This is a genomic window from Desulfatibacillum aliphaticivorans DSM 15576 (genome assembly GCF_000429905.1).
Classification (GTDB): Bacteria; Desulfobacterota; Desulfobacteria; order Desulfobacterales; family Desulfatibacillaceae; genus Desulfatibacillum; species Desulfatibacillum aliphaticivorans.
This window is the reverse complement of record NZ_AUCT01000021.1, coordinates 1-57,671: the sequence shown is the minus strand read 5'-3', so window position 1 is coordinate 57,671 and position 57,671 is coordinate 1. Positions and strand designations below refer to the sequence as shown.

Below are 57,671 nucleotides of genomic sequence, written 5' to 3'. Positions count from 1 at the left end.
ATAGAGTTGGAGCCTCGATCCGCGGAATTTCGCGTGTGCATGGGGCGGCTGCATGAGAAGCTGGAACGCGGCCAATCCGCCCTCCGCGCCTATGAAGAAGCCGCCAACATCGAGCCGGACAATCCCCTGGCCTTTCTTGCTTTGGCCGAATTCCTGGAAAAACAGGGAAAAGCGCCGGAAGCCGGACAAGCCTATCAATCCGCCGCTGAGTGCAGGCCGAATGACGCCAAAGGCTGGGCTCTCATAGGCCGCATCTTGATGGACAAGCTGGGGGACGCCCACGACGCGAAGTCGGCCTTTGAAAAAGCCCTAAGCATGGAGCCCGCCTGCTTTGTCGCCTGGGAAGGGCTCATGCTGCTGGAAGGCGTATCCGAAAGCCCGGAACAAGCACTGCATCTGGCCCGGGCTTTTCTGGAGGATTTCGGGAACAACCCGCTCCAGGTCAAAAAGCTGCTGGATGTTTTTTCAAACCAGGAGCTTAGTCCTTTGCTGCCCCAGGTTAAAATGATGCTGGGGATGGAAGAGCGAGAAGAGCCTCCCGCCTCCCCGCCGGGGGAGAAACTCCGCGACGAGCGCCCTCATACCGTCCCCCCGTTGGCAGACCCGCCTGTACATCCAAAGCCTGCGGAAGAGCCGGCAGCGCCTCCGCCGCCTTCTTCCGATACGGAGCCGCAGCCCCAGTCCTCCTCTATGGAAGCCTTGAAGGACGCCCTGCTCGCCTTGGAGGGCGAAAATCCGCCTCACATCCGGAAGCTGGCTGAAATCATTCAAACCGCCATGGCGCTGACGGCCCAAGGCATGGGTGAAGCTGTTGCAGCCCTGTTGCACGCCTCTCCATTATTATATTGCCTGCTCCCCCTCTGGGCTGGCATAATGCTCCACATGAAAAAGGAGGCCAATGTCGGCGCCGAGGCCAGGATGATCGCCGGGGAAGCGGCGCAAAGAATCCGCAGTGCGGAGAAGACGGTGCACCCTGACCGGCCCTGACCGGCCCTCCCGGGGCTTTCTCCATCATTTGATGGAATTTTTTCTTCTTCCTTGGTATTTCGCCTGCTTGGGTCTTACACCAACTAAGCATAGACAAACCACTCGAACAATCCTATCAAGCCAGGAGTTTCGCTGGTTTTCATGAATCCGGTCAATTGGCCGAAAAGTCCAAAGGCGGCGCCAGCCGTTGAATTTTACCTTGACTCGGGTAAAAACACTTGCTTCACTCATCATGGATGTGCTTAGGATAAATTTTAGTGGATAGGAGGGGACAAGCAGGTTGACTGCCTCGTCAATAACTGGACAGACGTTCAATAACCCAAAACTTCATCGACTGGGTTAATTGATACACCTTTTCATAGTAAATAAAAGGAGCAAACCATGAAGCTGTTGAAGATCGATCATCTTGGGATTGCAGTGAATGACATGGACGCCGCCAGGCAGGTTTGGGAAAGCATTCTCGGCTTGTCTTTTGAAGGCAAGGAGACTGTGGAGGCTCAGAAGGTCACCACGGGTTTTCTGCCTGTGGGCGAATCGGAAGTGGAGCTTTTGGAATCCACCTCTCCCGACGGTCCTGTGGCCAAGTTCATAGAAAAACGCGGAGAAGGCTTTCAGCATGTAGCGTTCCGTGTGGAGAACATAGAAGAAGCGCTGGCTGAGCTCAAGGAAAAGGGCGTGAAACTTATCGATGAAAAGCCGCGCAAGGGCGCTGGAGGCGCCATGATAGCCTTTTTGCATCCCAAATCCACCAACGGCGTTTTAGTGGAATTGTGCCAGCGCGATTAGTCGCCATGTCAGGACGCCCCGTTAGTTACGGGACAAGACCGGAAAATTTAACCGGCCTGTCAAAGCAAGGCCAGGATTTTGAAAGGAACGGACGCTATGGGTATTGTTGAGGAAAAAATCAAAGAACTGAAGGAGCGGGAAGCGAAAATCCTTCAGATGGGAGGCGAGAAAGCGGTCGCCAAGCATAAGGAGAAAGGCAAGCTGAGCGCCCGGGAGCGCATCGAGCGTCTTTTTGACCCGGGAACCTTCCAGGAAATCGACATGTTCGTCAAGCATCGCTGCACCAATTTCGGCATGGAGACCAAAGAAATCCCCGCCGACGGCGTCGTAACGGGCCACGGCCTTGTGGAGGGCAGGCCGATCTTCGCTTACGCCCAGGATTTTACGGCCCGCGCAGGCAGCCTGGGTGAAATGCACGCCAAGAAAATCTGCAAGGTCATGGATCTTGCCATGAAAGCCGGCGTTCCCATCGTAGGCATGAACGACTCCGGCGGCGCCCGCATCCAGGAAGGCGTGGACGCCCTTTCCGGATACGGCGAAATCTTTTTCCGCAACTCCAACGCCAGCGGCGTTATTCCGCAGATTTCCGCCATCATGGGCCCCACAGCCGGCGGCGCCGTGTACTCTCCAGCCATGACGGACTGGATTTTCATGGTCAAGAAAACCAGTTATATGTTCATCACCGGCCCCAACGTCATCAAGGCCGTCACGGGGGAGGAAATCTCCTTCGAGGACCTGGGCGGCGCCATGGCGCACAACCAGAAGAGCGGCGTGGCTCACTTTGCATGCGAGGACGACGAGGACGCCATCGACAACATCCGTGCGCTGCTCGGCTATCTTCCCTCCAACAATATGGAAGATCCTCCGGCCGTCGCCCCCACGGACGACCCTCGGCGCGTTTCCCCTGAGTTGGATTCTATCATTCCCGACAGCCCCAAGGCCGCTTATGACGTGAAAAACGTCATTAAAGCCATAGTGGATAACGGCGAATTCTTCGAGCCCCACAAATATTTCGCCCAAAACATGGTGATCTGCTTCGCCCGCCTGAACGGCCGGGTTATCGGCATTATCGCCAACCAGCCCAAGTTCATGGCCGGATGCCTGGACATCAACGCGTCAGACAAAGCCACCCGTTTTATCCGCTTTTGCGACGCTTTTAATATTCCCATGCTCACCATCGCCGACGTTCCCGGCTACCTGCCCGGCAGCAACCAGGAACACGGGGGCATCATCCGCCACGGCGCCAAGCTCTTATGGTGCTACTCCGAAGCCACGGTTCCCAAGCTGCTTTTGGTCACCCGCAAAGACTACGGCGGATCTTACCTGGCCATGTGCTCCAAGCACCTGGGCGCGGACATGGCTTTTGCCTGGCCCACCGCTGAAATCGCGGTCATGGGCGCGGAAGGCGCGGCCAACATCATCCACGCCCGTGAAATCAAGGGCGCCGACGACCCGGTCGCCAAGCGCGCCGAAAAAATCGCCGAGTACGAAAACCTTTTCTCTAATCCTTATGTGGCTGCCTCGCGCGGATTCGTGGACGCGGTGATCGTTCCCAGTGAAACCAGACCCCGTCTGATTCAGGCTCTGGAAGTCATGGTCACCAAGCGGGAAACCAAGCCTGCCAAGAAGCACGGCAACATTCCGGTCTAAGGCATAACAAGGAGCCGACATGGACAAGAAAAAGGTCGCCGCCGCCATAGGCGGAGTGATGCAGTACCTGAAAACCGAGGAAGAAGCTCTGGCTGCAGCAGCCCAGGCGCCCAAGCCCGAAAGGGTCAATTATTGGGGCATGGCCGGCAGGCAGGATTCCATGCAAATGCGGACCTTGATGCAGATGAGGGCATTTGCCGGCAGAACCAAAATGTAATTTTTACGCTTCAATATAAGGCATAAACACTTTTTTGGGCAGGAGACAAAACCATGAGCACGCACGGCAAAGTTAAGACCACTGACATTGAATACGGTCCGGACCGTAAAAAGGCAAGAAGCGCGGTCAAGATCGAGGACCTCACCCTGCGGGACGGCCACCAGTCCCTGTTTGCAACCCGCGGCCGCACCGAAGACATGATCCCGGTTGCGGAAATGATGGACGAAGTCGGCTTCTGGGCCACGGAAACCTGGGGCGGCGCCACCTTTGACACCATGCACCGCTTTTTGAACGAAGATCCGTGGGAACGCATCCGCACCCTGAAAAAATACATGAAAAAGACGCCCTTTTCCATGCTGCTCAGGGCCCAGAACCTGGTGGGCTACAGAAACTACGCCGACGACCTGGCGGAAGCCTTTGTGGAACGCGCCGCGGAAAACGGCATGGACATCTTCCGCACCTTTGACGCACTGAACGACTACCGGAACTTCGAGACGGTCGTCCCCGTCATCAAAAAATGCGGCAAGCATTTCCAGGGGTGCATTTGCTACACCCTGACCGAACCCCGCCTGGGCGGAGAGGTCTACAACCTGGATTATTACGTCAAAAAAGCCAAGGATCTGGAAGCCATGGGCGCAGACACCATCTGCGTCAAGGACATGGCCGGCCTGATTTCTCCTTACGACGCCTACGAAATCGTCAAGGCTCTGAAGGAAAACGTCAAACCGCCCATCCACCTGCACAGCCATTTCACTTCCGGTATGGCCCAGATGTCTCACATGAAGGCCATCGAAGCCGGCGTGGACATCATCGACACGTGCATGAGCCCCTACGCGTTCCGCACCTCCCATCCCGCCATCGAGCCTCTGGTCATGGCGCTTCTGGGAACCAACCGGGACACGGGCTTTGACATCAAGCTCCTGGCCGCCATCAGCGAAAAGCTGGAAAAGGAAGTCATGCCCAAGTACAGGTATCTGCTCGACGACACCAAAATGTCCATCATCGACATCAACGTGCTCCTGCACCAGACTCCCGGCGGCATGCTTTCCAACCTGGTCAACCAGCTCCGCGACATGGACGCTCTGGACCGCATCGACGAAGTGTACGCCGAACTTCCCAGAGTCCGCAAAGACCTGGGCCAGGTACCCCTGGTCACGCCGACTTCCCAGATTGTGGGCGTGCAGACGGTTATGAACGTGCTGCATGACACTCCGGAAGAGCGCTACAAGATGATCACGGACCAGGTGAAAGGCCTTTGCTACGGCCTGTACGGCAAGACCGCCGTTCCCATCAATCCCGAAGTGCAAAAGAAAGCCCTCAAGGGCTACGAACGCGGCGAAGAGCCCATCTCCTGCCGTCCGGCTGAAGTTCTGGCCCCTGAAATGGAAGCCGCCAAAAAGGAAATCGGCGATCTGGCCAAGGATATCGACGATCTGGTCCTGTACGCCATCTATCCTGTCACCGGCAAAAAGTTCCTGGAATGGAAATACGGCAAGGCGCCTGTGCCGGACGAAGTCAAGCCCCGCACCCTGCAACAGGCTCTGGCCGAAGAAGCCTTGGTCGCAAAAGCCCGCAAGGGCCTGGTGATTGAAAAGGTGGAAAAGGAAGCTCCGGAAAAGGGCCCCGGCGTCCGCACCTTCAACGTCTTTGTGGATGACGAGTACTTTGAGGTGGACGTGGAAGAAGTGGGCGGCGCGCCCGTCGTTACTTCCGTGGTTCCCGCCGCAGCTCCGGCCGCAGCCCCCAGACCGGCCGCCGCTCCTAAGAAGGCAGCCGCCAAGCCTGCCGCCGCCGCTGCGCCTGCAGTGGACGGAACGCCTATCACCGCGCCCATGCCCGGCATGGTCACGGCCATTGAAAAGAACGTAGGCGATGAGGTCAAGGAAGGCGAGGCAGTGTTGGTCCTTGAGGCCATGAAAATGCAGAACGCCCTTCCCGCCCCGGCTTCCGGCGTTGTCAAAGCCATCAATTTCGGCGTGGGCGACAATGTGAAAAAGGGCGAAGTTCTTTGCGTCATCGGGTAATAAGGAGATTTTTGCATGAAGATTCATGAGTACCAGGCAAAAGAACTGTTTGCTAATTACGGCGTGCCGGTTCCCAAGGGCAAACCTGTCTTTTCCGTGGACGAAGCGGTGGAGGCGGCCAAGGAACTGGGAGATTTTCCTGTTGTAGTCAAAGCGCAGATTCATGCAGGCGGCCGCGGAAAAGGCGGCGGCGTCAAATTGGCTCAGAATATTGACGAAGTTAAAACCATAGCCGGCGAAATTCTCGGCATGCAACTGGTCACCCATCAGACCGGACCTGAGGGCCAAAAGGTCCAAAAGCTGCTGGTGGAGCAGGGCCTGGACATTGCCAAGGAACTGTATTTTTCCATTATCGTGGATCGGGCCACCGCCAAGATCGTCATCATGTGCAGCGAAGCAGGCGGCATGGACATCGAGGAAGTGGCTGCTTCCACGCCGGAAAAAATCATCAAGGTTCCTGTGGATCCGCTGTTGGGAGTCCAGGGATACCATTGCAGGCAGGCAGCCTACCGTTTGAATCTGCCTGCCGCGGCTGTCAAGCCCTTTATCAAGATGGTGCAGGGCCTGTACAAGATGTTCATGGACACGGATTGCTCGCTTTTGGAAATCAATCCCCTGGTCCTGACCGGCGACGACGGCATCATCGCCCTGGACGCCAAGATCAATTTTGACGACAACGCCTTGTATCGCCATAAAGACATTCAGGAATACCGTGACCTTGACGAGGAAGAGCCTTTGGAAGTGGAAGCCTCCAAGTTCAACCTCAACTATATCAAAATGGACGGAAACGTTGGCAACATGGTCAACGGCGCAGGCCTGGCCATGGCCACCATGGACATCATCAAGCAAGCCGGGGCCGAGCCCGCCAACTTTTTGGACGTAGGCGGCGGCGCCAACGCCGAGCAGGTGGAAAACGGCTTCCGCATCATTTTGAGCGACAAGAATGTCAAGGGCATCCTGATTAATATATTCGGCGGAATTCTCCGTTGCGATGTTTTGGCCAGCGGCGTGGTGGAAGCGGCCAAAAAGGTTGGCCTGAACGTGCCGGTTGTGGTGCGTATGGAAGGCACTAATGTGGAAGAAGGCCGCAAAATCCTTGCGGAAAGCGGCCTGAATCTCACCGGCGCCGAGGACCTTAAGGACGCTGCGGCCAAGGTCGCCCAGATCGTTCAGTAAACATTGCCAAGGGAGGAGGATTCCCCATGAGTATATTTGTCAACAAGGACACCAAAGTTGTGGTGCAGGGCATTACGGGTAAGGAAGGCCAATTCCATACCCGCCAGTGCATTGAATACGGAACTAAAATCGTGGCCGGCGTGACTCCCGGCAAGGGCGGCCAGAAAATGGACGACGTGCCGGTCTTCAACTCGGTCTACGAGGCCGTGGAAGGCGCAGGCGCCAATTGCTCCATGATTTTCGTGCCGCCGCCGTTCGCCGCGGACGCCATCCTGGAAGCCATTGACGCGGAAGTGGAATTGGTAGTCGCCATTACAGAAGGCATTCCGGTTCTGGATATGATGAAGGTGAAAAATCATCTGGCCAAAAGCAAAACCCGCCTGATCGGCCCCAACTGCCCCGGCGTCATTACTCCCGGCGAGTGCAAGCTGGGCATCATGCCGGGTAAAATCCACAAGCCCGGCGGACCCATCGGCGTGGTTTCCCGCTCCGGCACCCTGACCTACGAGGTGGTGCATCAGCTCACCCAGCAGGGCATGGGCCAGACCACGTGCATCGGCATCGGCGGCGACCCGGTCAACGGCACCAACTTCATAGACGTACTGTCCGCCTTTGAAGCGGACCCGGAAACCAAGGGCATTGTCATGGTGGGCGAGATCGGCGGCAGCGCGGAAGAGGAAGCTGCCGAATTCATCAAAGCCAACCTGAAGATTCCGGTTGTGGGCTTCATTGCCGGCCTCACCGCGCCTCCCGGCCGCCGTATGGGCCACGCAGGCGCCATCATCAGCGGGTCTTCCGGAACCGCTCAGGCTAAAATCGAAGCCATGAAAGACGCCGGCATCCATGTTTGCGAAAACCTGGGAACGCTGGGCGAGCTGTGCAAAGAGGTTTTCTAAGGACCTCTGCATCAGTTGCTTAACTGGCTAAATTCATACTGCAAAAGAAACCCTTCCCCGTCATTGGGGAGGGGTTTTCTTTTTCCCCTGACTCGGGTATGGTAAGGAAACGACTAAGGCAAGGAGGCCGATGGCATGGAACAGGATAACCCCAACGCCCTATTAGCTCAGTTCGGCTTTGAAACTTTTTTAAAAGGTCAAAAAGAGGTCGTTGACCTTATTCTTGCAGGAAAGTCAGCCTGCGCATTGTTTCCTACGGGCGCAGGCAAATCCTTGTGCTACCAACTTCCCGCCCTGGCTTTGCCCGGCCTGACCCTGGTCATTTCCCCCCTCCTCTCCCTCATGAAGGATCAATTAGACTTTTGCCTGGAAAAAGGCATTCCTGCTGCCAGGCTGGACTCATCCCTTTCCCGGGAGGAATACAGCCAGGTGCTGGATGACGCCAAATCAGGGAAGCTGAAGATCCTCATGATCTCCGTGGAGCGTTTTCGGAACGAGAGATTCCGCATTCATCTTAAAAAATGGAAGCTCTCCCTGTTGGTTGTGGACGAGGCCCACTGCATTTCCGAATGGGGGCATAACTTCCGGCCGGAGTATTTGAAGATTCCGACCTACGCCAGGGAGTTCAACGCGCCGCAGGTCCTGTTGCTTACGGCCACGGCCGTCCCGGAAGTGCAAGAGGATATGAGGGGGAAGTTCGGCATACCTCCTGAGAACTTCGTTAATACGGGATTTTATCGGGAAAACCTTTATCTACGGGTGGCGCCCATGCCTGATTCCCAAAAGGATCAGGCTTTAAAGGATATCATAGCCAACAAGCCACAAGCCCCCACCATAGTGTACGCCACCAGGCAAAAAACCGCCGAACAGGTTGCTGAATTTTTAAAAAAGCAAGGATTTGCGGCCAAAGCCTACCATGCCGGCATGCGCAACGAGGAACGCGAAGCCGTTCAAAACGAATTCATGGAGGGCAAGGTCCATGTAGTGGCGGCCACCATCGCCTTTGGCATGGGCATCGACAAGTCGGACATTCGCCGGGTGATTCACTATGATTTGCCTAAATCATTGGAAGGGTACAGCCAGGAAATCGGCCGGGCGGGCAGGGACGGCAGGCCGGCCTTGTGCCAGGCCTTGCCCAACCTGGACGGTATGAACATCCTGGAAAACTATGTGTACGGCGACACCCCGGAAAAGGAAGGCATTGCAGCGGTGGTGGATCAAATCCATAACAACGAAAGCAATGAGTGGGAGGTGCGGCTGTTTGCGTTGTCCAGTCAAACGGATATCCGCGCTCTGCCCTTGAAAACCCTTCTGGTTTATCTGGAGATGATGGGGATCATTGAACCGATAAAAACCTACTTTGACGAAATTAGCTTCAAGCCGTTGAAAAACCTCAACAACCTGCCGGAAAATTTTCAGGGCGAGCGCCGGGAGTTTGTGGAAAATATCCTGGCCAATTCTCAAGCTGCCAAAATTTGGCGGCGTCCTGACATGGGCGCCATTATGGAACAGACTCACTCTCCCCGGGAGCGGATTCTGGTCGCGTTAGAATACTTTGAAGGCAAGGGATGGATGGAACTTAGGAGTTCCAGGGCGGTGGACGTCTATCGGCTCATTAAGAAGGACTTTGACAAAGACGCTCTTTGCCAGGAGTTGCACAGCCTGTTTGAAAAAAAGGAAAAGGCGGAAGTGTCCAGGGTGCATGCCCTGGTGGATTTTTTCCAGGAGCGCCAATGCCTACCCGAAAGCCTTTCCGGGCATTTTGGGGATCAAAACGTCCCGCAATGCGGCCATTGCACGGTTTGCGAAACAGGTCCGGTCAAGCTGAAGTCATATAAAAAACTCGCCCCACTCTCCGGATTCAACTACAATGATCTTACTGCCGCCTTTTCCCAGGCCCTGCAAGGGAAAGCCACAGCCATTAAAACAGCCCGATTCTTATGCGGGCTGCCGTCTCCATTATTAACCGCCATAAAAGCCAAAGGACTTGCAGGATTTAGCGCTTTGGAGGATTATCCCTATGCGGAGGTATTGGCCTGGATTCGGGAACACGGAGCAACCTGATTTCCCTGGAGCCGGGACATGGGCCTTAAAAACAGATGAAAAGGCAAGTGCATTTAATTACAGGAAGCGCCTCAGGCATGGGCCCAAGTATGGAATTGAGCCCCGTTCGCACAAATACGGTTTCTCCGGGCTTTGTGCGTCCCCAGCCTAAGCAAACCAAGGAATTGGCTAAGAGGTTCCCTGTAAACTCCCTGGGCCGGCCGGAAGACATCGCCATGGCGTACATATACCTTATGACCCATCCGTACACTACCGGGCACATCCTGGTTGCGGACGGAGGCGCCTTACTGGCCCGACAGGCTCTTTATTCAATTAACATGCTAATATATTAACGATTATAAATCATGGATGAAAACACTTTTTTAACAAAAACCGGCGAGTGCCAGGTAACGGAAAGCGAAATTATCATCAGCCGGGAGACCGTCGCCGGCCGGCTTTCCACGGCTCTTTTCGGGCCTACCGTGGCCAAAGCCTTTGGAATGTACTTGGTTGTGGGCCTGGTTTTATTAGTAAACGGGGTATTTTTTCTCTATGACGGGCAGGTACATCTGGGACTTGTGCTGCTGCTTTCCGCATTCCTATTGGTTGGAAGCATTATAAAAAACAGGATTTTATCATCGACTTCAAGAATTTCACTTTCTGAAATTTCCAAAATTGAGCCTTATCCACCCCTTACGGGCTTTCGCGGATTCTTTGTGATCCATTTCACTCGCAATAATAAGAAATTACAACGAATAATTATTTTACCCGGCGCCGCCAGGGACGGAAAAGCCGAGTATAAAAAAGCAAAAAGAATCATAGACGGGATTTCCCTGTAAATATAGGCTAAAGGCCTAAAAATCCTTGCTCCTTGCTGAAAAAATGCTATGTTAAGGCACGCCTTGGATAGCCCTTCAAGATAAGGAGTGGTCCTATGTTTGACCTTTCCAAATGCGATGTATGCGGAACGCGCCTGGATGAGCGCCAGCTTCTTGATTTCAATAGAGAATCTGCCTCAACATTGCCCCACACCGGGATTGATCGCCGGGGCGGCCCCTGGATCAGCCAGGGCATTCGCGGTTTCGCGCGCCATGAGTATTGCGAGAAGGGCGCCCGGCCCTGTGAACCAAGGCCCTGCGCCTCTCGTCATCCCCCGAAAAATGACCCTTTGCTGGAGGATATTTTCATACGCCCCAGGCGCCTCCCGGCCTTGTCCCCCGAATGCAAGGAGGCTGGACTCACCCCCTACTTCAATACCGGCCTGCGCCTGATGGCGCCGGGCGATTTGATCAATTTTGATCTGAAAGGAATCCTGCCATGAGCAAACTACTGTGGACGCCGTCAAAAGAGCGCATAGAACAAACCAACATGTTCCGGTTTATGGGCGAGATCAACCAACGGTTTGGCAAGAATTTTCAGACCTATCCCGAGCTGCACCAGTGGTCCGTGGATAACATCGCCGACTTCTGGACCGTTTTGTGGGATTTTGTAGGCGTCAAGGCCTCCACCTCCTATACGCAGGTGATCGACGACCCGACCAAGATGCCGGGCGCCAAATGGTTTGAAGGCGCCAAACTGAACTTTGCCGAAAATATGTTAAAATATCGGGACGACCAGCTGGCCATCGTGTTCCAGGGAGAAGGGGCCGAGCCCGTCAGAATAACCTACGCCCAGCTTTATGATCAGGTCGCCCGTCTGGCCAAGTCGTTGCGGGACATGGGCGTAAAAACCGGAGACCGGGTCGCCGGGTTCATGCCCAACATGCCCCAGACCGTCATGGCCATGCTGGCCGCCGCCAGCATCGGCGCCATCTGGTCTTCCTGCAGCCCGGATTTCGGAATCAAGGGCGTGCTTGACCGTTTCGGCCAGATCAAACCCAAGGTTTTATTTACGGCCAACGGGTATCGCTTTAAGGGCAAAGACCTGGACAGCCTTGAGAAGATTTCCGGCGTTGTCAACCAGCTTCCCTCCCTGGAAAAACTGGTGGTCGTGCCTTACACGCAGGAGAGGGCGGATATCTCGGCCTTGCCCAACGCCATCCATTTCCAGGACTTCATTTCCCGGGAAGACGGCCTGGAAATCGAGTTTGAACAACTGCCTTTCGATCACCCCTTGTACATTATGTATTCCTCCGGGACCACCGGCCTGCCCAAGTGCATGGTCCAGAGCACGGGGGGCATCCTGGTCCATCATCTTAAAGAGCTTGTGCTCCATACGGACCTCAAGCGTGAGGATAACATATTTTACTTCACCACCTGCGGCTGGATGATGTGGAACTGGCTGACCTCCAGCCTGGGGGTGGGCGCCACCATCATTCAATACGACGGCCAACCTTTTCATCCGGACGCCGAAGTTTTGTGGAAAATGGCCCAGGACGAGAAGGTCACCGTGTTCGGCGCCAGCGCCGGCTACATCGCGGCCTTAATGGATCAGGAAGGCCAGCCCGGCAAGCATTACGACCTTTCCTCGGTGAGGGCGGTGCTTTCCACCGGCTCTCCTCTTTCCATAGAGGGCTTTGAGTGGGTCTACCGGGAAGTCAAGGAGGACCTCCAACTGGCCTCCATTGCCGGCGGAACGGACCTGAACGGGTGCTTCGCCCTGGGCAACCCCATGGGGCCGGTCTATGCCGGGGAGCTGCAATGCCGCGGCCTGGCTATGGATGTGGCCGCTTTTGATGAAAATGGGCAGCCGGTCATCAATCAGCAGGCGGAGCTGGTCTGTTGCAAACCCTTCCCGTCCATGCCCATTTATTTCTGGGAAGACCCTGACGGGAAAAAATATCACAAGGCATATTTTGACAAATACCCCGGAGTCTGGCATCATGGAGACTTCATAACAGTTACGGAGCGCGGCGGGGTGGTAATGTATGGTAGATCCGATGCCACCTTGAACCCAGGCGGCGTGCGCATTGGAACCGCTGAGATTTATCGGGTCGTGGAAAATTTTGAGGAAATTGCGGACTCGGTGGTTGTGGGCCAAAACTGGGATAATGACGTGCGCGTCATCCTGTTTGTAAAAATGGCCGAAGGCCAGGCCCTGACGGATGACGTTATAAACAAACTGAGGGCCGGCATCCGGCAAAACGCCTCGCCCAGACACGTGCCCGCCAAGGTGATTGAAGTGCCGGACGTGCCCTACACCTTGAACATGAAAAAGGTGGAGCTGGCCGTCAAGAAAGTGATCGAGAATAAACCTGTGGAGAACACGGACGCCCTGGCCAATCCCCAGGCGCTGGATTTCTACAAGGATATTCCGGAGCTTTCCAAATAGGAAGGTTTTCCATGACGCAGGACGACCATAGATTCCCTGTTATGGTTTATCACAAGGGGCAACGGATATTCTCCGAAGGGGATCCCGGCGACCGGGTTTTCCTGGTGAAAAGCGGCGTGGTTTGCGTGTTTCGCAAAGAGGAAGGCAATAGGGTCATTCTGGCCCATCTCAAGGCCGGCCAGATTCTCGGTGAAACCGCCATAATCACGGGGGAGCCCCGCAGCGCCTCTGCGGAAGCGGCGTCCGCCTGTCAATTGATCGCCATGACATCCAGGCAAATGCAAGACGCCCTGGATAAAAGTTTGCCTTTTATCCGGGCGTTATTGGATCAAATTTTGTTCCGTTATCGTGAAATGGAAGCCAAGCATCAGGCCAAAAGCGCTGCCATGACTTCCAGTTTAAAGGAAGTTCGATCATTAATCAGGGCATGGAAGAAGGATGACAGGAGATCAGCCAACGATGTTGCCGTCTTATTGGAAAGTATTGACGTTATTCTTCAGGCGGCCACCAAAAAGGAACGATATGTGGCCTTGGTCCCAAAGGGGTACATGCAGCTTTAGGAGAACATTATGAAAAAATTGCTGATTTTTTTGTTGGTGCTTGCCCTTGTCATCGCAACGCCGGTGGTTGTCAACATCCTGCAAAACGGGTTGGGAGGCCCCTCAGGCCGCTCCATGGGCGAAATCCTTGGCGTAGGCGCTTCCAACGCCAGGATCCAACACATCGAGGCTCTTTCAAAATCGGAAATCATGCAGCTTTTTTACGCCGCAAAAACCCCGTCTTTCCAAAACATGAAAGGGGAGTATCGGGCTCAATTACTGGATAAAGGCGTGCTTGCCAAGGCATCCAGTTTTTTTACGCACAACCTGATGGGCCCCGGGGAGTGGATAGGCAAGGCTTTTACGCCCGCCTCCAGAACCGAAGGTTGGGGCTACAATATTTTTTTAACAGGGTCGGGCGACGGAGAGAGCAGGGCCCGCCTGGTGAGAATGGACACCTACGTAGGCCCCTCCGTGTATGACGACCGGGACTCCTTTCACCTGGTTTATGAAAAATACAACCTGGGCATGCTGAGCTCCATGCGGGACGAAATAAGGGAAATCAATCCCAACCTGTATCTGGGCTACGGCTACATGAGCTGGAGCGGCGGCAAGCGGAATCCCGCCCCCTTTGTCTTGATAGGCCCCCCCACCAAATGGGAGGGCGTCGACGCCATCGATTAAGCGAAAACGGATCGCCGTAAAATAGCAAACGCCGGAGCAGCGCTGAGTTGCTCCGGCGTTTTGTTTTTTGCAATAGCCGGCAGGCTTAGACTCTGCCGGTCAAGGTCTTGGGAATTCTGCCGGTGTGCGCGCATTCGGAGCGCAGGCGGCGGCCGATGATTTTTTCCATCATGCGGCCGATATCCAGCAACCTGTCCACATCCAGCCCCGTGTCGATGCCCATCTCGTCCATCATGACCACCATGTCCTCGGTGGAAATCAGGCCGACGATGGAGGCGTCCTCGTAATAGTACTTGCCTGTTCCGCCTACGGGAACCCTGTCGCAGAAGTTAGCGGGCTGTCCGCCCAAACCGCCGATGGTGGACTCGTAATGGGTGATTCCCGCCTGAAGGGCCGCCAGCACATTGGCGCAGCCCCAGCCGCGGGTGACGTGGAAGTGGGCCACGTGCAGGCTGGGATCGGGAATCTGGTCCAGAATCAGGGAAAAATAGTCGTAAACCTTGTTGGGAGGCGCGGACCCGTCGTGGTCGGCGTGTTCGATGTCGTCGGCGCCAATATCCAGCCAACGCTTGGTGAAGTCCACAGCCTTTTGCAGCTCCGTGGGGCCTTCGATGGGGCAGCCCCAAATGGTGCTCACCGTGCCGCATACTTTCAGGCCCGCATCGTGGGCCTTGGGAATGTACTCCTCGCACATTTTCCAATAGGCGTCCAGGCTAAGGCCCGAGTTGGTCTTGTGATGGGATTCGCTGGTGGAAACCATGAATAAAATCCGGTCAGGCCCGTTGCCGTCCAGCTTGGCCTGAATGGCGCGCTCCGCCGCCTTTTCCCGAATGGTGATGGCGGTAAGCTCCACGTCATCAATCAAATGCTTGATCTTTTTGGAGTTGCGAAGCCTTCTGGTGAGTTCGTCGGCGTCCTTAAACTGAGGCATAAGTTTAGGAGGCCCGTAGTTGGTGGTTTCAATCCGTTTGAAGCCGGCCAGGATCAATTGTTCGGCCACCCAGACTTTGGCGTCCGTGGGGATAAAAATCTCTTCGTGCTGGAACCCATCCCGGACGGTGATGTCCCCCACCGTTACTTTTTTAGGGTATTTTAATTCGCTCATGGTTGTCTCCCTTTCATAGTAGGATAAAACGCGTGGGCGTTTTTCTCAAAAAAGGTTAAAAGCGCAAGTTTCCGAATGCAGGATCGCCAATGGGTTTCAGCAAGCTCACTTCAAAGGCCATGGCGAGCCAATCCCGCATTTCCGAGAAACACAAAACCTTGTCCGATAAAAGTCTGGCGCCGCAGTAAAACGGATGCGCCTCGCCGTCGTACTTTGCAATCATTTTATTTTGGAATTCGATCTTTTCTTCTTCCGTCAGCGGGTTTCCCTGGGCCGCACGCTTGCGCTCTTCAATGGACAAAAGCACAAAGGCCGCGGAACGGCCGCTCATGACCGAAGTGCGGGACCGCATGGTATGGAATAAAAAGTGGGGCTTGTAGGCCCTGCCGCACATGCCGTAGTTGGCGGCCCCGTTATCCGGGCCGATGGCGATCTGTATCCGGGGCACCTGGGCGCAGCTTACGGCGCGGACCATGTCGGCGCCGTATTTGCCGATGCCCATATGCTCCGACTGGGAGCCCACCATGTATCCGGGCGAGGCCTGGATGAACAGCAGCGGAATTTTTTCCTGGCTGCAGCGCACAATCCATTCCGTGGCCTTGCGGGCGGCCTCCACAAAGATGATGCCGGCGTTGTTGGATGCGATGACGCCTACGGGAATGCCCTTGAGCCTGATCTTTCCCGTGATGATGTTGTCTCCGCGCCCTTTGGCGTATTCCTTTTTATATTCCAGGAACTCGCTGTCATCGGCGATGGCTTTGAGGATGGTGCGGGTTTTAATTCCCTGGTGCACATTGGCGGGCAGGTTGTCGTAAATGTCCGTCACCGGCTGTTTGGGCTCTTTGGGCTCAAAGCGGTGGATGGATATGGACTGGGGCGGCTCCATGGACAGGATTTCCCGGACCTTGGATACGGCGTCCTCCTGGTCCTTGCACAGATGGTCGGCGCCGCCGGACACCTGGGTGTGAATTTTTGCGCCGCCCAGGTCTTCCGCCGAAATATCCTCTCCGGTGGCGGCCTTGACCAAAGGAGGCCCGCCCAGGAAGGAATAGGCCATTTTATCGATCATGACGGACTGGCAGGCCATAAAAACGATATAAGCGCCGCCGGCCGTGTTTCCGCCCGTGGAAAGGGTGATCTGCTTGAGGCCCATGGCGCTCATGCGGGCCATGTTGAAAAACATGGACCCAAACTGCTGATCATCCGGAAAGATTTCCGCCTGCATGGGGAGAAAAGCCCCGCCGCTGTCGGCTACGTAGACGCAATTGAGGCCGCACCTTTCGGCGATGGCCTGGGCGCGCATGTGCTTTTTCAGGGTGATGGGAAAGTAGGTTCCGGCTTTGACCCGGGGGTCATTGCCGAGAATCATGGTCCAATTGCCGTGGATTTTACCTATGCCGTAGACCACGCCGCCGCCCGGTATATCAGGCACGCCGGGGTAGTCCATGCCAAACCCCGCAATGGTGGAGAGTTCAAAAAACTCCGTGCCCGGATCTATGAGCTTGGCGATGAGGTTGCGCACAGGCTGCTTTCCCTGCTTGCTCAGGCGTTCCACCGCCTTTTCCCCGCCCGCGTTCACAGCAGCCTCGACCAGCTTGGCGAGCTCCTGCTCCTGGGCCTCCCAATGTTCCCTGTTTGTCAGTTTGGTTGCAGACATGTCGACTCCTTATTCGCCTTTGTACACAGGTTTGCGTTTTTCCCTGAAAGCGGCAAGACCTTCCAGCCGGTCCTTGCTGGGGATGGTGATCCAATAGGCATTGCTTTCGATGGCCAGGCCTGTGGACAGGTCGGTCTCCATGCCTTGATTGATGGCGTATTTGGCCTGGGTGACGGCAATGGGGCCGTTCTTGCGGATGGCGGCGGCCATATCCTTGGCGGCGTCCAGCAAGGAGTCGCCGGGGACGACCTGGTTCACCATGCCAAGTTCCAGGGCTTCCTGGGCGTCCACCCTTCTGCCGGTAAAAATAAGCTCCTTGGCCTTGCCTTTGCCGATGAGCCTGGGAAGGCGCTGGGTGCCGCCCGCCCCCGGTATGATGGCCAGGGTGGTTTCGGTCAGGCCCATGGCAGCCGTCTCGGCGGCCAATCTGATGTCGCAGCCCAGGGCCAGCTCCGTGCCGCCGCCCAGGGCGATGCCGTTCACTGCGGCGATTACGGGCTTGGGCAGATTTTCAATATCCGTAAAAAGATTGCGAATTGTATAGATGAACTCCTTGACCTGGACGGGCGTGAGCGTGGCCCTTTCCTTGAGGTCGGCCCCAGCGCAAAAAGCCCGGTCGCCTGCTCCGGTGATGATGATCACGCGGACTTCAGGGTCGAACCGGGCTTTATCGACCGCCGCCTTTAAGGCGTGCAGCATGGCGAAATTGAATGAGTTCATTACCTTGGGCCGGTTCAATGTTAGCGTTAGAACCTGATCCTCGGTCTGGGACAATACCAGCTCTTCTTCCATTTTACCCTCCTGCGGAAGTCTGGCTTCCATGAGTTTGTAAGGCATTTATGACAAGCCGGGAGACTTCCCGGCCGATCTGCATCAGGTCGTACTCCCTATTAAATATGATCCACGGAATTAGAATATGGTCGATGGCGCCGAAAAGCAGGTTCCTCCACAGGCTTACGTCCACGTTTTGCGAGAACAGGCCTTTTTCCTGCCCCTGGACGATGGCCCTTTCCATCAGGGAGAAGATGCGGTCCAGGCTTTGGTTGCTTTCGGAGTTGTAAAAGCTGCGATTGGGCCTGAGCATGAGGATGAGAATGGTGGAGTAGTCCCTGTCCTGATAATAAAAACGAAACAGGCTCAGAATACTCTCCCGCAAATTGCGCTCAGGCGCGTCATAATCCATTTGGGCCAGAAGTTCTTCCAGCTTGGCCCTGGGGATGCTGATAAGCAGGTTTTCCTTGTTCTGGTAATATTCGTAGATGGTGCCCTCGGCCACACCGGCTTCCTTGGCCACGGCAAGCATGTTGGTTCCGCTGTACCCGTTGGCTGCAAAAAGACGGCTGGCGGAGTCGATGATCAGCTTTTTTTTGCGCTCTTTCTTGTCGTCCTCTTCGGGGTCGGAGTCCTGGGGAGTCACCGAGGCCATGATGATGTCAAAGAGACGGTCCGCAAATTCCAGGGGGCTGGGGGCGTTGTTGATGGTCCAGTCCAGGGCCAGGTGGTCCACGGCGCCCAGGATCATGTCCCGCAAAAGGCCGGCCCGGGAAAGGTCATGGAACACGCCTTGCTCCATGCCCTCGCTGATCACCTGCGTGATGACCCGGCTGTAATCCCGCAACGCGATATAGGCCTGGGACTCGTAAAAATCAGGATAGGATCTGGACTCCAGAATAATTTGGATTTCCTTTTTTCCCTGGGAATATGTACGGCAATGAAACCAAATGGCTTTTCTGAGTTTGTTTTCGGCCCCGTGAATGCCTTCCAGGTGCTCCTGGAGGCCTTTCAGGCTTTGGCTCATGAAGTTTTCTATGATGGCAAAGAGGATTTCTTCTTTGGATTTGAAATAGTTGTATATGCCTGACGTGGTAATGCCCGCGCCTTTGGCCACCTGGGACAGGGTGGCTTGGGAGAAGCCCATCTGGGAGAACAGGCGGGTGGCTGATTGGAGGATGGCCTTTTTTTTATTTTCCGTATTGGTCATTGCAGGCTCTCTTTATGAATACCACTCAAAAAATGGGCGATATACTGAGTTAGATTCTAAGTTTAGTCCGTTCCCATGTCAAGAAGATTTGAAAAAATCCCCGATTTTTCGTTTTTATACGAAAATGCATGAAAATTTTACGCTAAAAATTGCTTATTTCAGCCGATGAATCCGGCCGGGAAGAATGCGCCTCAAAAATGTTTCCAAGGCGCGCGTGCAGGCGGCCACCTGGTCGACGGCCGCTCCCGTGGCGATGCCAAGGCGCTCCATGAGATATAGCGCCTCTTCCGTGGGGATGTTGCCTGCAGCTCCGGGGACAAAGGGGCACCCCCCCATACCGCCCAAAGATGCGTCAAAATGATGAATGCCGCTCATAATCGCAGCCGTCATGTTCACCAAGCCTAGGCCGCGAGTGTCGTGCAGGTGGAGAAAAACCGGCAAATCCCCAGCCATGGAAGCGATCCGGGACATTAAGCCCCCCACCTCCAACGGCCCGGCCATGCCCGTGGTGTCTGCGATGCACAGGGCCTGGGGAGAGTGGACCAGAAAGGCCTCCACCATCTTCAGGACCCTTTTTTCGGGGATGCCCCCCTCGTAGACGCAGCCAAAAGCGCATTGAACGCCGGCGATGACGTCCAGGTTTGCGTCCCGGGCCAGGGCGATCATATCCCCTGCCTGCGCCATGGCCTCATCCCGGCCCATGCCGGTGTTCTTCCGGCTGTGGGAGTCGCTGGCGGAAATGCTGACTTCCACGGCGTCCACCCGGGAAGCGACCGCTCTTTTCACGCCGGCCGGATTCAGGGCCAGGCCGCTGTATACGACTCCGGGCTGTTTTTCAAGGGATTCCATCAACCGCTCGGCGTCGGCCATTTGGGGAACCCTTTTGGGGTGGACAAAGGAAACCGCCTGAATGTGAGTGATTCCCGCCCGGGCCAAATCCCCGATGACTTTCCGCTTCATATCCGTGGGGATGATGACGTCCTCGGCCTGAAATCCGTCCCGGGGCCCCACTTCTCTTATAACTACGCGGGAAGGCGCCGCCTCCCCCAGAGTAAATCGATTCATCTAATTTTCGCCGATAGATCCATAACGCCCTCATCCCGCGACCGTTTTTAACTCAGGCGCAGGATGAGAGAGGACGCATAGGGATCGTCAAAATGCTTTGCTTCCAGCTTTTATAAAATCGCGCTCTTCGTTTATCAACACGGCGGACAGCCTTTTCCATCCGCCGCCCCGCAGGGCCGCGGAGCATTAACGGCTGCGGGTGGCCACCTTGAATCCGTCGGCGCGCAGGTCCTTAAGAAGGGCCTTGACGTCTTTTGAAGTCACATGAACGACCACGTCATGCTTTTCCTGGTCCGGCGGAGACAACACGTGGATGGTTACGATCTTCATCTGATGTTTGTTGACATGGCCCAGGATTTTTTCCAGTTCCGGACCTTCTCCGCCCCGCAGGATGAAAATGCGTGTGCCGGGCTCGCCGATGCCGAGGACCTTGTTGGCGATTTTGTAAAAAAAGTCATTGGTTGTGACAATGCCGATCACCTTGCCGGCTTCAATCACCACCAAGGCGCCGACCTTGTTGGTCTGGGCCAGGGCCAGGCCTTCCTCCACGGTCATCTCCGGAGTGACGGTCACCACGTTTTTGGCCATGATCTTGCTGACCGGGGTTTTTTCCAGCAAATACCCCACTTCCCAGACCGTCAGGGAAGTCGCCTCGGAGGGCGAGACCTTTTCCAGCCTTTTTTCCGTGACCACCCCTTTCAGCTTCCCTTTGTCAACCACCGGCAGGCGCTGGAATTTGTGGGCCTCCATAATGCGTTTGGCGTCGGCCAGGGAAGTGTCGCTGGTGATGGTAACAACATTTGCAGTCATGACGTCTTTTACGAGCATATTCCGCCTCCGATAGGACAGTGAAAAACAAATACGGAAGCCCCGGCAAAACCGGGGCTTCCGGCGATTGCACGTATACGGGTCAGGAGGAGGTCAGTTCAAAAGCCAGCACCTTGCTGACGTCTCCGGCGCTGACTTCGGCAGTCCCCCCCTTCAGCGAGACCGGCTGAGTGTATCCGGCCAGGCCCGTCCACCATTTTTCCAGGGCCTCCCAAGGCGACATGCCTTGCTCCTGCAGCTTGAATCCCCCTGTGACCATCAGGGAAAGGAGGGCCGACCGGGCCGTGATCATGGTGGTCACCCGGACGTGGTCCGTGGATTCGGCCGGGATAATGTACATGTCGTCATTATTGACCGTCACCAGATCGAAACCGTCCACGTTCACGGTGAACTTGAGCCCTTCCAGGGTAACGGGATACGGATTGGGATTCTCGATAGCGAACAGAAAACTCATGGGGAGGGGCGCTCCCCGGTTATCCGCTTTTCCCTTGGTGGGCTCAACTTTGTTAGAGTAATACCAAAAACCGTCGTATTGGGGAACTTCAAAAAGCTCCAGGCTTACAACAGGGTCCTTAAAACTGCTTGCACTGGGCTTGGGCGCCATGGCGTATGACGACGCCAGACCCAGAAACATGAATAATATGAGGAACCATGTCACTTTTTTCATAGTCTTCCCTCCCTAAAAGCGCACCATAAGCCAGGCCTGCCTCCTTTCAGCTCAGCCAACGCTTTCTGCGCTTGTAATGTTTGACCTCTCGGAAACTTTTCCTGCCGCCTTTATCCGTCAAGCCCAGGTAAAAGTCCTTGATGTCCTCGTTTTCCGTAAGTGTGGACGATTCCCCGTCCATGACGATTCTCCCGGTTTCCATGACATAGGCGTAAGGTGCAACGCTGAGAGCCAGCTTGGCGTTCTGCTCGACCAGCAGGATGGAAATGCCCTGCTCATCATTAAGCTGCTTGATGATATTGAAAATTTCATGGATGAGCATGGGGGCCAGCCCCATGGACGGTTCATCCAAAAGCACCAGTTTGGGCTCGGTCATGAGGGCGCGGCCCACCACGGTCATCTGCTGCTCGCCGCCGGAGATGAATCCGGCGGTTTCGTTGCGTTTTTCCCGTAATCGGGGAAAATAGTGGTAGACCATTTCCAGGCCGTCCTTAACGGAGCCGGACTTGCGCAAGTGCGCGCCGACCTTGAGGTTTTCCTCCACCGTCAGGTGCTCAAAAACCCGGCGTCCCTCAATCACCTGAATAATGCCCTTCCGGGCGATGGTCGCAGCCCCCTGAGCGTGAATCCGCTCCCCCTCAAATTCAATGGCGCCGTCCGTCACCTTGCCGTCCTCGGTTTTCAGCAAACCGGATATGGCCTTGAGGGTGGTGCTTTTTCCAGCTCCGTTGGCGCCCAATAAGGCCACAATTCCGCCTTTGGGCACTTCAATGGAGACTCCCTTGAGGACCAGGATCACCTCATGGTACTTGACCTCGATATTGCTTATTTTCAAAATGGGCTCTTGCGTTTCCAAGCCTGTAACCTCCAAGGATGGGAGTGAGAAGCAAATCCTACCAGCCCTGCCATTCGTTGGCCCACTTTTCGGGCCAGCGGGCTTTCAGGTCCACGCGGGACAGCTCGTTAAACGCGCCGTTCCGGTATTCCTGCACCAGGCACCCGGTGGTGGGCCTGTGGTCCGTGGCCGTGTAGCTGACCGGAGAGGATCCCAGGCCGATTTCGAAATTCCTCATGGTTTCAAAGCCCTTGGTCTTGATGGTCTCGCCGTCCAGAGACCCGGCTTTGTCCGCGCGGTTGGCGGCTTCCCAGAAGATCAAAGCGTCCGCCCAGGCCTGAACCGTGCGATTCAGACGTTTTTCAGGCGGAATGCCCGGGTTGTATTTGGCGGCGTATTCCACCACCTTGTCCATGTTCTTGTAATAGTTTCCGTCCGGCTGCTTCTGGCCGAAGAACGCGCAGGGGGTGGCTCCGATGGCGCCTTCCGCGGCAGGTCCGGCCAGGCGGGGCAGGTTTTCGTCAAAGCCCCAGTTGTTGATGATCCAGTCTGCGCCCAATCCCAGGGAGTAGGCGTCGCGCATGGTGGCGGAAACGCTCATGGTGGTGTTTCCGTGCCAAACCACGTCGGGCTTGAATTCCTTTAAGGCGTTGATCTGGCTTTTGGCGTCCAGGGCGAACAGGGAGACGTCCTGATCGGCGCCCACTTCAAAGCCCAGCATGGTTGCATGGTCTCTGATGGCCTTGATCGGCGCATTGCAGTAGGGAGAGGCCGACATATAGCAGCATGCAAAACGGGGTTTGCGCTTGCCGTAATCCGGATGCTGGGGCCATTTTTTGTCAAACCAAGCGGTCAGGCAGGCCCGGGCGTTGGTGGAATAATCCGAGGAGAAGAAGAAATTGTACTTGGATTTGGCCGGATCCGTCAAATGCGCGGAATAAGACGCCGAGACGTATGGCAGCTTATCCTGGTTGACCGTGGGGGAGAGGGCTTCGGTGTCGCCGGTGCCCCATCCCATGATGGCGACAACCCCCATGCGTTTGAGGAACTTGTAGCGGGTGATGGCCTCGGGAATGCGATACCCGTAATCGAACCAGGTGTACTTGACCTTGTTCCCGTTAATGCCTCCGTTCTCGTTAATGTACTTGAACGCCTCCACCATGCCGAAGGCGTAATCCTTGCCCACGTCCGAGGTGGCGCCCGTGGTGTCCATGATGCCGCCCACCTTGACGGTTTTGGCCAGGACAGGCCCGGAGAAGCATAGCCCCACCGCACCTATGATTAAAAACACCAGCAGAACCTTCCATTTTTTTCTCATCACCTTCCTCCTTTCCATACATTGTTCGAACATCGCGAATAAAGCTGGAAAAATTAGTAGGAAAACGGCCAAAGATTGAAATAATTCTTGGTTTGCCACCAACGGTAGGACAACCCGTTGGGCTCAAATATCAAAAAGGCGCAAATGGCCAGGCCAAAGACCATGTCCTTGATGTACGCAAAGTCCATCAGCAGTTTGGGGACCAGCCAGTCCAGTAAATTCTTCAACTGCCCGGGATTCAATGTTTCCCCCACCTCATCGTAATAATCGGTCAGGGGGATGACGCTCCATTGCAGGCTTTCCGTGAGAATCACCATGAACAAGGCGCCCAGTATGGCGCCATGGATGGAGCCCACGCCCCCGATTAAAATCACGCCCACCAGCCACAGGGACAAAAACCAGGGAAAATGTTCGGGAGACAGGGCGGCCGTGTTGGACAGCCAGAAAGCCCCGGTTACGCCGCCCAGAAAGCCGGCCACGAAAAAGGCCAGCAGCTTGTACTGGACAATATTGATCCCCATGGTTTCCGCGGCGATGTCGTTATCCCGGATGGCCACCCAGGCCCTGCCTACTCGAGACCGGAACAGGTTGGCGACAAAAGCCACCATCAGGGTCAAAATAACCGCCATCATAAAGTAGATTTTCACGTCGCTGTCGATCACCCAGGGGCCCACCTTGATGGTGCCGGGAGGCAGGGAAAAGGCCTGCCCGCGCCCACCGATCTGGGCCACATACTGGGTCAGGATGAAATCCACGGTAATGAACTGAGCGGCCATGGTGGTCAGGATCAGATAAAAGCCCTTCACTTTGGCTGACGGCAGGCCGAAAAGCACGCTCCATAATCCGGCGAACACGCCTGCCACGACGATGGAGATGGGGTAGGCCAGGCCGGCGTCCAGGATGAATTGGGGCCAATGGAAATACAGAACCATGAGGGCGCTGACATAGGCCCCCACGGCGATGAAAGCTGCGTGCCCCAAGGTAATCAGCCCCGTGTATCCGATGAGCAGTTGCACGCCCAGGGCGCCCATGCCGTAATACCCGATCATCACCATGACGCTTAAATAATAGTCAGGCAGGCGGTACAGTAAAAAGAGCGCAAACACAAAGGGATACAACACCCACTCCCCGTTTAGGTTGGGCGGGTCGGCAATGATCTTCACCAGGAACAAAACCGCTCCCACAGCCGCAAGGACATAGGCGATCCAATGCCATTCTTCCGGCAGAGCCCACGGGCACCCGACAAAGACAAATGCCAGCAGGGAAATCATTTTGAATCGGATGAGGGATGTTTGCCACCAACCCTGATCCTGGGAATAATTCTCGTGATAATCGCCGCATGGTAACCAGACTGAGGACATATACCCTCTCCTCTTTTTTCCGCGCTATAGGCGCTAAAAAGCTAAACCCGTTCAATTCTTTCCCAGCCCCACAATCCATAAGGCTTGAACAAGAGGAAAACCGTCATAAACACAAAGGGAACGATTTCCTTGACTCCGCCGGGAAAATAAACGTCCAGATAGGTCCCCGCCAAATTCTGGAGCACGCCGATGGTTATGCCGCCCACAATGGCGCCGGGGATGGAGTTCAAGCCTCCCAGCACAACAGCCGGCAAAACCAGGAGCCCCAAATGGCCCACCGAAATATTGATGCCGTTGATATTGCCCAGCAGCGCCCCGCCCACGCCCGCGCTCATAAAAGCGATGGCCCAGGAAGCCGCGTACACGAACCGGGCCGACACGCCCAGGGAAAGGGCCGCGGTTTCATCGTCCGCCGTGGCCTGCATGGAAAGCCCCCAACTGGTGAACTTAAAGAAAGACACCAACAAAACAAGCAGGACAATGGAAAGAATGAACGACCACAAATACACGGGGCTGATCTTTAAAAAGCTCAGGGTAATGGGTTCGATGCTGAAAACCGGGGGCGTGAACACCCGGGTGTCCGTGCCCCACAAAAATTCCACCAGCCCTTTGAGAAAAAAGGAAAGCCCCACGGTCACCATAATGACGGCCAGGATGGGCTCGCCTATCAGCTTATCCAAAAAGATGCGCTCCGTGAGATAGCCAAGGGCGGCGCCCACCACCAGGGTCAGCAGAACGGCGGGGATGAACGGCACGCCCGCCGTATAAAAGGAAAGGGTGACATACGCCCCTATGAGCGTAAGCTCCCCCATGGCCAGGTTCAGCACCCCGGAGCACTTGTAGATAATTACCCATCCAAGGGCCACCAGGGCGTAGATGCCTCCAACAAGAATTCCGGTGATCAATGCAATCACAAAGGTTTCCATACACGCCGCTCCTTACATATTGAGCTTTTGGATCCTGAGATCCGTCTTGATATGCTGCTCTCTGCCGTCCTCATAAGTGATGGTTGTATCCATGTGGACCGTGTCCACATCCTGGTACAGGGCGTCCACAATCTGCTTGTAGCGTTTTTCCACAAAGGCCCTGCGGAGCTTGCTGGTGCGGGTCAGTTCCTCATCGTCCGCGTCAAACACCTTATATAGGTTGATAATTTTATGGATTTTCGCCGGTTCGGGCAGGTCCTGGTTGGCGATTTCCACCTGGGAAGCCAACAGATCGTACACATCGGGCTTTTGGGAGAGCTCCATATAGCTGGTGTAATTGAGCTTTTTGTCGTCGGCCCACTTGCCCACCACGGAATAGTCTATGCACATGACCGCGGTGACGTAGTCCCGCTCGTGGCCGATGACCCAGGCCTCCTGCACGTAGGGGGAGAACTTGAGGCGGGTTTCCAGGTATTGGGGCGAAAAAGGCCGGCCGTCCTTGAGGGTCATGACGTCCTTGGACCGGTCGAAAACCACCAGGTGGCCGTCATCGTCGATAAAGCCCTTGTCGCCCGTGGCCAGCCATCCGTCCAGCAGGGTCTTTTCCGTGGCCTCATCATTTTTATAATAGCCCTGGAACACGGAGGGGCTCTTGCAGAGAATCTCGCCGTCTTCAGCGATTTTTACTTCCGTACCGGGAATGGGCGTGCCCACGGTGTCGAACTTGATGTCGCCGTCCCGATGCACAATGGCGATGCCCGCAATTTCCGTTTGTCCGTAAATCTGCTTGAGGTTCACCCCCAGGGCGTGGAAAAAGCGGAAATGGTCCGGCCCCATGGCTGCGCCGCCAGTATAGGCCTGGCGCAGGCGGGTCATGCCCAAATGGTCCTTGAGCTTGTTCAGGACGAATGTATTGGCCAGGGCCAGGGCGATTTTCATATAAAAGGGCACCGGCTTCTTGTCGAACTTAAGGTTGGCGACGGCATACCCTATTTTGCTGGCCAAGGTGTACATCTTGCGTTTGATCCAGCCCGAGTCCATGTGCTTGACCTGGACTTGGCGGGTCATGCCTTCGTACAGACGCGGCGGCGCGAACATAACGTGGGGGCCGATTTCCCGGATGTTTTCCATGGCCGTGTCCGGCTCTTCCGGAAAATTGATGGTATAGCCCACCTGGAGGCCGCAGGATACGGACATCATTTGCTCGCCGATCCAGGCGAAAGGCAGGTAGGAGACGAAATCGTCCGATTCCTTGCACGGATCCACGGCCATGAGGTTCGCTCCCATGGTCAGCATGTTGTAATGGGTCAGGAGGACGCCCTTGGGCAGGGCCGTGGTGCCGGAAGTGTAAAAAAGCAGGCAGATGTCGTCCCCGTGGCCCTGGGCCACCATTTGCTCGAACAAACTGGGCTCTTTTTCGTCCAGGCTTTTGCCAAGGTCCATGAGCTTGCCCAGGCTGATCAGGCAGTCCTGCCCGTAATTGCGCATGCCTTTAGGATCGTCCCAGACGATTTTTTCCAGGCTGGGGCATTGGTCGAAAATAGCCAGGCTCTTATCCACTTCCTCCTGGGTTTCGCCCACAAAAAAGCGCGTGTCGGACTGCTCGATGATGTACTTGACTTCATCGCTCATGCAATCCTGAAACAGCCAAACCCCAACGCCTCCGGCGCACAAGGCGGCCATTTCCACCCAAAGGCCTTCCGGACGGTTGTCGCCCATCATGGCCACTTTATCCCCCGGCTTGAGCCCCAGGCTGACCAGGCCAAGAGATATGTATTTGACTTTGTTGTAATAGTCCCGCCAAGTAAAAGGAATCCAGATGCCGAACTCCTTTTCCCTCATGGCCACCCGGCTTTTTCCGTATTGCCTGCACTTCGCCACGAACAGCTTGGGAATGGTGAGATCCTTTGTGATATTGACGTCCATAGGGATTTTCTCTACCTCCGCGTGGTGTACATGTCTTCTTCACCAAGATAAGCCTTGACCACTTCCGGATTGGCCTGCACTTCATCAGGGGGGCCGTCCACGATTTTGTGCCCGAAATTCAGCACAAATACGGTGTGGGAAATATCCATCACCACCCCCATGTCGTGCTCCACCAAAATGCAGGTGACCTTCCAGCGCTCCTCCTCGTTGATATCCAGGATGAACCGGGCCATGTCCTCCACTTCTTCCAGGTTGAGGCCGGCCAGGGGTTCGTCCAGGAGCAGCAGGCGGGGCTGCAGGGCCAAGGCCCGCCCCAACTCCACCCGCTTCTGGAGCCCGTAGGGAAGCATGTTCACCGTTTTATGGCGTATGCTTTCGATCTCCAGGAGGTCTATGATCTCCTCCTCGATAAATTGGCGGGATTCGATTTCCTCCCTCTTTGTCTTGCCGATCCACATGCCGCCGGAAAAAATCCCGGAGTTCATGTGGATGTGCCTTCCCAAACGAATGTTATCCAAAACGGTCATGCCGCCGAATAATTCGATTTTCTGGAAGGTCCGGGCAATGCCAAGACGCGCCCTCTTGGAAGGGGCGAAACCGTTTACGCGTTGACCGTCAAAGAAGATGTTCCCCCTCTGCGGCTTATACAACCCGTTGATACAATTCATCATAACGGTTTTACCCGCACCATTGGGGCCGATTATGGAATGGATCTCTCCCTTGCGGACCCGCAGGTTCACCCCGGCCAGGGCGGCCACCCTGCCAAAATACATGTGCACGTCTTCCAATTCCAAAAGGACATCCTTGGCCTTGGATTTGGCGGCATGGACCATAAGCCGTCTCCTTGCATGGCAAAAGGTTGATTTTTTGAGACTACGGCATATTTCGGGAAAAAGTGCTTATTCAGCGCCTTCTCCAATAAACTGACTCAAAAAAAATATGTCTGACTTGGGTCCTGCTAAAGAATTACTGCATTGCTGCTTTTGAATTGGAATAGAAGGCCTCAAGGCCTGGTACTGATTATTGCAAGAGATACTGATGCGATCCGGAAAAAGTCTGTTTTCTAGATAGTACAGTTCAGATGAAATTGGGTGGAAATGCTTTTGTTAAAATAACCTTATCCCATTCAATAGGTTTAGTTCAACAATTTTTTTAACACTGAGGCGGGTTCATGTAAAAAGTTTATCATTCGGGGAAAAAACCCATGGCGGCCATCACCGCATTATGAATTTTTGGTCGGAATATTCGAATTTTTCCATTATTTCTAGTAGGATGTACACGATTGCTAAGCAGCGTCACTACTGCGTCTTCCGTTAGGTCCGCCCAAAAAGACGTCCCGGTGAACCCAAGATGCCCCACCGTGCGGGGCGAAAAGGCTTTACCTGAACTTGACTCGGAAGGAGAGGGGGTGTCAAAGCCCAATACATAGGTTCCGGGAGCGCGCTTTTTTTCCAAAAATACTTTCATGGTGTTTTGAGAGGCGAAAAAACGGCCCGCCTTCCCTGCCAAGGCGCTCCTTATTCCATTAACCAGCCGCCAGACTCCATGAGCGGTTCCAAACAGGCCTGCATGCCCGGCCGCGCCCCCCAAGGTCCAGGCGTTATCGTCATGAACCTGGCCGAGAATGACCTTTTTTCTCCACGGACAGTCCTCCGTGGGAGCTATGGAGTCTAATGCAATCACCGGTGAAGCGTCCTTTTTATCCGGGTTAAAGGGAAAAAAAAACAGATCGTCAATGCCAAGGGGGGCGGCGACCAATTGGGAAAACAGCCGATCCAGCGGCGCTCCCGTGAACTCCTCCAGCATCAGGCTGATTGCCATATAGCCCAAGTCGCTGTATATGCAGCCTTTTCCCGGAGCGTATTCCAGGGGTTCGGAGTTCAGCAATTCAAGAAGCCGGGTCTGCCTTGCCTCAAATGGACATTGGGACAGCACCTCATAATAGGGCCTGTATGCCGGGAAGCCGGAGGTGTGGGAAAGCAACTGCTCCAGGGTAAGACCCATTTTTTCCGGAATACCAAATCCCGGATGCAGGGCGCCCAGGCGATCCTTTATGGAAAGGCGCCCCTGCTCGACGAGCGCCATGATGCAGGCGGCCGTCGCCAGGGGCTTGGTCAAGGAAGCCAGGTCGTAAATTGTTGCCGTGGTTGCGGGAAAACGATGCGTCTGATCCGTGTAGCCATAGGCCTGATGAAAAACGATCTCCCCGCCCTTGGAGGCTAAAAGGACGGCCCCGGGAAACACGCCTTCTTCCACGCCTTTCTGCATAATCCGGGCGACCTGTTCCATAGGCGTCCTCAGGGGTTCCTAAAGGTCAGACTGGCTTGATCGGCATCCAGTTTCACGGGCGTTCCCATGGGGAAGGTCTTGTTTTCCGGTCCGTGGCCGGCTGGAAACCCGCCCAAAACCGGGACGCCCAGACCGCCCAGGCGGTCCGCCAGCACCCGCCGGATCTCCCCGTCTTCACCGCAATTGTAAAAGGATCCCAATAAAATTCCACTCATCCCGTTCAGCATGCCGCACAGACGCAAATGGGTCAGCATGCGGTCGATCCGGTAAGGGGCTTCGCCCACGTCTTCCAAAAAAACGATTTTGCCCGCAAAATCCGGCTGAAAAGGCGTTCCCGCCAAGTGGCACAGGGTGGCCAGATTGCCTCCGGCCAAAAGACCCGCCGCCGAGCCCGGGGTAATTATGTAAGGGTCTTCAAGGCCCCATTCGGAGGGCCATTCTCCTGACAGGCGCCGGGCCAGGGATTTGGCATGGGCCGGATTTCGCCCCAATCCGGTAATGACCGGGCCGTGAAACACGGGCAGGCCGCACCGTTCCATCAAGGCCTGCATAAGCCCGGTAATGTCTGAATACCCCACAAAAACCTTGGAGGTGCGCGCCAACCGGTCAAAATCCAGGAGGGGGAGAATGCGCAGGACGCCGTACCCGCCCCGGGCGCATAGGACGGCCTTGACCTCCGGATCTTCCCATAATTCCATAAAGGCCCGGGCCCGCTCTTGATCCGACCCGGCCAGGTACCCCTGACGCAAATAGGCGGGTTTTGGAACGCGCACTTCAAAACCGCAGCCCCGAAGAGCCTCCAGGCCCTTTTCAAACAGGTCCGCGTCGAAGCACGATGCGGGCGCTGCAACGCCTACAACGTCTCCCGGTTCAAGCGGTTTTAAGGAGTCAGGGAAAATGGGCATTATTCAAAGTCCAGGCTGACGGGGCAATGGTCGGATCCCATGACCTCATTCAGAATCTCCGCATTCTTTACCCTGCCTTTGCTTTTTTCATCCACGCAGAAATAGTCGATTCTCCAGCCAATGTTCTTGGCCCTGGCGTTGAAGCGGTAGCTCCACCACGTATAATTATCCGGCTCCTGGTTGAACATGCGAAAGGCGTCCACGTACCCGGAGCCGATAAACTCGTCCATCCAGGCCCTTTCTTCCGGCGAGTATCCGGGGTTTTGCTCGTTTTGCTTGGGATTGGCCAGGTCGATGGGCTTGTGCGCCACATTATAATCCCCGCACAAAACCACGGATTTCTTTTCGCCCAGGGCGTTGGCGAATTTATGGAGGGTCTGGTTAAAGCCCAGTTTCCAGTCCAGGCGCACCAGTTTGGGCTGTGCGTTGGGGAAATAGACATTCATCAGATAAAAGTCGTCATACTCCAGGGTGATGACTCGGCCTTCGGCGTCGTGCTCCGGGCTGTCCATACCGTACATCACGTCCAGCGGCGTTTGTTTTGTGTAAACGCTAACGCCGGAGTACCCTTTTTTTTCCGCCGAAAACCAATAGGATGTATAATCCGCAATGTTTATAAGATCCTCTGACAACTGCTCCTTAAGCGCCCGAGTCTCTTGAATGGCAAGGATATCCGCGTTAAAATCCTTGACCATGTCGGTAAAGCCTTTTTTTTCCACGGCACGTATGCCGTTGACATTCCAGGATACAAATTTTAGCATGGCCCCTCATGGTAGTTGGCGGTTAATGCCCAGAACATGGTTAGCGAAAACTATTGTTACTGAATACCATGCCATACATCATGCGTCAACGCAGTCGCGGGGCGCCCCGCGCTCGCGGGATAAAACGCTGTCGCCATGTCCTGACATTTGTTGAGGGGCATTCTCTTTTAAATCCCAAGAAGAAAGAAACGGGGTAGTTCATGAAAAAACTTGTAATGCCTGCTTTGGTTATCGCAATGCTTCTGGCCTGGGTCATTCCTGGGGCGGCTCTTGCCGAGGCCGGCGCGGACGATGGATCGGAAAAGGTGGTCGCCGTGGTTAACGGCGCATCCATCACACAGGCCGAGTTGGATCAAGCTCTGATGCAGGGCATGTTAAACGCTACGAAAGGGATGCAACTGAGTCCTGAGCAGGCGCAGCGTTTCAAAAGCCAGTATTCCGGCAGGGTTTTGGACAAACTGATTATGGACGAACTCCTTAGTCAGGAAATCGAAAAACGGAAGATCACGGCCGCCCCCGGAGAGATGGCCAAAGCCCTTAGCGAACAGCTTGAATTGCAATTAGTGGCTTCGGGTAGAACCAAAAAGGAATATGAAGAAAGCGACCTTAAGGCCAAAGGCCAGACCTGGGATCAGTTTATTGCGGGCATCGCCGCAAGACCTGAAGTCGCTCATATGTATCTCCTGGAAAAAATGGTAAAAACGATAGCTCCTGAAAAAGTGAAAGTCACTGACGCGGAAATCCGCAAATTCTATGACGACAACCTGGAAAGCCGCTTCACCAAGCCTGAGGAGGTTCGCGCCAGCCACATCCTGTTTGGAACAAAGGATGCGAAAACCGCGGAGGAAAAGGAAGCCATTAAGAAACAGGCTCAGGAAGTCCTTTTGAAAGCCAAGAAGCCCGGAGCGGATTTTGCCGCTCTGGCCCGGGAATACTCCTCCTGTCCGTCCAAAGAAAAGGGCGGGGACTTGAATTTTTTCACAAAAGAGCGCATGGTGCCCGAGTTTTCCAAGGCTGCTTTTTCCATGGAAGTGGGGGAAATCAGCAGCTTGGTGGAAACGCAATTCGGTTACCATATTATAAAGGTGACCGATAAAACCCCGGCTGAGGTCAGGCCTTTTGAATCCGCGGCGCTGGCAATCAGAAAGGGTTTGGAAACCCAAAGGGTGCAGCAGGAGTTGATGACCCTGGCCAACGGGTTGAAGGAAAAGGCGACCATCACCTACCCCGGCGTTTTGCCCGACTCCGCAGCAGGCGAACAAAAGGCAACCAAATAGCGGACTGCAATCCGGCAGACAGTATGGGAACACGGTTTGATAAGGATCTGGATCTGGCGCAGCGGGTATGCCGGGAACTGGCCAAAGGCAACAACAAGGCCATCCTTGAGCTATACTCGTTGTACCAGAACCTTTTTTTCCGTTTCGCCATGCGCCGCCTGTTTTCCCCCACGCAGGATAAAGCCGAAAGAATCCTGAGCGATTTCTGGCTGGAACTGCTGAACCGCAAGGCGCTTGGAAGCTACGCAGGAAAGGCCTCTCTCTCAACCTATCTGTTGGTGATCCTCAACCGAAGAATCCTCGACCACAACGCACGCTTTGCAAAAAGGCGCGAACGCTTTGTGCAGGAGCCCAATATTGACAACAATTCCGGGCTGCAGGAAAGCCCGGAAGAAACCCTGATCCGCAGCCAAAGGGAAAAGGTCCTGGCCCTGGCCCTGGCGTCCCTGGATGACATTTCTCCCCGGGACGCCCGCCTGATTCGCATGCACCTGGCCGGGCTTAATTACGAGCAAATGGCTGAAAGGGAATTGCAAGGGGAGAAATTCACCAAGGAAGAACTGCACAAAAAAACAAATGCCTTGAAAAAACAGTTTTCGCGCCCCGGAACCGGATCTCTCGCCAAGTTCAAAACGGTTCTCACCCGGGCATTGAATAAATGCGGGCTCACCCGGGAAGACCTGCTTGAATAGGCCCTCCCGGTTTTGGGCGCATCATTGCATCATTCCCCGGAAAACTTCTTTAAAATCTCTTCAAAACTTTTGGCGGCTGCTTCCACGGTTTGGGATACCCCGGTAAAAATCTCGTTGTTGACCAGACCGCTGGTTATCTCCTCCAGACGCTCCACCATCTGCGCCTGCTGCTCGGCAAGCTCCTTTTCCACCGTCTCAAAGTTACCCGGCTTAAAGCTCTGGCCTGGGGAAATCTTGCCGCAGGCTTCCCGGATGTCCGAAACCACCCCTTCCTGAAGGGTTTGCAGGCTGCGCACCGTCTGCTCCAAAGACTCCTGGATGATGCGCACCATCTGATCGGGCTTAAGGGGATTTTCCTCCATAGCTGCGCTCCTTTTTTTGGGCGTAATCAGGGCTATTCCTCTTCTTTTTTTACGGCCTCCCGAACCCGCTCCTCCACCATGCGGGACAACGCCTCCCGAGCGTTGTCCAAAGACCGGCGCACTTCCATGTCCAACAAACGGGAAAACTCCACTGAGGCGCTTTCCATGGCTTCCAGCATGCACAGGCGCGCCTGCCGGGCGCTTTCCCGGATTTCAGCGGAAGCCTCCTCAACCGCATTGGTAAGATAGACCACCTCGCGGGCAGCCCCTTTTTTCAGGCGGACGGACTGGACGATCTTGCGCCCCTGGGCGGCTCCGGCCTTTCTGGTGGCGTCTTCCGCGGCTCGCTGGGCGTCCAGGGCTCGCTCCCGGGAACGCAATATTTCCATTTCATACCCGGACAGGGTCACGGCGCCATTGGGGTTTTCCCCCGGCTCTCTAACCCTGGATTTGGCGGAGACGGTGCAAGTCCCCCCTGTTTGGGGGGCGGATTTATGGGTTTTGTCTTGGGTCATGGCATGCCTCGCAGCGTGCTTCTGATGTGTATTGTGTAGTATTCAATACGCATTCGTCAAGAAAAAAATGTCACCATTTTATTTCAAGGCGGGACTAACAGGCAGATCTAACCAATAGGAGACCGTTCGTATGTGGCGCGATCATGCCAGATTTTTTGAGATCGACCTGGAAGAAACTCAGGATGCGCCGAGGGTCAGGGATCATGGCCCTTTGCGAATCGTCCTGTTCCGCCGTGCAGCCAAGCTGCGCAGCCACGCGGTCAAGCACCTTACCAATCTCACCCAATACGAGACCACCTGGAAAAGAATCAGCGGCGTGGACATTGAGTTGATCCGCCGGTGCATCGCCGACCTGGAAAAGGCCGGCTGCCCTTTTTTTAAATTCAGCCCTGAAAATCCGCCCTGCGACGACGGCCGGGAAGGCTGCCGCCTTTTCGACAGGTGTCCGGCGTCGGTGAAGCAGTTGGAACAGGCTTATTGCAACGCCCTGGTGCAGTGCCTCATGGAAGGAGGCCAGGTTCCCAGGTACGCCTATTATTATTGCGACAACGAACAAGCCCATATGTTTTGCCTGATGCCTGACGCGCCTTTGGTTTTAAAGGCGTCCCTGCTTCCGGAAGAGACGGAGACGTACAACCTGATGACCTGCTACGGCAGCGAGGGAGTCAGTTTTACGGAAATGCGGGACATCCAGGTGGAAAAAATCCGCAACGAAGCCCGGGCCAAAAATACGGACCTGTGCAGCCTGGCGGGATGGGGCCTGGAACAGGCTCGTTCAGACCAGGCCAGGGAGCACGCCAAGGGCCGGGAATCCGCCAAAAAGAAGCGCCGCCTGAAAAAGCGCCATAAGCGCGGGGGCGGCAACTGGAAGCAATATCTCAACGAATACGAAGACCTTTACCAATAACCTCCTCGCAGGACGACCGCTATGCAAACAACGCCAAACACGCCCCCCGTCATTTCATGGGACGATCTGTTCGATCAAGCCACGGAGGACGCCAGCATCCACCTGTGGGCTGCACAATCCTGGCTCGCGCCGCCATCCGGATACACCCAGGGATACGTGCTATCGCTCGCTCTTTGCCATCGTGCAAGGAGTTGTGCGGCTCAAAGGAGGATCAAGGAACGCGCGCCTGCAGACTATGCAGGCTACGGCGCTGTTCTGAAAGGAATGTTTGACGAGGCAAAGTCAGCCCTGGCCCAAAGCCTTGAAAACGACAGGGATGCCATGCAGGCGGTCTTGAACGGGGAAGTTTGGGCCATGGCCGGTTCTTTGGAAGAATACCTGGAACAGGTTCTGCGCCTGGAGGAAGACGCACGGCTGTTTGAAGACCATCCGGATCTTGCCTTGGAGGTCCGGGAGGCTGCACACGAATTTGTCGTGCGATTCGCCATGATGGACCGCGTACGAGAAGAGCTGGGGGGCGCTCTTTTCCGGGGTCTTGAATCCGCTGAACTCATCGGGCGCCTTTCGCGCATCGGCGAGCGTTTTCGGGAATCCATCGGCTGCTTTCACATGATCCGGGACCTGTGGCCTGCGTTTAAGGAAAGGGAATACAACGAGGCGTTAGCATGGCTGGAGATTCCGCCGTCTGGCGCCGAAGCGGAAGATGAGGCTCTTGACGAGCCTTTAATGAACGGCTTCCGCCGGCTCATGGAACCAAGGGACGAAGAGTTGGACGGCCAAAGGACGGAGCAGGCGGTCGCTCTGGGCTTGGGGGAACTTGACCCGGCCGAGGAAGACGCGATAATAGAGACGTTGGCGCTGGATTCCGCTGCGATGGATCTGGCCCATGACGTAAGGACTTCGGCCCGCGAGGCCATGGCGCAAGACGCAGCTCCGGCTGTGTTGCCGGCCTTGGAAAAAGCCTTGCGCCCCGCGCCCGAAAGGAAATCCTGGCTGGAGGCGCTGCAAGCTGGTTTATCGTCATTTTTCACGCCCAAGCTGGCCGCAGCAGCAGCCACGGCCTGTCTGGCCTTGTTCGTCTTTTTGGCCATTCCCAACAACGATGCCGATCAACCGGTTTCCCGGGATGCGGAGTCGGCGGCTGTTTCACCCCGGCCTCCGATTCTTCCTACGGGAAGCCTGGCTGTGCTCGCCCGAAAGAACGACAGCCGGCTAAACCGGGTGAGCGCCCTGGGCTCCGCCGGGCCTGACGTGTTCGCCATGGAGCCCAGATGGAAGCTGGAATCCGGAGACGCGTTAAAGGTGAAGGCGTCCGTTGATCAAGACGCTTATGTGCACGTCATTCACATTGGTCCCGGCAAGGTTGCCAGCGAATTATACAGCGGCCGCTTGAAAGCCGGGGATGTTTTGGAACTGCCGAATGAGGATTGGTTTGTGCTGGACAAGAAAGTGGGCCTGGAAAACATTATCCTGGTTTCCGGCCATGAGCCCATGGGCGACTTGCAATCCGCCCTTGCAGGCATTTCCAGCCCCGAAGACGCAGAGCGCGTTTTCGAGGGCAGGCATGTCCAGGTGTTCGACTTTAAACACCTGTAAGATTGATCAGCGTTTGAGGTAAAAGCCGAGAGCCTTGTCGTAAGTTCCCGCCATATCCGTGAATTGGCAGCCGGTGTAATGGTCCTCCACTACCCGGACTTCGGCTCTTTTTCTGATTTGCGATTTTTCCGCATCATCCAGATTGAATTTCAGATTGATCACGTCGCCGATCTGCAGCCGGTTTTTGCTTTTGGTGAGGAAGCCCACCCCCCCTTGCGAGATGTTTTTAACCACCATGCGCCCGCCGATGGTTTCGTCCCCGACTTTGGTATACAAGCCGTTAAGCTCCGTAGGCTTTCTCCAGGATCTACGGAACTCCAACTGGATGCGATACACCTCTTTACAGGCGCAACGGACTTTAATGGCGCCCCGCTGATTTTTAAATCTGGCGACGGAAGCGGTTTTCGAAGACCCGCAATTGGGGCAGACAAAGACTGCCGTATCATCGGAATTTACATACACAATTTTGGGTTGCGACATACAATTCCCCGTAAACGCCTTCCCTCAACCCTGGGGAGGCTCTATGATCCGGTGCTTGGTGATACAAAAAGCTACAAAAAAATTGATGAAAAATCAAGAGATTGCTTTTTACAAAGCGCCTATTGACGAAAAATATTCAAGCAGGAATAATATTACCGCAGTTCAGGATGAAGGATTGCAAATCGGAAGCCCCGCCCTTAAACAATTCTACAAAACGCTTGTGGCAGGTAAAAAGGATTACTTGACGGCCCCGGGCAAGGCTGGAAATGGCTTTCGCCGCTTGGGAAGCCCGTTGTGCATCGAAATTCACCAGGACGTCGTCCATGACGACTGGCAGGTTGGCTCCCTGAACTGACCGGGATTCAATATATCCCATCCGAAGGCACAAGTAAAGGAGTTCAGCCGTTCCCCGGCTTAGCTGGGCCGGGCTTTTTCGGACGCCGTCCTGCATAATCAGCTCAATGCCGCCTTCCCCTAAAGGGGCGTATATCCGCTCGTAGCGTCCGTCTGTTATTTCCCGGAACAAAACCCCGGCCCGGGTGATGACCTCCGGCTGCTGTTCCTGCTCCAAAACAGCCACCGCCCGTTCCAGAAAGGCGCCCGCCAAGGTGTAAGCGCCCCATTGCAAAGCCTGGGAGCGCATTTTCTCTGCAAGCTCCCCCTTCTTCGCCCGAAGCCGGGAGATTTTTTTGTCCGAGGCCATGTTCTTCAGGCCCGCATTTAGCTCGGCCGAGCGTTTGGCTTGAGACTCAAATTCCTCCTCAGCCAAAGCCAGCGCCTCCCGGGCTTCCTGCAATTTGATGCGGCAGGCGTCGCGGTCGAGGGTTTCCAGCAAGCTCAAAAGCCTGCTTAAGTCCTTTTCACCTGAGATATTTCCCATGGCTGCGGCGGAGCTTTCCAATTTTGCCAAAAAAATTCGGCGCTCGCTGGAAATCAGAAATTTTTCCAGAAATTCTTCTTCGTTTTCAGCCTGAGCCTGGGCCAGGAAGCCTTTTCTTTTTTCCGCCAGTTGCTCCAAGGCCAGATTTTTCTCCAGGATCTTCCTTTCCAGGCCTTTCAGGCCCGAGGAGATTTCCTCCTTAACGGCAAGGTTTCTCCGGGTTTTTTCCAATCTGTCGGATAAATCCTGAAGCATGGCCTGGATCATGCCGGGCTGGGGATAGGGCGCGCCCAAAGACCCAGCCAGACGGTGCAGTTTATCTTCAAATTCCTGGATGGTCTGGCTGCATTGGGCTATGTCCCGCTCCAGGCTGAACGCCTGTCGCAGAATTTCAGCGCCTTTTTCCATGCTTTCAAGCGCTTCCCTGGCGGATCGGGGCGACAGGCTAGTGGGAAGCCCCTGCTCCTCCAGCCAGACGCGCCAGGCGGCATTGGCTTCAGTCTGTTTTTTCTCCGCTTCTTTATACAGACTATCCGCCTCTTGAAGGCGAGAGGCGGCGGCCTCGCGTTTTTGTCCGGTTTCCATCAGACCTTGATAAAGACCGGACCATACCCTGTATCGTTCGGATTCATTATCCAGGCAGGTGAATAATTCGGAAAGCGCCTGCAGCGAGACCGGCGTTTGAAGATCCAGGCTTGCGGCCAGGGACTCGATCTTATCTTTTGTTGCTTTCAAATTCTTGGCAAGCGCCTCCGCGGTCTGCGACATGCGGCCGAACTCCGGGTCTTTACGGGCCATTTTCTCCACAAAGGCGGTAGAAGGTTGAGTTTTTGAATTTATGATAAAAATCAAACAGGAGATGATTAATCCCGCCCCGCCTAAGTAAAGCAGAAAATGCAGCTCGGGCTTTGCAAGGGACAAGGCAAGGCAGCAGATTGCGACGGTTATAAATACAAAAGCGGGCATGGCGCCCCTCTTGCGCTTCCAGGCTGAAGCGGCGGCGTCGGTCATGCGCTGCTCCAGGTGCGTTTGCTCCTGCGCCAGCCGTTGCTCCTGGGCCGTCAGATCAGACAGTTCCCGGGCCTCGGCTTTGGCTCGCGCCAGGGGATCCTGACCGGACTGCAAGGCGGGTTCCCAACCAGGACCTGGAGCGCCGACTTTTTCCAAGGAATCTCTGCGGCGATTCTCCTCGCCGCGAAGCTCTTCCAAAGCCTCCGTGCGCATGGATTTTCTCCCCTTGGCCTGTTCCGCCGCTTCCGCGGCCCTGCTCAGCGCCAAGTCGTTTGCTTCCAACTCCTGCTTGGAAAAAAGAGCCCCCTTTCTGTTCGCCAGCCTCTCCCGGGTCCAACCTTCGCCCAAGGACTTGCACAGGGCTTCGACCTCCAAATTTTTTTGATCCCATTGGTTGGACAGCCTTTGTAAGGTCTCCTGATTTTCCCGGAATCGCGCATACTCTCCGTTAAGGGAGTTTATGACGCCGCCCAAATCCAACAAGCCGGGCTCCGCAGGCAGAGACGCCGCCTTGATTTTTTCCGCAGCCGCCTCCTCTTTCAAAACCACAATTTCCCGTCCGGCCTCTTCCATTTTTTCCAGGACGGATTCCAGTCCGGGCCGGGACCCCTCGGGAAGCATGATTGCATCCTGCGGCAGGCCGTCTAAAAAGGCTTTGGCCTGGGAGTATGCTATCCAATGGTCCCAGAGATTAATGATTTTTTCGTAATAAAGAATATCTTCACGGAATTTTTTGACGGCCGCCCGGGAGGATTTCATAGCTTCCCCAAGGCCGTTAATCTCCTCCACAGAGGCCTGATAAACATCTGCGTCTTTGGCCGCCTGACCGACAAAAACTGCGTTTTCCTTAAACTCGCTGATCGTCTGGTTGATGAGGGGGTTTTTCCCCGAAGGCTTAAACAACTCGCCTGTTTTTTGCGCGATTTTTTTCCGGGCGTTTGAGAGGGATTGCACTCCGGCGCCCAGGCTGGCGCCGTACAGGGCCGAAGCCACCTCTTCGTTGGTCAGGCTTTGCAGGGTTTCCAGTTCGGACAGGCTGAACGCGTACACATTATTGTATAAGGCGGCCGTGGTTCCCCCAAGCATGTGGAGCAGGTCGTCCCTCCCCCCTTTGGCGCCGCCGGGATAAGCTACGGATACATTTCCCCCATAAGAGCCGGGGCTCCGGGTGATAATGACCGGGCCCTCCGCCCCGTCCAGGATAAGGCTTCCCCCATGGGCGCCGCCATGTAAAGGCGGATAGGTGTTGATGCCGCCCCTGTTGGCGGGAAATCCAAAAAGCACGGCCCTGATAAAGGCCAGGAGGGTTGACTTGCCTGCTTCATTCTCCCCAAGGAAGATATTCAGGCCTGAAGATAATCCCTGCGCCTCCGTTTGATGAAAGACGCCAAACCCGTTAATGTTAAAGCCCCTGATAATCATGCATCCTCCTTCCCCAACAGGTCGATGCAAAGATTCCGCGCTTCAGCAAGCATTTCCAGGACATCGCTTTCGGACAGCTTTCCTATTGCGCCGGAAACCAGCCTGCGTCCAAACAAAGGCTTGAGGCTTTCCCGGCCGAACTCCAGCAAATCTTCGGGAGAGGACTCCATGCCCGCCATGTCTTTCAAAACCCGGGCGAGCAAGTCGTCCGAATCCATGAGTTCGGACAGGTCTTTCTCGGGCCGGCATTGGCAGCGGATTTTCTCCACCCATACAAAAGGATCTCGATCCAAAAATGTTTCGCGTATGCTTTCCACAAGCTGGGCCACAGCTTCCGGCTCGATCAATTCGTGAAACAACGCGCCTCGCCCGGAAAGGACGAATCGGCAGATCAAAGGAAGGGTTGGGTTGTCCTCCGCGGCCTGATACAGAGCGTCGATCATATCCTGCAGAAGGCTGTCCAAAGTCCGGTGAGCGCCTATGGAAGCATCAATCGCCAAAAACCGAACGGCGTCCAAGGGTTTGAAATCCAGGGAGGCAACCGCCCCGTCGCGAACCCGTACCAGATAGGCGCCCCGCTCCCCCTGTTCGGTAAAGCTGCGGCCTTGGATATTGCCGGGGTAGACAATATGGGGCTCTTCCCCTGCTATACGCTTCTGATGCACATGGCCCAAGGCCCAATAGTCCACCGAATCCAATGAAAGGTCCTTCATGGAGCAGGGGGCGTAAGGGGCGTGGCCGGTGGAGCTACCCAGATTGGCATGGATCAGCCCTATGGAAAACACCCCTTCCGGAATGGCATGAGAGGCAAACATGGCCGCAAGATTTCTTTTTTCCTCCTTGGCCTGATAGCTGATTCCGGAAATCGCCGCGATGGGAGCGCCCTGGAGTTCTGCAATGCAGGATTCCACCCGGGCGGATCCGAAAATTTTGACGTTCTCCGGCAACTCAATGGCGGCGTAGCGCCCCTGCAGCGGATCGTGATTGCCGTGCACCGCGTAAACGCCTATGCCATGCCCGGCAAGACGCATGCAGCCGTCCCGGAACGCCAGTTGGGCTCTTATGCTCCTGTCTTCCCAATCAAACACATCTCCGGCCAAAAGCAAAAAAGCCGCCTGCTCCTCGATGCAGAAATCCACCAGATTCCGCCAGGCGTCAAAGCTGGCCTGAATCATGGCGTCCCGAATATGGGGCGCCGAGGCGGCAACCCCCGCAAAGGGGCTGTCCAGATGAATATCCGCTGCATGTACAAAGGAAAAAGTCGCCATAACCGTTATATATCAGAAAGCATTAAAACCTAAAACGCCTTACTTGCTAGGGGAGACCGGCCCCTGTCGCCAAATTTTTCCGGATTCTACGCTTGTAAAAATAAAATCCTGAAAAAACCTTAAATACTCAGGATTAAACAGAAACAATGTTTTTCTAAAAAAACAACTTCCAACTCCATGGTCAGCTACATGCGGTCAAAAATTTTTAACTGCGATTTTTTGAAATTTTTATTTGATATCGAATGGTTATTGGTTTGGCCTCAAAACCTTTTACGGGAGCATTTTTTTTTGCTTCGTCCCCATGGGAAAAATCGCCCTAATTCGCCCCATTCTTACATTCTTGTTCAAATAACTTTTTTTCCGAAATGAATTGATTTCCTACTCCTTTTGTGAAAAATCCCACACAGCCGGATCGGGTGAAGTTCCGCCCGGACACCTACTCAAGGTACATGACAATATTTGTTAAGGGCTAGGGCGAATTGAAGCACGGAAGGCCAATCTCCATGCATCGCCTATACCCTGTTGTGCATCGGGAGACACTGCGCCGCACGAAGGCCGTAATCAAGCAGCGCAATGGAAGGCCGAGAGGTAAGCGACGGCGCGGACATTCCGCGCCCTGGCGTGTATTGACATTGCAAGTATTTACCGATCGTTAAAAAGAAGCTGTGAGCTCGCCGCGTTCGATAAACTTGAATTTTAACATACTTTAACCCTCGCACAATTCCTAAGAAAACTCCTGAAAGCCTCGCAGGTTTTATCCTTAATGCGCCTGCGCCATGAAATAGACGCATGCGCCATATTTTTGACATCCGTGCCTTTGAAAAGGTCTCCGACTCTTCCTTGCACCCGGTTTTACAGGCAGATTGCCCGAGCCTCCGTAACGTAAATTTACGGCTTAATTTCTGAGAAACTTTTGCCGAATATATATAGCAGGGGCTTAAACACGCAACAAATAATAAAAAACGCAACAACCTGGATTGCCAATATTTTTGGCGCCTGGTTTGCACTACGAGAAAACCGAATCCATTTTAAGACGATCCGGAATTGGAATTAAAATCCCTGGACGCAATGCAGGGTAGAGGGAATCTTTATCCCCCACTTAAAAATGTAAAAGGAGTATTGCTGTGGATCCTGAGAAAAAAAAGGCCCTGGAAGAAAAACTGCTTCGATTGTTTGAAAACCAGGAAACCAAAGTAGTAGAAAGGCCGGTCAACAGAGGCATCGGCAACGTCATCCGCCGCAGGAAGGGCCAGCCCGATAAAAGGCTGAGCCTCCCTGAGCAGAGCGCTTAATTTTGTAAAGGCATTCAGACCTCTCGATCTCTCAGCACGGTATGTACCAGCCTAACCGTGCTGACTCTTGATCTCGATCCGATTGATTTCGCCATCTTTTGTTTTAGGAAGCGCCTCGACAAAAGTTACATAACGCGGTTTTTTATAACGTGCAATCCGGGCGGCGACGAACTCCATGATTTCCTCGGGAGTCAATGCGGCTCCGGGGCGGCAAGCGCAAATCGCCTTGATTCCTTCGCCGAATTTTGGGTCCGGAACCCCTATGACGCAAACTTCGTCGACGTCCGGGTGTTGCAGGATGACTTTTTCCACCTCCGCCGGATACACGTTTTCTCCGCCGGGCTTGATGAGCTCCTTCTCGGGCTTACGTCCGGCGAAGTACAGGAAGCCGCGTTCATCCAGCTTGCCCAAGTCTCCCGTGCGATGCCAGCCGTTATCAAAGCTCTGGCGGGACATTGTCCCTTTTTCCCAGAAGCCGGCAAAGACAAGCGGGCCGCGCGCGAGGATTTCCCCGGCAACGCCGACAGGCGCCTGATCTCCGTTTTCATCCACGATCTTGATGGTTGCAAGCAGGGACTCCCTGCCGGCGGAGCCCGGCGCTTCCACGCTTTTGGCCGTGGAAACCATGCCCGACGTTTCGGTTTGGCCGTACAGGGCCCAGAAGGTGCTGTTGGTTTTTTCCTGCCAGGAGGCCATAACCTGGGGTGCGTCGATTCCCAAAACATGGCTCAAAGATGAAACGTCCCGCGGGTTTTTATCCAGTTCCGCTTCCAGGTTGCTCAGGATGGGCGGAAAGCTGCCGATGACGGTGACTTTTTCGTCCTGAGTCAGGTCCAGGGCCTCGGCCGGGTCGAATTTTTCCATGACAATGTTCCGGCCGCCGGCGTGCATGACGGACATACTCAGGTTCAGGCCCGTAATATGGAACATGGGCAGCATGTTCAGGTAGGCGTCCTGACGCCCAAGCTGCATGGCGGCGATGCCCTGGATATTGCTGTATATGACGTTATTGTGGGTCAGAACGGCGCCGCGGGGATGGCCGTCCACGGCGGCGGTATGGATGATGCAAAACGGATCGTCCCCAAAGCCCTGGCATTGCCTGGGCGCGTTGTTTTCCATGAGGCTGTCCAGGAACTTGATGCCCTGCACGTCCGGGTCAAAGCATAACAGGGAGGTCTGGCCTTCCAACTGCTTTCCCGTGTCTGCAAAGGCTTTGTCCACCACCAGACATTTGGGGGAAGTGTCTTCCAGGATGTATGCCACTTCCTCTTTGGCCAAACGCCAGTTGATGGGAACGACGATCACGCCCAAAGCGGCTGCGGCGCCGAAAATCCATAAATATTTGTGTGTGTTAAGCCCCAGGATGGCGATGCGGTCCCCCTTGGCGAAGCCAAGGGCTTCCATGCCGTTGGCCAGAGCGTCCACCTGCTCTTTCAACTGGGCGAAAGTGATTCTTTCCTGTCCAAAAACCACGGCATTGTCGTCGGCGTATGCGCAGGCGTTTTTGGCGTAGATTTCATAAACCCCTAAACTGTGCAGACTCATAACTTTCCCCCCTTTGGTCAAGTATGGCTGTGGGTTGATTTGTGGAAAGCATCTGACGGGCCAGGCTGGAATTTACTCAATGCAGACCAGGACCGTATTTTTAACTTTCGAGGCCTCTCCTTGTTCAGAATTTTTCCCCAATGCCTGAGAAAAGGCCTTGCACGGCTCTTCCTCAATCAAAGCGATCCTTAAAACCGCCTCGCCTGTTTCCAGCGCGGGAAGCTCTTCCAGCGCCTTCACAGCCTGGGAAGCGTCGGCCTCGCCGGCGGTAAAGCGGCTTATACAGGCTGCAAAAGCCTCCTTCCACTGGTCGACGGCTTCTCCTTGGGTCGGAGGCCAGGAAAAATCATTTACGGAGAATGATAGCGGTTGAGGGTCCATCTTGTCCAACAATAAGTCCAGGGCGTCGGCGGTAAAGGTGACAAACAGGCCGGATGCCGCCGGATCTTCGCCAAGCATGCGCGCCCAGGCTTGCAGCCTTCTGCTCAGGCTGCGAACCCTCGGCGTGTCTGCGTTGGACAAGGATTCGCCCAATTTGCGAGCCTCTTTCTCCCCCGGCTCGGACAGCTCCTTTAACAGTACGCTCTCCTGGCCCGTGAGCTTCTTGAGGGAGGACTCCATGTCATAGTGCTGAAAATCCAAGGCCTGGGCCAGCAAAAGAAATACCTGGTCGGCCAAAGGCGGAGACTCTTCGCCCCTCGGGCTGGAAGAGGATTGCTTTTGTATGGCGGCCCGGATGTTGGCTGAAAAGGCTTCCTCGGTCAACGGCTGTTGGGAGCTTTGCACGGCCGCCGCCCGCAAATCCATGGCGCCCGCCCAGGAGCGGCACTCGGCCAGAACGGACCGAAGCAGCCTCTTGTCCGTCTGATCCTCCAGAGGCAGAGACAGGGAGACCAGTTTTTTTCTATAGGCGTCCATGATGGGCGGAGGCATTTCCATGTCCGAGGCCAGATACAGCGTGGGCGCCCCAAAAAGCAGATTCAATGCCTGAATTTCGTCGTCGGTGATATAGGTATATGGAAAAATTATTGCGTTCATATTTCCGTCTCTCTAATTTAAACTGGGATAGGAGTTATTTGGCCTTGCCGTCCCTAACCGTCACGCCCCGGGCGGTAAGTTGATCCCGAATGGCGTCCGCGGCGGCGTAATCCCCTTCGGCCCGGGCTTTTTCCCGTTTTTCCATGAGGGCCGATATTTCCGCATCCTGAGGCTCCGCATCAAAACTGAGCACGCCAAGCACCTGGTCCGTCTTCCGGAGGGCTTCAAGAATTTTGTTTGCGCCGGAGGAGCCCAGGGCGTTTTGGGAGGCCAGGCGATTTACCTTTTTCACCACAGCGAACAGGGAGGACAGAGCCGCTGAAACAGACAGATCGTCATCCATGGCGGCGATGAAGCCCTGCTTGATGTCGTACAGCAATTGATCCACGTCCGCGTTGGTGCGGGCGCCGTCCGCATTCTGCAGGGCTTCCACAAAGTGGTCCAGCCGCTCCAATCCCTTCGCCGCGCTGTCCAGGCTGGCCAGAGTAAGATGCAAAGGCTTGCGGTAATGGGTCGCCAACAGCCAGAATCTAATCTGGCGGCCGGTATAACCCTTGTCCTTCAGATCCTGGAGGGTGATTTTTTCAGGCCAGGCGTCTTTTTCATCCACTATAACCTGGTCGCAGTGCAGCCAGTAATTGGCGAGGGGCTTGCCGGTAAGGGCCTTGGCGATGGCTACTTCGTTTTCATGATGGGGAAAAACCAAGTCGCGGCTGGCCGTGTGGATGTCGTATGTTTCGCCCAGATATTTCATGGACATGGCCGTACACTGGATATGCCAGCTCGGCCGCACATTGCCCCATTCGGTTTTTACAAAGATGCCCCGTTTCAGTTCATTCAGGCGGGAGCGTTTGAACAAGGTGAAATCCCGGGGATTGTCCTTTTCGTAGTCGTCCAGTTCCACGGTGGCGCCCAGGCGGATTTTATCCAGGTCGATGCCGGACAAATCGCCGTATCCCTCCAAGCGGGATATGTCAAAATACAGGGAGCGCATTTTTTCATAAGCAAAACCGGTTCCGGCCAGCTTGGAGGCGATCTCCACCATGTCGTCCACATGCTTGCTCGCCCTGGGATAGGCTTCCGCAGGCTTAACGCCCAGAGTTTCGATATCTTCCATGAACTGGTCGATATGTTTCTGGGTGAACTCCTCCAGGCCCATTCCTGCCTCTTGAGAGCCCTCGATGGTCTTGTCGTCCATGTCCGTGATGTTTATGATGTGCTTGACGTCCAACCCTTTATAGGTCAGATACCTGCTTAGCAGGTCCGCAAACACAAAGCGCCGGCAATGCCCGAGCCCCATGGGTTCGTTGGCCGTGGGGCCGCAGGAGTACATGCCCGCCTTGCCGGGCTTTATAGGCGTGAACGATTCCTTGGAACGGGTCGCCGTATTGTACAGGCTCAGGCCGGATTTTTCCTGGACCGCGAACAAGGACGTGGAGAGATAGCGCTCCCCAGAGTCGGGCAGAAGAGCCACGATGACGCCTGATTTCAGTTCCATGGCTTTTTTGCACGCAATGGCCATGGCCGCTCCGGAGCTCATGCCCACAAACAAGCCTTCTTCCCTAGCCAAACGGCGGGCCATTTCAAAGGCTTCTTCGTCGTCCACATTCACCTTTTCGTCCAGGGCCTTTTTGTCAAAAATTTCCGGGACGTAGGATTCCTTAAGATTTTTCAAGCCTTGAATTTTATGCCCGAAATAAGGCTCCACCCCGATCATCCGGATTTTCGGGTTAAAGGCCTTCAATCCCCGGGAGAGCCCCATGCACGTGCCCGTGGTGCCGATGGTGGCCACCATGTGGGTGATCTGGTGCATGCTCTGCTCCCAGATTTCAGGCGCCGTGCCCTGCACGTGGGCTTTCCAGTTGGCTTCGTTATTGTACTGGTCGGTCATGAAATACTTGTCGGGATTTTCGCGAACCAGCCTATAGACCTCCTCAATGGCGCCGTCCGTGCCCAAGCGCCCGGGAGTCAACAGGATTTCGGCGCCGCGCGCGGAAAGGATTTTCCTCCGCTCTTCGCTCACCGACTCGCTCATGGCCAATAACAGGCGATACCCCTTGACCGAGCACACCAGGGCCAGGCCGATCCCCGTATTGCCGCTGGTGGCTTCGAGTACGGTCTTGTCTTTGGTAAGCTCTCCGGTCCGCTCCCCTTCCTCGATCATGGAAAGGGCCGCGCGGTCCTTGATGGAGCCGCCGGGATTGAAATACTCCAGCTTGGCGAAAATGCGCACCGCGGGGTTGGGATTCAAGCGCCTTATTTCCACCAGGGGCGTGTTGCCTATATAATCCAGTATGCTATCCATAACCTTTTATTCAGCCATGCGCATGGTTTATGCGAGGTTTCTTTTAGCCGTGAACTCGGCCAGCAATTCCTTGGTTTTTTCCCAGACCCGGTCCGGGGCGGCGTCGGCGTTTACAATGGCGAAGCGCCCAGGTTCGGCCTTCGCCAGGGTCAGGTAGCCCTGCCGCACCTTGCGGTGAAAAGCCAGGTCTTCGGCCTCGAAACGGCCCTCCTGGCTTGTGTTGTTCTGCTCGTGCAGCCTGGTCTTGGCTCTGGATAACCCAATTTCCGCCGGCAGGTCAAACAGCAGGGTCAAATCCGGCGTCAGGCCGTCCAGAATCCGGGCGTGGAGTTCGTTGATAAAATCCAGGGAAAGCTCCCGGGCGTAACCCTGGTAAGCGGTCGTGGCGTCGCAAAACCGGTCGCAAACCACGCATTTGCCGGCTTCCAGAGCGGGCTGGATCAAACGGGCCAGATGCTGGGCCCTGTCCGCCTCGTACAACAAGAGCTCAGCCAGGGGCGCCAGGGTGACATGCTCCGAATTAAGCAAAATGGCCCTGATCTTTGCGCCGATGCCCGTGCCGCCGGGCTCCCGGGTGGATATGCATTCGTAGCCCTGGGATTCCATGAATTCCAGGATGCGTCCGACCTGAGTGGTTTTTCCGGCGCCCTCGATTCCTTCCAATGTGATGAAAACACCCGGCCTACTCATCGCCGCCCGCCTTTCTTCCGCGGTAAAAATAGCGCTCCATCAACCGATGGTATCCGGTCCAGACTTCCCCGTTATCCTCCTGGTCCATAAAGGTGCGGACTCCGTTTACCTTGGCGTCCAGGTCGTCAATGTTATTCAATATAATGGCCTCCAGGGTCTTGGGCGTCTCTATGGCGCCGAACTCCCTTTCTCCATGGTGGCTGACTATCATATGCCTGAGCAACATGGCTGTTTCGTTAGGAAAATCCGGGATGCCGGCAATTTTCTCGTCCAGCATCCTGACGCCCAGGACTGCGTGGCCCATCAATCGCCCCGCGTCCGAGTAGTCTATGGCCGCTTTCCACTGGAATTCCTGCACCTTGCCTACATCATGAAGCACCGCGCCCACCAGAAGCAGATCCCGGTTGACGCCCTTGTTTTTTACGTAATGCCCGGCCAGGGGGTCCACAAGCAGAGCCACGGACAAAGTGTGTTCCGCTAGGCCTCCGATGTATGCATGATGCATTTTCTTTCCGGCCGGCGCCGCCGTGAAGGCTTTGACAAAGGCCTCGTCCTCCCAGAAGGCATTCATAAGATTGTTCAGGAAAGGATCTTGGATGCTTTCCGTCAACTCCTTGAGCTTGGCGAAAAGTTTTTGAGGGTCCGTAGGGCATGTGGGCAGAAAATCGCTGGGGTCCACCTCATCATCCGGCGTTCTGGCCAGGGCCTTGATAGTAAGCTGCAACTGGTCCCGGTAAGTTCCGGCCTGAGCCATGACAGCCACGTAGTCGCCGTTGTCAAAAGAGCCCAGGGTGTCGGGCAAAAGGTCCCACATGATAGCCCTGACCGAACCGGTGCGGTCCACCAGAGTGAGGTTCAAAAACGGCGCCCCGTCCTTGCGATGGGAGACGGACTTGTCGGTAACGGCGAAAACAGCCTGAACTTTCTCGCCGGGCTGGATGTTTTCCACAAAGGTCGTTTTGGTCATGGGTCCCCATGAGGTTATAGGTTTAACGAAATTAGGGCTTCTCCACCTTCCACTCTTTAAGCTGGTTCAAAAACCCGTAGTCCGTCATGTCGCACTGGACCGGGGTCACGGCGATGCAGTTCTCTCGCAGGGCCACGCCGTCTTCGTCCGGCGATTCGCCGAACAATTGGGTTTCGCTGCCCTGCCAGTAATAGGGCTGATTCCTGGGGTCCTTGCGGACATGAAAGGCCTCTTCCAGCCGGGCGATTCCCTGGCGGCAAATGCGTACGCCCGCGATTTCCTCCATGGGAACGTCGGGCAGGTTGACGTTCAGAAAGACGCCTTTGGGCAGGCCCCGCTCGGCCACGTCAGCCACGAGATCCTGCATAAAGCGGGCGGCGTCCGAAAAATGGGCCCCGTAGGGATTGCTGACGGACACCGCAATGGCCGGAATCCCCAGCAAGGCGGCTTCCCTGGCGGCGGACACCGTGCCGGAATAATTGAGGTTGACGCCCACATTAGGCCCGGGATTGATCCCTGACACCACCAGGTCCGGCTTTTCGCCCAGCAACTCCAGAACCCCCAGCTTGACGCAATCCGCCGGGGTGCCGTTGACGGCCCAGGAGGGAATGCCGTTTCCGTTAGTCTGGGAAAAGGCCCTGAGCGGCGTAAGCAGGGTTATGGCGTGCGCAATGGCGCTTCGCTCCCTGTCCGGGGCGACCACCTGGACCCGATGGTCCCTGGCCAGGCCATCCCGCAGGGCGGCCAGCCCGGGGTGATGAATGCCGTCGTCGTTAGTGACTAGTATGTGCATGCTCATGTCCTCGTTAATGTTCAAAATATCAAATTCGCATCATACACCAACCCGTTCTTTTATTAAACAGTAAAGCCCTGATCCTTGACTTTTTTCTCCGGTTGTCACAAAACCCTGTTATGAGACAAATTTTCCTTAAAACCGGTTTTGTTAGGCTAGGGGCGGCATGGTGGGCGCTTACCGTGCTTTTGTTCGCCCCGGCTTTTGGCCAGGGCCTGGATCTTTCCAATATGGACCCTTCGGAACCATGGAATATTACAGCTGATAAGCTGCAGTACGATAACATGACCAACACCTATCGGGGTTCCGGCAACGTGCTCATCTGGCGGTCGGGGTATCGTATGGAAGCGGATGAGGCGGGCTTTGACCGGAATAACAACAGCCTGTGGGCCGTCGGCAATGTCACGGTCAAAGGCGGCGGCGACGTGGTCACCGGGGATCGGGTGTATATGGATCTGGCCACGGAAACGGGCTTGGTGGAAAACGGCACCCTGTTCATCCAGGCGACGCATTTTTTCATCCGGGGCGGCCGCATTGAAAAATTGGGCGCCCAATCCTACCGCGTGGACGACGCCAGCCTGACCACATGCGATCCGGACGACCCGGACTGGGTCATCAAGGCCGCCAACGTCAAGGTTACGGTGGGCGGGTACGGAACCGCCAGAAATATTGTGGTCAAAGCGCGCAAGGCGCCGGTTTTTTACTCTCCGTATCTGGTCTTTCCGGCCAAAACGGAACGCCAGACGGGCTTGCTGCCGCCTCAGGTCAGCCAGTCCTCCCGCCAGGGATGGGGGATCAACCAGCCTTTTTACAAGGTCATGGGCGAAAGCGCGGACATGACTTTATACGCCCATCCCATGGAGAAGCGCGGGGTTCAGGCCGCTGCGGAAATGCGGTACGTGCTCAATCCCAAGTCCAAAGGGTACATCTTCGGCAGCTATCTCCAGGACAGAACACGGGACGACGGAGTGGGAAACAACTCCCTGGACTGGGGCTACGAAAATGACCTTTATCTTCGTCCGAACCAGGACAGGTACTGGGTCGCCGCCAAACACGACCAGCAATGGAAAAACGGCTTGAAATTCAGGCTGGACGCCGACTTTGTGAGCGACCAGGATTACCTGCGGGATTTCAAGGACGGCTACACCGGATACAGCGCCGTCAACCGGGAGTTCGCCCAGGAGTTTGGCAGGGACCTGGACGATTATGACGAGACGATCCGTAAAAACAGCCTGTACCTGCAAAAAGGCTGGGACAGCTACAGCGCCAACGCAGAGGCCAAGTGGTACGACAACGTGATTGCACGCCGGTTCGACGAACCGGACACCACCTTGCAAACCCTGCCCTTTGTCGGCTTTTCCGGAACAAGGCAGTCTTTGTTCGGCTCGTTCCTGGCCTGGGAGTTCGACTCCGGATACTCCCATTTTTACAGAGAGGAAGGAATCAGCGGCAACCGGTTTGACGTCAATCCGCGCTTTGTGGCGCCCATTGACTTCGGCCGTTACATGAGCATGGAAACTACGGTGGGGCTGCGGGAAACGCTATATAACGTCACCACGTGGGACGAGGAGCCCTCTCGGGACGACCGCACCTTTTCCCGGGAGATGTATGATTTGAAGACGGAATTTTCGTCCGAACTGGTCCGAGTTTTCAACTTAAGACCGGGCAACGGGAAGATCGACAAAATCAGGCATGCTTTCACGCCCTCCCTCAGCTACAATTACCGGCCCGACGACGACCAGGAAAAATATCCTCTGTTCGACCATGTGGACCGGCTGGAAGCCAAAAATCATGTGACCCTGGCCCTGACCAACAGCCTTTTGGGCCGAAGCAGCGTCCAGCGCAAAGAAAATTCCATATTCCCCTATGAATACAAAAAACTATGCTGGTTCGAGGTTTCCGCGTCCTACAACATTAATGAGGCGAACGAGGAAGACGCCTCTGAGTGGACCGAGCCTCACAGGCGGCAGCCTTTTTCCCCGGTCAGCGCACGCCTGGAGTTGGAGCCGGTTCAATGGCTGGCCCTGGAAAGCACGACCAAGTGGTCCCCCTATAGCGGAAATTTTGTATACAACGCCCATGGCGTGACGCTTTCAGGGCGCGGGAACGAGCTTTCCGCCGAGTATATCAAGGCGAGGGAATCCAGCGAAACCGTCTTGGGAAAAGCCCGGTTTCGGCTGGGAGAAAGCTGGTCCGCCTACGGAGGCCTGGAAAGGGACCTGGAAGCGGGCGAACGAGTCCGGAATTATACCGGGCTGATATACGAAGCCGCCTGCTGGGCCATTGACCTGGGATACTCGGACGAACCCGGAGAGCAAAGATACACGCTTCAATTTACGTTGACGGGGCTTGGCGCTTTGGGCCGCTCAGCAGCCGACTAATTTTTGTTAAAGACCGCAAGCCTTCATGGCTTCCGTCACTTGTTCAAAAAGCTCCCGGACCCTGAGAATGCCGGTGATGTGTTTCTTTTTCATAACCAGCAGAGACTGATGATGCCCCATGATCACCTGATGCAGAGCCTCGGGAAGCGTGGCGTCTTCATCCACGTATTCGCCTTCGGAAGAGGGGGAGTACATGATGTCCTTGACTTTGATGTCCGCTGCTTTTCGACAGATTTGCTCCAAAGGATTGGACCAAAGTTTGTAATCATCGGCCAAAAGTTTTAAAAAGCGGTGGGAGAAGCCGAGACGCCCAAATCCCGGACGGGATTCCAATATTTTTTCGTAACTAGGCTCCAGGGCCTTAATGACATCCAAAAGGCTCAGTTTGCCGACCACATGATTTTTATTGTCCACAACCAACACAGCCCGGGGATCCCGCACATCCGCCTTGGCTTGACATGCTTCCAGAGCCATAACGGCATCGTAAAGATTGGCGTTTTCATCTACGGTTGCATATTGATCCAGCGGGATCATAATATCTTTAACAAGTATATCGCTCATACGTTCTCCTTTGCAGCAAAGCCTAATGTGAATGCAGTAATGCTTTGTACCAGAAACCTGTTAGCCATTGCAAGGCAAACAATAGGCGCGTTTCCGCCAGGCAAATGGAAAATCAATATATTTCGAAGTGTTGCCTTAGAGGAAAGCCCATGACGCAATTATTGTCCTCCCTCCCTGGGACAGGCTGTATGTATTACACGGAAGGCCATTGCATGATAAAAATAAGCGCCGATCCCAGCTTTCATGATAAGTGGTTGTGCACTGTATTGGCAAAATGGGAGACCGCTTTTGACGCCTATTTGGACCAGGTGGAATGCTTCGAAATCGATCAGGACACGGTCATGAAAATCTGGGCCCGGAGATTCGAATCCCTGAAAGCCGAGGCGGAATGCCCCCACTTTGAACCCGGACGCCTCACCATCCTCAGTTGCGTGCATCTGCACTTTGACCTGTGCCGGCGGAAAATCCCTCTATGCCCTGGCCGCTGCAAGCGCTACACGCGGGAAAAGTAAGGCGTCCCGCCCCGCACATTTCCACTAATGGTTAAAATCTCGATCCTGTTTCTTGCAGTACAACCCCTATCTGTGTTAAATCCTGGACTATCAAAGAAAACTGAAAAATTAACGGCTTCGCGCCCCATGATTTTTTGGGGAAAGGAGGCAACATGCCGAAACGGCTCAACCTGGTGACCGGGGCCTGCGGCTTCTCCGGCTCTCATTTGGTCAAGTTGCTGCTGGAACAGGGCCAGGACGTTATAGCCGCTGACTTGCCTAAAGCCTTTGAACATCCCAAGGTAAAGGCGGTATGCAAAGGGATCGGCCTGGATTTCAATCATCCGGCCTGCCGGGCGATTCCGTGCGATTTGCTGGACACGGCCGGGGTTAGCGCTTTGTTCCAAAACCCCATCACCCATGTGTTTCACACCGCCTCTTTGTACGACTATTCCCCGCCGTTGCAACTGCTCCGCAAAATCAATGTGGAGGGGTCGATCAACCTGTTTGAGGCGGCGGCCGCGTGCAAAAGCCTGGAGCGCTTCGTCCATTGGAGCACTTGCGGCGTATTCGGCAAGCCCAAGCCCGCATCCCAGGGCGATCACAGCAACCTGCCGTTCACGGAAGACAATTCGTCGCCCAAAAACTCCACCTTTGGACAAAAGGAGCCGGAACACACCCATCTGGTGAACGACTATTCCGTCTCCAAATGGGAGCAGGAGCAACTGGCCTGGAAATATTTTCGGGGGGGCCGCCTGCCTTTGACCGTGGTGCGTCCCGCGCCTTTGTACGGACCGGGCAGCGACTACGGCCATGGCGGGATTGTGCTGGCGATTAACAGGGGATTGCTGCCTTTTATCCCGGCGGACTCCATGAATTATTTGACGACCTCCCTGCATGTGGAGGACATGGCCGGACTGGCCGCTTTTGTCGCGGATAAGGATTTTGCTTTGGGGGAAGACTACAATGTGGTTGACGAAAGCGTCATTTCATATCATGAGTTTCTACATTACCTGGCTTTGCTGCTGGGTAGGCGCATGTGGGACGTTCCCTTTGTGCGCCAGAAAAATTTAAGGGCCGTAGCCGTAGCCGCCGCTCATGGCTGGCTTTTTCTTGAGCAAAGGCTCCATGCGCCCCGGGTACGCATTTTGGAAATCGGCTCGGCGACCTATATGGCGTCCAGTTATTGGATTTCGAACCAAAAAACCAAGGACGCCGGCTACGAATATAAGCATCCGGACGTCAAAGAGGGCATGCGGTCCACCATTGAATGGTTTCGGCGGATGGGATGGTTGAAATCCGGCTACAACCCAAAAGGAATCTGGCAGGATAACTTAAGACATGATGACTGAGAATTCAAAAATGACGCATTCCAAAGGGGAGGCTCGGGGGGAAGCCACCCGGCAAAAGATTCTGGCTGCTGCGGACAAGGTCTTTTCCCAACATCCCTTTGGGGCGGCCAGCGTCCGGAAGATCGCCCAGGAAGGCGGGTTCGAGCATCCCCTGATCCAATATCATTTCAAGACCAAAGCCCGTTTGTTCGAGGAGTACATCACCCGGCTTAACGAGGAGTTCATCTCCGCCGTGCTCAGCATGCTTCCGGGTCTTGAAAAAGTCAGCCCCGCGGAAGGCTTGTCCCTGTTCCTGGACCGCATTTTGGAGCATGGATTCCAGTCCTCTTTCATGAAAGTGATGATGCTGAATGTGGGAGGCATGAACTTTCTGGATAAATCTTTGCCAGGCGCGGAAAATATGCGCAAAGCCCTGCAAAAGGTGGCGGGATTTTTTAAGGAGGCATACTCGCCCAAGGGCACGGGCCAGGAGCTTTACATGTGGATGTTCGCCTTTGCCCTGGTCTTGAACAACTTCCTTGGCGCCAGGCATTTCCACGCCAAGACGGAAGACCTGAACCCTGAATCGGACGAGTACCGCAAGTGGGTGAAAGAGGCCATGATGTTCTTGTTCCTGCCTCCCCTGCAAAGAGTCATGAAGGGAACCCAGGTGCAGGATTTCGGCCCCATCGCCCCCAGGGGCTATGGCAAGAAGAAGAAAAAGCCATCAGGGCTGGACGGCCATCTCCGTAAAGGAGAGGCCACCCGCCTGAAAATTCTGGATGCGGCCCGGGAGGTTTTTTCAACCAATCCGTACAGCACGGCCAGTATCCGTATGATCGGCAAAAAGGGCGGGTTCGACTTCACCCTCATCCACCATTATTTTCCCACCAAAAAGGAATTGTTCGAAGCCGTGGGCGTGGACCTGCTGGAACGCTCCCTGGACGTCAACCAGGACATCATGGAAGGCCTGGAAACCATGCCCGCGCTGGCGGCGCTCACCGAAGCCTTTGGGCGCATCCTGTCCAACAGCTTCGCAAACCCGGCCGCCGAAATGGTGCTTATGCAGAACATGGCCCAAATGGACCGGGGCGAGGAGATTCCCGGCTTTGAATTTGTGATGTTTTACCACAAATGCGTCATGGACATGATCCAGGAGCGATTTTTCCCGGACGCCCCGCCCAAGGTGATCCAAATGTGGCTCCACTGCCTGGTGACCATCACCTATAGCTGCGTGGGCTCCCCCGCCTATCCGGCGCGGATTGCAGGCATGGACCCCAAATCCAAGGAATACCGCCAGTGGGTGAAGGACACCCTGGTATTCCTATTCTTCCCCACCCTGTACGACATGCTGTTCCCGGGGGAAGCGAAAAAGTAAAGCTCCGGAATGGGCGTTTATTGTTGAGCTTTGTAAAACGGACGTAGGTCGGATGGTTCTGCGCTTTGGAGTTCTATTAGAAATCCTAAAAATAATTATGCAGAGCACGGCCTTTCATATGCATGGAGTTGCGAGCGCAGGTTCATCCGACGATAAGAGGGATTAGCGCTGGCTGCTCCATGTTGGGTGAACCTGCGCGATTGACTTTACCGCAATGGGCGCCGCGCTGTTAAACAGGCCAATGGGGGAGCAGGTTTTTTTCATCTTTGCGCAGAACCACCCAACCTGTTATGGGTAATACGTGTCAAGAGGCAAAACCGCTCCCTGTCCTTTTTTTATAGGAGTAGTTTTTTTTGAATTCACCTCCGGCGCCTTACGTTCGCAAGGATCTTCCGACGTTTGATCACTCTGTTATTCGCGGGTTGGTTGCCGCATGATTTTTTTTCGTCTTGGGCTCGCCCCTATCTACGTTCGTGAGTCCAGGCTTACGCCCTGTCACATAGGTTGGTCGGGGATTCCCATAACGCTGCCTTGCCTAAACGCAGGCGCCGGAAGTGGAATTATTTGTCCTTGCTAAGCGTCGTCAGGAAGTC

50 protein-coding genes (1 of these 50 running past the window's edge) are annotated in these 57,671 nt (G+C 55.1%); 22 read left to right on the top strand and 28 right to left on the bottom strand.

Going from position 1 to position 57,671, the window contains the following annotated elements; genetic code table 11:
* The 13 genes from G491_RS0117960 to G491_RS0117895 all read left to right on the top strand — a co-directional run.
* Positions 1–987, top strand: the 3' end of a protein-coding gene (locus G491_RS0117960; protein ID WP_028315571.1) for a tetratricopeptide repeat protein. 1,638 nt of this gene lie to the left of the window's left edge; only the last 987 of its 2,625 coding nucleotides appear in the window; the start codon falls outside the window, past its left edge; it ends in the stop codon at positions 985–987.
* Between the two features lie 381 nt (positions 988–1,368).
* On the top strand, positions 1,369–1,773 hold the full coding sequence (mce, locus tag G491_RS0117955; RefSeq protein ID WP_015948517.1) for a methylmalonyl-CoA epimerase: 405 nt from the start codon (positions 1,369–1,371) through the stop codon (positions 1,771–1,773).
* A 96-nt stretch (positions 1,774–1,869) separates the two neighbouring features.
* Positions 1,870–3,423 carry an acyl-CoA carboxylase subunit beta gene (locus G491_RS0117950; RefSeq protein WP_028315570.1) on the top strand — a complete coding sequence of 518 codons (1,554 nt, stop codon included), beginning with the start codon at positions 1,870–1,872 and terminating at the stop codon, positions 3,421–3,423.
* A 19-nt stretch (positions 3,424–3,442) separates the two neighbouring features.
* Positions 3,443–3,640, top strand: coding sequence for a hypothetical protein (locus G491_RS0117945; RefSeq protein WP_028315569.1), 198 nt, complete (start codon positions 3,443–3,445; stop codon positions 3,638–3,640).
* Positions 3,641–3,693: 53 nt separating this feature from the next.
* Positions 3,694–5,664 (top strand): pyruvate carboxylase subunit B, encoded by a 1,971-nt coding sequence (locus G491_RS0117940; RefSeq protein ID WP_028315568.1) that lies wholly within the window; start codon positions 3,694–3,696, stop codon positions 5,662–5,664.
* 15 nt (positions 5,665–5,679) lie between these two features.
* A complete protein-coding gene (gene sucC / locus G491_RS0117935; RefSeq protein WP_028315567.1) occupies positions 5,680–6,840 on the top strand; it encodes an ADP-forming succinate--CoA ligase subunit beta in 1,161 nt (386 codons plus the stop codon).
* 26 nt (positions 6,841–6,866) lie between these two features.
* Positions 6,867–7,736, top strand: coding sequence for a succinate--CoA ligase subunit alpha (gene sucD, locus G491_RS0117930; protein ID WP_028315566.1), 870 nt, complete (start codon positions 6,867–6,869; stop codon positions 7,734–7,736).
* A gap of 135 nt (positions 7,737–7,871) precedes the next feature.
* A complete protein-coding gene (locus tag G491_RS0117925; RefSeq protein ID WP_028315565.1) occupies positions 7,872–9,800 on the top strand; it encodes a RecQ family ATP-dependent DNA helicase in 1,929 nt (642 codons plus the stop codon).
* 89 nt (positions 9,801–9,889) lie between these two features.
* Positions 9,890–10,132 (top strand): SDR family oxidoreductase, encoded by a 243-nt coding sequence (locus tag G491_RS0117920; RefSeq protein ID WP_051327357.1) that lies wholly within the window; start codon positions 9,890–9,892, stop codon positions 10,130–10,132.
* 12 nt (positions 10,133–10,144) lie between these two features.
* Complete coding sequence (locus G491_RS0117915; RefSeq protein ID WP_028315563.1) at positions 10,145–10,618, top strand: hypothetical protein; 474 nt, start codon at positions 10,145–10,147, stop codon at positions 10,616–10,618.
* A 478-nt stretch (positions 10,619–11,096) separates the two neighbouring features.
* Positions 11,097–13,049 (top strand): acetoacetate--CoA ligase, encoded by a 1,953-nt coding sequence (locus G491_RS0117905; protein ID WP_028315561.1) that lies wholly within the window; start codon positions 11,097–11,099, stop codon positions 13,047–13,049.
* An 11-nt stretch (positions 13,050–13,060) separates the two neighbouring features.
* Entirely contained in the window at positions 13,061–13,609 is a 549-nt protein-coding gene (locus G491_RS0117900) for a Crp/Fnr family transcriptional regulator (protein ID WP_015948527.1), read from the top strand.
* Between the two features lie 9 nt (positions 13,610–13,618).
* The gene (locus G491_RS0117895; protein WP_015948528.1) at positions 13,619–14,272 is read left to right on the top strand and encodes a hypothetical protein; all 654 of its coding nucleotides are present in this window, start codon (positions 13,619–13,621) and stop codon (positions 14,270–14,272) included.
* Positions 14,273–14,357: 85 nt separating this feature from the next.
* Here G491_RS0117895 and G491_RS0117890 read toward each other — a convergent pair whose 3' ends face one another.
* The 16 genes from G491_RS0117890 to G491_RS0117815 all read right to left on the bottom strand — a co-directional run bounded on the left by G491_RS0117890 (position 14,358) and on the right by G491_RS0117815 (position 31,896).
* The gene (locus G491_RS0117890; protein ID WP_015948529.1) at positions 14,358–15,377 is read right to left on the bottom strand and encodes a beta/alpha barrel domain-containing protein; all 1,020 of its coding nucleotides are present in this window, start codon (positions 15,375–15,377) and stop codon (positions 14,358–14,360) included.
* A gap of 55 nt (positions 15,378–15,432) precedes the next feature.
* The gene (locus G491_RS0117885) at positions 15,433–17,034 is read right to left on the bottom strand and encodes an acyl-CoA carboxylase subunit beta (protein WP_015948530.1); all 1,602 of its coding nucleotides are present in this window, start codon (positions 17,032–17,034) and stop codon (positions 15,433–15,435) included.
* Positions 17,035–17,043: 9 nt separating this feature from the next.
* Positions 17,044–17,826, bottom strand: coding sequence for an enoyl-CoA hydratase (locus G491_RS0117880; protein WP_028315560.1), 783 nt, complete (start codon positions 17,824–17,826; stop codon positions 17,044–17,046).
* 1 nt (position 17,827) lies between these two features.
* Positions 17,828–19,015: a TetR/AcrR family transcriptional regulator gene (locus G491_RS0117875; RefSeq protein ID WP_028315559.1), complete on the bottom strand. Its 1,188-nt coding sequence runs from the start codon at positions 19,013–19,015 to the stop codon at positions 17,828–17,830.
* A gap of 153 nt (positions 19,016–19,168) precedes the next feature.
* On the bottom strand, positions 19,169–20,080 hold the full coding sequence (locus G491_RS31370; protein WP_035219351.1) for a hydroxymethylglutaryl-CoA lyase: 912 nt from the start codon (positions 20,078–20,080) through the stop codon (positions 19,169–19,171).
* 186 nt (positions 20,081–20,266) lie between these two features.
* On the bottom strand, positions 20,267–20,908 hold the full coding sequence (locus tag G491_RS0117865; protein ID WP_028315558.1) for a CBS domain-containing protein: 642 nt from the start codon (positions 20,906–20,908) through the stop codon (positions 20,267–20,269).
* An 82-nt stretch (positions 20,909–20,990) separates the two neighbouring features.
* On the bottom strand, positions 20,991–21,575 hold the full coding sequence (locus G491_RS36815; RefSeq protein ID WP_028315557.1) for an LEA type 2 family protein: 585 nt from the start codon (positions 21,573–21,575) through the stop codon (positions 20,991–20,993).
* 46 nt (positions 21,576–21,621) lie between these two features.
* Positions 21,622–22,431 carry an ABC transporter ATP-binding protein gene (locus tag G491_RS0117855; RefSeq protein WP_015948536.1) on the bottom strand — a complete coding sequence of 270 codons (810 nt, stop codon included), beginning with the start codon at positions 22,429–22,431 and terminating at the stop codon, positions 21,622–21,624.
* Positions 22,432–22,468: 37 nt separating this feature from the next.
* Positions 22,469–23,728 (bottom strand): ABC transporter substrate-binding protein, encoded by a 1,260-nt coding sequence (locus G491_RS0117850; protein WP_028315555.1) that lies wholly within the window; start codon positions 23,726–23,728, stop codon positions 22,469–22,471.
* Positions 23,729–23,781: 53 nt separating this feature from the next.
* The gene (locus G491_RS0117845) at positions 23,782–25,089 is read right to left on the bottom strand and encodes a branched-chain amino acid ABC transporter permease (RefSeq protein ID WP_028315554.1); all 1,308 of its coding nucleotides are present in this window, start codon (positions 25,087–25,089) and stop codon (positions 23,782–23,784) included.
* A 41-nt stretch (positions 25,090–25,130) separates the two neighbouring features.
* On the bottom strand, positions 25,131–26,015 hold the full coding sequence (locus G491_RS0117840) for a branched-chain amino acid ABC transporter permease (protein ID WP_015948539.1): 885 nt from the start codon (positions 26,013–26,015) through the stop codon (positions 25,131–25,133).
* Positions 26,016–26,027: 12 nt separating this feature from the next.
* On the bottom strand, positions 26,028–27,941 hold the full coding sequence (locus G491_RS0117835) for an AMP-binding protein (RefSeq protein WP_028315553.1): 1,914 nt from the start codon (positions 27,939–27,941) through the stop codon (positions 26,028–26,030).
* 11 nt (positions 27,942–27,952) lie between these two features.
* Positions 27,953–28,774, bottom strand: a complete 822-nt coding sequence (locus tag G491_RS0117830) for an ABC transporter ATP-binding protein (protein WP_028315552.1) — start codon at positions 28,772–28,774, stop codon at positions 27,953–27,955.
* A 352-nt stretch (positions 28,775–29,126) separates the two neighbouring features.
* Complete coding sequence (locus tag G491_RS0117825; protein ID WP_028315551.1) at positions 29,127–30,230, bottom strand: serine hydrolase domain-containing protein; 1,104 nt, start codon at positions 30,228–30,230, stop codon at positions 29,127–29,129.
* 8 nt (positions 30,231–30,238) lie between these two features.
* Positions 30,239–31,135 carry a S66 peptidase family protein gene (locus tag G491_RS0117820; protein WP_028315550.1) on the bottom strand — a complete coding sequence of 299 codons (897 nt, stop codon included), beginning with the start codon at positions 31,133–31,135 and terminating at the stop codon, positions 30,239–30,241.
* Positions 31,135–31,896 (bottom strand): exodeoxyribonuclease III, encoded by a 762-nt coding sequence (locus tag G491_RS0117815; RefSeq protein ID WP_015948544.1) that lies wholly within the window; start codon positions 31,894–31,896, stop codon positions 31,135–31,137. Before G491_RS0117815 ends, G491_RS0117820 begins: the two co-directional genes overlap by 1 nt.
* A 200-nt stretch (positions 31,897–32,096) precedes the next feature.
* Between G491_RS0117815 and G491_RS36660 the strand changes: the two genes are divergently transcribed.
* Together G491_RS36660 and G491_RS0117805 are read left to right on the top strand one after the other, a co-directional pair.
* Positions 32,097–33,173, top strand: a complete 1,077-nt coding sequence (locus G491_RS36660; protein WP_051327356.1) for a peptidylprolyl isomerase — start codon at positions 32,097–32,099, stop codon at positions 33,171–33,173.
* Positions 33,174–33,196: 23 nt separating this feature from the next.
* Positions 33,197–33,865, top strand: coding sequence for an RNA polymerase sigma factor (locus tag G491_RS0117805; protein WP_015948546.1), 669 nt, complete (start codon positions 33,197–33,199; stop codon positions 33,863–33,865).
* A gap of 29 nt (positions 33,866–33,894) precedes the next feature.
* On the opposite strand, the gene G491_RS0117800 is transcribed toward G491_RS0117805, so the two are convergent.
* Positions 33,895–34,227: a hypothetical protein gene (locus G491_RS0117800; protein ID WP_015948547.1), complete on the bottom strand. Its 333-nt coding sequence runs from the start codon at positions 34,225–34,227 to the stop codon at positions 33,895–33,897.
* A 32-nt stretch (positions 34,228–34,259) separates the two neighbouring features.
* Positions 34,260–34,742, bottom strand: coding sequence for a hypothetical protein (locus G491_RS0117795; RefSeq protein ID WP_028315549.1), 483 nt, complete (start codon positions 34,740–34,742; stop codon positions 34,260–34,262).
* A gap of 130 nt (positions 34,743–34,872) precedes the next feature.
* On the opposite strand from G491_RS0117795, the gene G491_RS0117790 reads away from it, so the two are divergent.
* Together G491_RS0117790 and G491_RS0117785 are read left to right on the top strand one after the other, a co-directional pair.
* Positions 34,873–35,649: a hypothetical protein gene (locus G491_RS0117790; protein ID WP_015948549.1), complete on the top strand. Its 777-nt coding sequence runs from the start codon at positions 34,873–34,875 to the stop codon at positions 35,647–35,649.
* A 21-nt stretch (positions 35,650–35,670) separates the two neighbouring features.
* Entirely contained in the window at positions 35,671–37,245 is a 1,575-nt protein-coding gene (locus G491_RS0117785; RefSeq protein ID WP_157468370.1) for a hypothetical protein, read from the top strand.
* Positions 37,246–37,251: 6 nt separating this feature from the next.
* On the opposite strand, the gene G491_RS0117780 is transcribed toward G491_RS0117785, so the two are convergent.
* The 3 genes from G491_RS0117780 to G491_RS31360 form a co-directional block, all read right to left on the bottom strand.
* Positions 37,252–37,725, bottom strand: coding sequence for a PilZ domain-containing protein (locus G491_RS0117780; RefSeq protein ID WP_015948551.1), 474 nt, complete (start codon positions 37,723–37,725; stop codon positions 37,252–37,254).
* 136 nt (positions 37,726–37,861) lie between these two features.
* On the bottom strand, positions 37,862–41,038 hold the full coding sequence (locus G491_RS0117775; protein ID WP_028315547.1) for an ATP-binding protein: 3,177 nt from the start codon (positions 41,036–41,038) through the stop codon (positions 37,862–37,864).
* The gene (locus tag G491_RS31360; protein ID WP_051327355.1) at positions 41,035–42,306 is read right to left on the bottom strand and encodes a metallophosphoesterase family protein; all 1,272 of its coding nucleotides are present in this window, start codon (positions 42,304–42,306) and stop codon (positions 41,035–41,037) included. Before G491_RS31360 ends, G491_RS0117775 begins: the two co-directional genes overlap by 4 nt.
* A 1,124-nt stretch (positions 42,307–43,430) precedes the next feature.
* Here G491_RS31360 and G491_RS35555 point away from each other — a divergent pair.
* Positions 43,431–43,598 carry a hypothetical protein gene (locus G491_RS35555; RefSeq protein ID WP_015948554.1) on the top strand — a complete coding sequence of 56 codons (168 nt, stop codon included), beginning with the start codon at positions 43,431–43,433 and terminating at the stop codon, positions 43,596–43,598.
* A 51-nt stretch (positions 43,599–43,649) separates the two neighbouring features.
* On the opposite strand, the gene G491_RS0117755 is transcribed toward G491_RS35555, so the two are convergent.
* The 6 genes from G491_RS0117755 to surE form a co-directional block, all read right to left on the bottom strand.
* Positions 43,650–45,143: an AMP-binding protein gene (locus tag G491_RS0117755; protein WP_015948555.1), complete on the bottom strand. Its 1,494-nt coding sequence runs from the start codon at positions 45,141–45,143 to the stop codon at positions 43,650–43,652.
* Between the two features lie 72 nt (positions 45,144–45,215).
* Positions 45,216–46,181, bottom strand: a complete 966-nt coding sequence (locus G491_RS0117750; protein WP_028315545.1) for a hypothetical protein — start codon at positions 46,179–46,181, stop codon at positions 45,216–45,218.
* Positions 46,182–46,215: 34 nt separating this feature from the next.
* A complete protein-coding gene (cysS, locus tag G491_RS0117745; RefSeq protein WP_028315544.1) occupies positions 46,216–48,486 on the bottom strand; it encodes a cysteine--tRNA ligase in 2,271 nt (756 codons plus the stop codon).
* Between the two features lie 27 nt (positions 48,487–48,513).
* Entirely contained in the window at positions 48,514–49,176 is a 663-nt protein-coding gene (gene tmk, locus G491_RS0117740) for a dTMP kinase (RefSeq protein ID WP_028315543.1), read from the bottom strand.
* The gene (locus G491_RS31355; RefSeq protein ID WP_015948559.1) at positions 49,169–50,143 is read right to left on the bottom strand and encodes a 3'-5' exoribonuclease YhaM family protein; all 975 of its coding nucleotides are present in this window, start codon (positions 50,141–50,143) and stop codon (positions 49,169–49,171) included. Before G491_RS31355 ends, tmk begins: the two co-directional genes overlap by 8 nt.
* A gap of 31 nt (positions 50,144–50,174) precedes the next feature.
* On the bottom strand, positions 50,175–50,936 hold the full coding sequence (gene surE / locus G491_RS0117730) for a 5'/3'-nucleotidase SurE (RefSeq protein ID WP_028315542.1): 762 nt from the start codon (positions 50,934–50,936) through the stop codon (positions 50,175–50,177).
* Positions 50,937–51,055: 119 nt separating this feature from the next.
* Between surE and G491_RS0117725 the strand changes: the two genes are divergently transcribed.
* Positions 51,056–53,317, top strand: a complete 2,262-nt coding sequence (locus tag G491_RS0117725) for an LPS-assembly protein LptD (RefSeq protein WP_084511575.1) — start codon at positions 51,056–51,058, stop codon at positions 53,315–53,317.
* A 6-nt stretch (positions 53,318–53,323) separates the two neighbouring features.
* Here G491_RS0117725 and G491_RS0117720 read toward each other — a convergent pair whose 3' ends face one another.
* A complete protein-coding gene (locus G491_RS0117720) occupies positions 53,324–53,878 on the bottom strand; it encodes a CBS domain-containing protein (RefSeq protein WP_015948562.1) in 555 nt (184 codons plus the stop codon).
* 212 nt (positions 53,879–54,090) lie between these two features.
* Between G491_RS0117720 and G491_RS34160 the strand changes: the two genes are divergently transcribed.
* From G491_RS34160 to G491_RS0117705, 3 genes are all read left to right on the top strand, one after another.
* Complete coding sequence (locus tag G491_RS34160; RefSeq protein WP_157468368.1) at positions 54,091–54,390, top strand: hypothetical protein; 300 nt, start codon at positions 54,091–54,093, stop codon at positions 54,388–54,390.
* Between the two features lie 152 nt (positions 54,391–54,542).
* Positions 54,543–55,721, top strand: a complete 1,179-nt coding sequence (locus G491_RS0117710; protein WP_028315539.1) for an NAD-dependent epimerase/dehydratase family protein — start codon at positions 54,543–54,545, stop codon at positions 55,719–55,721.
* Positions 55,722–55,731: 10 nt separating this feature from the next.
* Positions 55,732–57,078, top strand: a complete 1,347-nt coding sequence (locus tag G491_RS0117705; RefSeq protein WP_168161218.1) for a TetR/AcrR family transcriptional regulator — start codon at positions 55,732–55,734, stop codon at positions 57,076–57,078.
* The last annotated feature ends 593 nt before the right edge of the window (positions 57,079–57,671 follow it).

Bases quoted from the DNA above. Each gene is read 5' to 3' on its own strand.
- mce (WP_015948517.1), top strand. From the start codon at position 1,369: ATGAAGCTGTTGAAGATCGATCATCTTGGGATTGCAGTGAATGACATG.
- G491_RS0117950 (WP_028315570.1), top strand. From the start codon at position 1,870: ATGGGTATTGTTGAGGAAAAAATCAAAGAACTGAAGGAGCGGGAAGCG.
- G491_RS0117945 (WP_028315569.1), top strand. From the start codon at position 3,443: ATGGACAAGAAAAAGGTCGCCGCCGCCATAGGCGGAGTGATGCAGTAC.
- G491_RS0117940 (WP_028315568.1), top strand. From the start codon at position 3,694: ATGAGCACGCACGGCAAAGTTAAGACCACTGACATTGAATACGGTCCG.
- sucC (WP_028315567.1), top strand. From the start codon at position 5,680: ATGAAGATTCATGAGTACCAGGCAAAAGAACTGTTTGCTAATTACGGC.
- sucD (WP_028315566.1), top strand. From the start codon at position 6,867: ATGAGTATATTTGTCAACAAGGACACCAAAGTTGTGGTGCAGGGCATT.
- G491_RS0117925 (WP_028315565.1), top strand. From the start codon at position 7,872: ATGGAACAGGATAACCCCAACGCCCTATTAGCTCAGTTCGGCTTTGAA.
- G491_RS0117920 (WP_051327357.1), top strand. From the start codon at position 9,890: ATGGAATTGAGCCCCGTTCGCACAAATACGGTTTCTCCGGGCTTTGTG.
- G491_RS0117915 (WP_028315563.1), top strand. From the start codon at position 10,145: ATGGATGAAAACACTTTTTTAACAAAAACCGGCGAGTGCCAGGTAACG.
- G491_RS0117905 (WP_028315561.1), top strand. From the start codon at position 11,097: ATGAGCAAACTACTGTGGACGCCGTCAAAAGAGCGCATAGAACAAACC.
- G491_RS0117900 (WP_015948527.1), top strand. From the start codon at position 13,061: ATGACGCAGGACGACCATAGATTCCCTGTTATGGTTTATCACAAGGGG.
- G491_RS0117895 (WP_015948528.1), top strand. From the start codon at position 13,619: ATGAAAAAATTGCTGATTTTTTTGTTGGTGCTTGCCCTTGTCATCGCA.
- G491_RS0117890 (WP_015948529.1), bottom strand. From the start codon at position 15,377: ATGAGCGAATTAAAATACCCTAAAAAAGTAACGGTGGGGGACATCACC.
- G491_RS0117885 (WP_015948530.1), bottom strand. From the start codon at position 17,034: ATGTCTGCAACCAAACTGACAAACAGGGAACATTGGGAGGCCCAGGAG.
- G491_RS0117880 (WP_028315560.1), bottom strand. From the start codon at position 17,826: ATGGAAGAAGAGCTGGTATTGTCCCAGACCGAGGATCAGGTTCTAACG.
- G491_RS0117875 (WP_028315559.1), bottom strand. From the start codon at position 19,015: ATGACCAATACGGAAAATAAAAAAAAGGCCATCCTCCAATCAGCCACC.
- G491_RS31370 (WP_035219351.1), bottom strand. From the start codon at position 20,080: ATGAATCGATTTACTCTGGGGGAGGCGGCGCCTTCCCGCGTAGTTATA.
- G491_RS0117865 (WP_028315558.1), bottom strand. From the start codon at position 20,908: ATGCTCGTAAAAGACGTCATGACTGCAAATGTTGTTACCATCACCAGC.
- G491_RS36815 (WP_028315557.1), bottom strand. From the start codon at position 21,575: ATGAAAAAAGTGACATGGTTCCTCATATTATTCATGTTTCTGGGTCTG.
- G491_RS0117850 (WP_028315555.1), bottom strand. From the start codon at position 23,728: ATGAGAAAAAAATGGAAGGTTCTGCTGGTGTTTTTAATCATAGGTGCG.
- G491_RS0117845 (WP_028315554.1), bottom strand. From the start codon at position 25,089: ATGTCCTCAGTCTGGTTACCATGCGGCGATTATCACGAGAATTATTCC.
- G491_RS0117840 (WP_015948539.1), bottom strand. From the start codon at position 26,015: ATGGAAACCTTTGTGATTGCATTGATCACCGGAATTCTTGTTGGAGGC.
- G491_RS0117835 (WP_028315553.1), bottom strand. From the start codon at position 27,941: ATGGACGTCAATATCACAAAGGATCTCACCATTCCCAAGCTGTTCGTG.
- G491_RS0117830 (WP_028315552.1), bottom strand. From the start codon at position 28,774: ATGGTCCATGCCGCCAAATCCAAGGCCAAGGATGTCCTTTTGGAATTG.
- G491_RS0117825 (WP_028315551.1), bottom strand. From the start codon at position 30,230: ATGGAACAGGTCGCCCGGATTATGCAGAAAGGCGTGGAAGAAGGCGTG.
- G491_RS0117820 (WP_028315550.1), bottom strand. From the start codon at position 31,135: ATGCCCATTTTCCCTGACTCCTTAAAACCGCTTGAACCGGGAGACGTT.
- G491_RS0117815 (WP_015948544.1), bottom strand. From the start codon at position 31,896: ATGCTAAAATTTGTATCCTGGAATGTCAACGGCATACGTGCCGTGGAA.
- G491_RS36660 (WP_051327356.1), top strand. From the start codon at position 32,097: ATGAAAAAACTTGTAATGCCTGCTTTGGTTATCGCAATGCTTCTGGCC.
- G491_RS0117805 (WP_015948546.1), top strand. From the start codon at position 33,197: ATGGGAACACGGTTTGATAAGGATCTGGATCTGGCGCAGCGGGTATGC.
- G491_RS0117800 (WP_015948547.1), bottom strand. From the start codon at position 34,227: ATGGAGGAAAATCCCCTTAAGCCCGATCAGATGGTGCGCATCATCCAG.
- G491_RS0117795 (WP_028315549.1), bottom strand. From the start codon at position 34,742: ATGACCCAAGACAAAACCCATAAATCCGCCCCCCAAACAGGGGGGACT.
- G491_RS0117790 (WP_015948549.1), top strand. From the start codon at position 34,873: ATGTGGCGCGATCATGCCAGATTTTTTGAGATCGACCTGGAAGAAACT.
- G491_RS0117785 (WP_157468370.1), top strand. From the start codon at position 35,671: ATGCAAACAACGCCAAACACGCCCCCCGTCATTTCATGGGACGATCTG.
- G491_RS0117780 (WP_015948551.1), bottom strand. From the start codon at position 37,725: ATGTCGCAACCCAAAATTGTGTATGTAAATTCCGATGATACGGCAGTC.
- G491_RS0117775 (WP_028315547.1), bottom strand. From the start codon at position 41,038: ATGATTATCAGGGGCTTTAACATTAACGGGTTTGGCGTCTTTCATCAA.
- G491_RS31360 (WP_051327355.1), bottom strand. From the start codon at position 42,306: ATGGCGACTTTTTCCTTTGTACATGCAGCGGATATTCATCTGGACAGC.
- G491_RS0117755 (WP_015948555.1), bottom strand. From the start codon at position 45,143: ATGAGTCTGCACAGTTTAGGGGTTTATGAAATCTACGCCAAAAACGCC.
- G491_RS0117750 (WP_028315545.1), bottom strand. From the start codon at position 46,181: ATGAACGCAATAATTTTTCCATATACCTATATCACCGACGACGAAATT.
- cysS (WP_028315544.1), bottom strand. From the start codon at position 48,486: ATGGATAGCATACTGGATTATATAGGCAACACGCCCCTGGTGGAAATA.
- tmk (WP_028315543.1), bottom strand. From the start codon at position 49,176: ATGAGTAGGCCGGGTGTTTTCATCACATTGGAAGGAATCGAGGGCGCC.
- G491_RS31355 (WP_015948559.1), bottom strand. From the start codon at position 50,143: ATGACCAAAACGACCTTTGTGGAAAACATCCAGCCCGGCGAGAAAGTT.
- surE (WP_028315542.1), bottom strand. From the start codon at position 50,936: ATGCACATACTAGTCACTAACGACGACGGCATTCATCACCCCGGGCTG.
- G491_RS0117725 (WP_084511575.1), top strand. From the start codon at position 51,056: ATGAGACAAATTTTCCTTAAAACCGGTTTTGTTAGGCTAGGGGCGGCA.
- G491_RS0117720 (WP_015948562.1), bottom strand. From the start codon at position 53,878: ATGAGCGATATACTTGTTAAAGATATTATGATCCCGCTGGATCAATAT.
- G491_RS34160 (WP_157468368.1), top strand. From the start codon at position 54,091: ATGATAAAAATAAGCGCCGATCCCAGCTTTCATGATAAGTGGTTGTGC.
- G491_RS0117710 (WP_028315539.1), top strand. From the start codon at position 54,543: ATGCCGAAACGGCTCAACCTGGTGACCGGGGCCTGCGGCTTCTCCGGC.
- G491_RS0117705 (WP_168161218.1), top strand. From the start codon at position 55,732: ATGACGCATTCCAAAGGGGAGGCTCGGGGGGAAGCCACCCGGCAAAAG.